Source organism: Streptomyces sp. NPDC001933, assembly GCF_042890955.1.
In the GTDB taxonomy this organism is placed as follows: Bacteria; Actinomycetota; Actinomycetes; order Streptomycetales; family Streptomycetaceae; genus Streptomyces.
Genome location: NZ_JBIASS010000026.1, coordinates 1 through 57,671 on the forward strand (window position 1 = coordinate 1; position 57,671 = coordinate 57,671).

At 68.9% G+C, this 57,671-nt stretch carries 51 protein-coding genes and 1 pseudogene; 43 read left to right on the forward strand and 9 right to left on the reverse strand.

Annotation, left to right across the window (positions count from 1 at the left end; all coding sequences use genetic code 11):
- Window positions 1–271: 271 nt before the first annotated feature.
- From ACFYY7_RS38310 to ACFYY7_RS38400, 19 genes are all read left to right on the forward strand, one after another.
- Window positions 272–544, forward strand: a complete 273-nt coding sequence (locus tag ACFYY7_RS38310; protein ID WP_388668811.1) for a hypothetical protein — start codon at window positions 272–274, stop codon at window positions 542–544.
- A gap of 503 nt (window positions 545–1,047) precedes the next feature.
- Entirely contained in the window at window positions 1,048–1,662 is a 615-nt protein-coding gene (locus tag ACFYY7_RS38315; protein WP_388668814.1) for a GNAT family N-acetyltransferase, read from the forward strand.
- A gap of 351 nt (window positions 1,663–2,013) precedes the next feature.
- Window positions 2,014–2,325, forward strand: coding sequence for a hypothetical protein (locus tag ACFYY7_RS38320; protein ID WP_388668817.1), 312 nt, complete (start codon window positions 2,014–2,016; stop codon window positions 2,323–2,325).
- A 482-nt stretch (window positions 2,326–2,807) separates the two neighbouring features.
- On the forward strand, window positions 2,808–2,939 hold the full coding sequence (locus ACFYY7_RS38325; protein ID WP_388668820.1) for a hypothetical protein: 132 nt from the start codon (window positions 2,808–2,810) through the stop codon (window positions 2,937–2,939).
- A gap of 779 nt (window positions 2,940–3,718) precedes the next feature.
- Window positions 3,719–4,570: a hypothetical protein gene (locus ACFYY7_RS38330; protein WP_388668823.1), complete on the forward strand. Its 852-nt coding sequence runs from the start codon at window positions 3,719–3,721 to the stop codon at window positions 4,568–4,570.
- A 196-nt stretch (window positions 4,571–4,766) separates the two neighbouring features.
- Window positions 4,767–5,150: a hypothetical protein gene (locus ACFYY7_RS38335; protein ID WP_388668826.1), complete on the forward strand. Its 384-nt coding sequence runs from the start codon at window positions 4,767–4,769 to the stop codon at window positions 5,148–5,150.
- Between the two features lie 99 nt (window positions 5,151–5,249).
- Window positions 5,250–7,166: a hypothetical protein gene (locus ACFYY7_RS38340; protein ID WP_388668830.1), complete on the forward strand. Its 1,917-nt coding sequence runs from the start codon at window positions 5,250–5,252 to the stop codon at window positions 7,164–7,166.
- Window positions 7,167–7,373: 207 nt separating this feature from the next.
- Entirely contained in the window at window positions 7,374–7,814 is a 441-nt protein-coding gene (locus ACFYY7_RS38345; RefSeq protein ID WP_388668833.1) for a hypothetical protein, read from the forward strand.
- A complete protein-coding gene (locus tag ACFYY7_RS38350; protein ID WP_388668836.1) occupies window positions 7,804–8,124 on the forward strand; it encodes a hypothetical protein in 321 nt (106 codons plus the stop codon). Before ACFYY7_RS38345 ends, ACFYY7_RS38350 begins: the two co-directional genes overlap by 11 nt.
- Window positions 8,125–8,462: 338 nt before the next feature.
- On the forward strand, window positions 8,463–8,897 hold the full coding sequence (locus ACFYY7_RS38355) for a hypothetical protein (RefSeq protein WP_388668839.1): 435 nt from the start codon (window positions 8,463–8,465) through the stop codon (window positions 8,895–8,897).
- A 565-nt stretch (window positions 8,898–9,462) separates the two neighbouring features.
- On the forward strand, window positions 9,463–10,359 hold the full coding sequence (locus ACFYY7_RS38360; protein WP_388668842.1) for a hypothetical protein: 897 nt from the start codon (window positions 9,463–9,465) through the stop codon (window positions 10,357–10,359).
- Window positions 10,360–10,445: 86 nt separating this feature from the next.
- Window positions 10,446–10,898: a hypothetical protein gene (locus ACFYY7_RS38365; protein WP_388668845.1), complete on the forward strand. Its 453-nt coding sequence runs from the start codon at window positions 10,446–10,448 to the stop codon at window positions 10,896–10,898.
- Window positions 10,899–10,982: 84 nt separating this feature from the next.
- Entirely contained in the window at window positions 10,983–11,144 is a 162-nt protein-coding gene (locus tag ACFYY7_RS38370) for a hypothetical protein (protein WP_388668848.1), read from the forward strand.
- Window positions 11,145–11,491: 347 nt separating this feature from the next.
- Entirely contained in the window at window positions 11,492–12,496 is a 1,005-nt protein-coding gene (locus tag ACFYY7_RS38375) for a DUF932 domain-containing protein (RefSeq protein WP_388668850.1), read from the forward strand.
- Between the two features lie 1,131 nt (window positions 12,497–13,627).
- Complete coding sequence (locus ACFYY7_RS38380; protein WP_388668853.1) at window positions 13,628–13,876, forward strand: hypothetical protein; 249 nt, start codon at window positions 13,628–13,630, stop codon at window positions 13,874–13,876.
- 111 nt (window positions 13,877–13,987) lie between these two features.
- A complete protein-coding gene (locus tag ACFYY7_RS38385; RefSeq protein ID WP_388668856.1) occupies window positions 13,988–14,398 on the forward strand; it encodes a hypothetical protein in 411 nt (136 codons plus the stop codon).
- A gap of 120 nt (window positions 14,399–14,518) precedes the next feature.
- Entirely contained in the window at window positions 14,519–15,031 is a 513-nt protein-coding gene (locus tag ACFYY7_RS38390) for a hypothetical protein (RefSeq protein WP_388668859.1), read from the forward strand.
- Window positions 15,032–15,357: 326 nt separating this feature from the next.
- The gene (locus ACFYY7_RS38395) at window positions 15,358–16,560 is read left to right on the forward strand and encodes a hypothetical protein (RefSeq protein WP_388668862.1); all 1,203 of its coding nucleotides are present in this window, start codon (window positions 15,358–15,360) and stop codon (window positions 16,558–16,560) included.
- 219 nt (window positions 16,561–16,779) lie between these two features.
- Window positions 16,780–17,202: a hypothetical protein gene (locus ACFYY7_RS38400; protein ID WP_388668865.1), complete on the forward strand. Its 423-nt coding sequence runs from the start codon at window positions 16,780–16,782 to the stop codon at window positions 17,200–17,202.
- 91 nt (window positions 17,203–17,293) lie between these two features.
- On the opposite strand, the gene ACFYY7_RS38405 is transcribed toward ACFYY7_RS38400, so the two are convergent.
- The gene (locus ACFYY7_RS38405) at window positions 17,294–17,818 is read right to left on the reverse strand and encodes a hypothetical protein (RefSeq protein ID WP_388668868.1); all 525 of its coding nucleotides are present in this window, start codon (window positions 17,816–17,818) and stop codon (window positions 17,294–17,296) included.
- Window positions 17,819–18,240: 422 nt separating this feature from the next.
- Here ACFYY7_RS38405 and mobF point away from each other — a divergent pair, with 422 nt between their 5' ends.
- The 7 genes from mobF (at window position 18,241) to ACFYY7_RS38440 (ending at window position 29,039) form a co-directional block, all read left to right on the forward strand.
- Window positions 18,241–22,944, forward strand: coding sequence for a MobF family relaxase (mobF, locus tag ACFYY7_RS38410; protein WP_388668871.1), 4,704 nt, complete (start codon window positions 18,241–18,243; stop codon window positions 22,942–22,944).
- A gap of 607 nt (window positions 22,945–23,551) precedes the next feature.
- The gene (locus tag ACFYY7_RS38415) at window positions 23,552–24,802 is read left to right on the forward strand and encodes an MFS transporter (protein ID WP_388668874.1); all 1,251 of its coding nucleotides are present in this window, start codon (window positions 23,552–23,554) and stop codon (window positions 24,800–24,802) included.
- Window positions 24,803–24,969: 167 nt separating this feature from the next.
- Window positions 24,970–25,464, forward strand: coding sequence for a hypothetical protein (locus tag ACFYY7_RS38420; RefSeq protein WP_388668877.1), 495 nt, complete (start codon window positions 24,970–24,972; stop codon window positions 25,462–25,464).
- Window positions 25,465–25,679: 215 nt separating this feature from the next.
- Complete coding sequence (locus ACFYY7_RS38425; protein WP_388668880.1) at window positions 25,680–26,108, forward strand: hypothetical protein; 429 nt, start codon at window positions 25,680–25,682, stop codon at window positions 26,106–26,108.
- Between the two features lie 3 nt (window positions 26,109–26,111).
- On the forward strand, window positions 26,112–27,068 hold the full coding sequence (locus ACFYY7_RS38430) for a hypothetical protein (protein ID WP_388668883.1): 957 nt from the start codon (window positions 26,112–26,114) through the stop codon (window positions 27,066–27,068).
- A 349-nt stretch (window positions 27,069–27,417) separates the two neighbouring features.
- Window positions 27,418–27,876, forward strand: a complete 459-nt coding sequence (locus tag ACFYY7_RS38435; protein ID WP_388668886.1) for a hypothetical protein — start codon at window positions 27,418–27,420, stop codon at window positions 27,874–27,876.
- The gene (locus ACFYY7_RS38440; protein WP_388668889.1) at window positions 27,873–29,039 is read left to right on the forward strand and encodes a hypothetical protein; all 1,167 of its coding nucleotides are present in this window, start codon (window positions 27,873–27,875) and stop codon (window positions 29,037–29,039) included. The genes ACFYY7_RS38435 and ACFYY7_RS38440 overlap by 4 nt, the downstream gene beginning before the upstream one ends.
- 95 nt (window positions 29,040–29,134) lie before the next feature.
- On the opposite strand, the gene ACFYY7_RS38445 is transcribed toward ACFYY7_RS38440, so the two are convergent.
- A complete protein-coding gene (locus ACFYY7_RS38445; protein ID WP_388668892.1) occupies window positions 29,135–30,553 on the reverse strand; it encodes a hypothetical protein in 1,419 nt (472 codons plus the stop codon).
- 241 nt (window positions 30,554–30,794) lie between these two features.
- Between ACFYY7_RS38445 and ACFYY7_RS38450 the strand changes: the two are divergent.
- Window positions 30,795–30,935, forward strand: a pseudogene (locus ACFYY7_RS38450) (WhiB family transcriptional regulator); the annotation flags it as partial.
- Window positions 30,936–31,141: 206 nt separating this feature from the next.
- On the opposite strand, the gene ACFYY7_RS38455 reads toward ACFYY7_RS38450, so the two are convergent.
- The 4 genes from ACFYY7_RS38455 to ACFYY7_RS38470 all read right to left on the reverse strand — a co-directional run bounded on the left by ACFYY7_RS38455 (window position 31,142) and on the right by ACFYY7_RS38470 (window position 35,061).
- The gene (locus ACFYY7_RS38455; RefSeq protein ID WP_388668895.1) at window positions 31,142–31,573 is read right to left on the reverse strand and encodes a DUF6009 family protein; all 432 of its coding nucleotides are present in this window, start codon (window positions 31,571–31,573) and stop codon (window positions 31,142–31,144) included.
- Window positions 31,574–31,912: 339 nt separating this feature from the next.
- The gene (locus tag ACFYY7_RS38460) at window positions 31,913–33,454 is read right to left on the reverse strand and encodes a phage/plasmid primase, P4 family (RefSeq protein ID WP_388668898.1); all 1,542 of its coding nucleotides are present in this window, start codon (window positions 33,452–33,454) and stop codon (window positions 31,913–31,915) included.
- 3 nt (window positions 33,455–33,457) lie between these two features.
- Window positions 33,458–34,621, reverse strand: coding sequence for a bifunctional DNA primase/polymerase (locus ACFYY7_RS38465; protein WP_388668901.1), 1,164 nt, complete (start codon window positions 34,619–34,621; stop codon window positions 33,458–33,460).
- A gap of 11 nt (window positions 34,622–34,632) precedes the next feature.
- Window positions 34,633–35,061: a hypothetical protein gene (locus ACFYY7_RS38470; protein WP_388668904.1), complete on the reverse strand. Its 429-nt coding sequence runs from the start codon at window positions 35,059–35,061 to the stop codon at window positions 34,633–34,635.
- Window positions 35,062–36,316: 1,255 nt separating this feature from the next.
- Here ACFYY7_RS38470 and mihF point away from each other — a divergent pair.
- The 10 genes from mihF to ACFYY7_RS38520 all read left to right on the forward strand — a co-directional run bounded on the left by mihF (window position 36,317) and on the right by ACFYY7_RS38520 (window position 44,263).
- The gene (gene mihF / locus ACFYY7_RS38475) at window positions 36,317–36,631 is read left to right on the forward strand and encodes an integration host factor, actinobacterial type (protein ID WP_388669021.1); all 315 of its coding nucleotides are present in this window, start codon (window positions 36,317–36,319) and stop codon (window positions 36,629–36,631) included.
- A gap of 188 nt (window positions 36,632–36,819) precedes the next feature.
- Complete coding sequence (locus ACFYY7_RS38480; protein WP_388668907.1) at window positions 36,820–36,999, forward strand: hypothetical protein; 180 nt, start codon at window positions 36,820–36,822, stop codon at window positions 36,997–36,999.
- Between the two features lie 136 nt (window positions 37,000–37,135).
- Window positions 37,136–37,546, forward strand: coding sequence for a hypothetical protein (locus ACFYY7_RS38485; RefSeq protein ID WP_388668911.1), 411 nt, complete (start codon window positions 37,136–37,138; stop codon window positions 37,544–37,546).
- On the forward strand, window positions 37,543–39,174 hold the full coding sequence (locus ACFYY7_RS38490; RefSeq protein ID WP_388668915.1) for a hypothetical protein: 1,632 nt from the start codon (window positions 37,543–37,545) through the stop codon (window positions 39,172–39,174). The genes ACFYY7_RS38485 and ACFYY7_RS38490 overlap by 4 nt, the downstream gene beginning before the upstream one ends.
- Before the next feature lie 827 nt (window positions 39,175–40,001).
- Window positions 40,002–40,625, forward strand: a complete 624-nt coding sequence (locus ACFYY7_RS38495) for a 2'-5' RNA ligase family protein (RefSeq protein ID WP_388668918.1) — start codon at window positions 40,002–40,004, stop codon at window positions 40,623–40,625.
- Window positions 40,622–40,921 carry a hypothetical protein gene (locus ACFYY7_RS38500; protein WP_388668921.1) on the forward strand — a complete coding sequence of 100 codons (300 nt, stop codon included), beginning with the start codon at window positions 40,622–40,624 and terminating at the stop codon, window positions 40,919–40,921. The genes ACFYY7_RS38495 and ACFYY7_RS38500 overlap by 4 nt, the downstream gene beginning before the upstream one ends.
- 192 nt (window positions 40,922–41,113) lie before the next feature.
- Window positions 41,114–41,356, forward strand: coding sequence for a helix-turn-helix domain-containing protein (locus ACFYY7_RS38505; protein ID WP_388669024.1), 243 nt, complete (start codon window positions 41,114–41,116; stop codon window positions 41,354–41,356).
- On the forward strand, window positions 41,293–42,357 hold the full coding sequence (locus ACFYY7_RS38510) for an NYN domain-containing protein (protein WP_388668924.1): 1,065 nt from the start codon (window positions 41,293–41,295) through the stop codon (window positions 42,355–42,357). The genes ACFYY7_RS38505 and ACFYY7_RS38510 overlap by 64 nt, the downstream gene beginning before the upstream one ends.
- A gap of 463 nt (window positions 42,358–42,820) precedes the next feature.
- A complete protein-coding gene (locus ACFYY7_RS38515) occupies window positions 42,821–43,276 on the forward strand; it encodes a hypothetical protein (protein ID WP_388668927.1) in 456 nt (151 codons plus the stop codon).
- A 417-nt stretch (window positions 43,277–43,693) separates the two neighbouring features.
- Window positions 43,694–44,263: a hypothetical protein gene (locus ACFYY7_RS38520; protein WP_388668930.1), complete on the forward strand. Its 570-nt coding sequence runs from the start codon at window positions 43,694–43,696 to the stop codon at window positions 44,261–44,263.
- Between the two features lie 253 nt (window positions 44,264–44,516).
- Here ACFYY7_RS38520 and ACFYY7_RS38525 read toward each other — a convergent pair whose 3' ends face one another.
- Window positions 44,517–46,061 (reverse strand): hypothetical protein, encoded by a 1,545-nt coding sequence (locus ACFYY7_RS38525; protein ID WP_388668933.1) that lies wholly within the window; start codon window positions 46,059–46,061, stop codon window positions 44,517–44,519.
- Between the two features lie 844 nt (window positions 46,062–46,905).
- Here ACFYY7_RS38525 and ACFYY7_RS38530 point away from each other — a divergent pair.
- Window positions 46,906–49,323, forward strand: a complete 2,418-nt coding sequence (locus tag ACFYY7_RS38530; protein WP_388668936.1) for a hypothetical protein — start codon at window positions 46,906–46,908, stop codon at window positions 49,321–49,323.
- Window positions 49,324–49,360: 37 nt separating this feature from the next.
- Here the strand turns inward: ACFYY7_RS38530 and ACFYY7_RS38535 are convergent, their stop codons facing one another.
- Together ACFYY7_RS38535 and ACFYY7_RS38540 are read right to left on the reverse strand one after the other, a co-directional pair.
- Window positions 49,361–49,624 carry a DUF6225 family protein gene (locus tag ACFYY7_RS38535; protein ID WP_351260408.1) on the reverse strand — a complete coding sequence of 88 codons (264 nt, stop codon included), beginning with the start codon at window positions 49,622–49,624 and terminating at the stop codon, window positions 49,361–49,363.
- 196 nt (window positions 49,625–49,820) lie between these two features.
- Window positions 49,821–50,147: a hypothetical protein gene (locus ACFYY7_RS38540; protein ID WP_388668940.1), complete on the reverse strand. Its 327-nt coding sequence runs from the start codon at window positions 50,145–50,147 to the stop codon at window positions 49,821–49,823.
- A 796-nt stretch (window positions 50,148–50,943) separates the two neighbouring features.
- On the opposite strand from ACFYY7_RS38540, the gene ACFYY7_RS38545 reads away from it, so the two are divergent.
- The 5 genes from ACFYY7_RS38545 to ACFYY7_RS38565 all read left to right on the forward strand — a co-directional run bounded on the left by ACFYY7_RS38545 (window position 50,944) and on the right by ACFYY7_RS38565 (window position 57,406).
- On the forward strand, window positions 50,944–51,459 hold the full coding sequence (locus ACFYY7_RS38545) for a hypothetical protein (RefSeq protein WP_388668943.1): 516 nt from the start codon (window positions 50,944–50,946) through the stop codon (window positions 51,457–51,459).
- 244 nt (window positions 51,460–51,703) lie between these two features.
- Window positions 51,704–55,138, forward strand: coding sequence for a DNA polymerase III subunit alpha (locus ACFYY7_RS38550; protein ID WP_388668946.1), 3,435 nt, complete (start codon window positions 51,704–51,706; stop codon window positions 55,136–55,138).
- Window positions 55,135–56,142 carry a hypothetical protein gene (locus ACFYY7_RS38555; RefSeq protein WP_388668949.1) on the forward strand — a complete coding sequence of 336 codons (1,008 nt, stop codon included), beginning with the start codon at window positions 55,135–55,137 and terminating at the stop codon, window positions 56,140–56,142. The genes ACFYY7_RS38550 and ACFYY7_RS38555 overlap by 4 nt, the downstream gene beginning before the upstream one ends.
- Window positions 56,139–56,420: a hypothetical protein gene (locus ACFYY7_RS38560; RefSeq protein WP_388668952.1), complete on the forward strand. Its 282-nt coding sequence runs from the start codon at window positions 56,139–56,141 to the stop codon at window positions 56,418–56,420. Before ACFYY7_RS38555 ends, ACFYY7_RS38560 begins: the two co-directional genes overlap by 4 nt.
- A 113-nt stretch (window positions 56,421–56,533) precedes the next feature.
- Window positions 56,534–57,406 (forward strand): DciA family protein, encoded by an 873-nt coding sequence (locus tag ACFYY7_RS38565; RefSeq protein ID WP_388668955.1) that lies wholly within the window; start codon window positions 56,534–56,536, stop codon window positions 57,404–57,406.
- Window positions 57,407–57,671: the final 265 nt, after the last annotated feature.

The window sequence follows — 57,671 nt, forward strand, 5'->3', positions numbered from 1 at the left end:
GCATCTGTGTTTCCTGTCACCGGTTCAGGGACTGTTTGGTGTGGTGTTTTTGCTGGTCAGCGCCGTGCTTTGGGGCTTGATTCAGTCTTACTGTTGTTCGGGCCGTAAGTTGCTGTGCTGTCACTGTTCCGGGTGCCATGTCCCGCGCAGTGGGTATCGCTCCGGTTGGGTGGAGCGGTCCCCCGGGGCCTGGTTCCGGCGCAGCACAGTTCCGGCGCTCTGTCAGTGAATCCCCAATGACCGACTCCTGTTGGAGGCATACATGCCAGTCGTGAGCGAACCTGCCGTCGATGCCTACGCCGCTGATTTCCGTCGTATCGAGGCTGACATGCTCCATGGCCTCACCCTGCCCGTGACTGAGTACGCCGCGTTCACGCACGACTACCAGACCACGATCAGCGGGTTCGCGAACAACTACACCGACCCCGATGCCGCTTACGAGGTGCTCAGCCGCCATGCCGACACCGCTCATGAGCACCTGGTCGAGCAGCTCGCGGCCGACGAACAAGCCGCACCCACCTTCCTTGTCGTAGCCGCGCGCTAGAAACCCGCCAGCCGTTGGTGCCGCCACCCCGTTGGCGGCACCAACGACACCCCCTTCCCCTTCCGCCGGCCTCTTGTGTCACAGCACTGCGTTGTTTGGCTGTTGGACCGGTGAGGAAGACCCCGATCCGGGCCTGGTCGCCTGCATCTGCTTCGGTGTGGTCTTTCAGCCTTCGTGGTCGGTTCGTGGTGGCGTCACCGCACTGTGTTGTGGTGTTTTCGCAGGTCAGGGGCTCGGGTTTGTGTGGTGATGGGTCGTAGCGTTTGTCGGGCCGGAAGCCGCTCGCCATTGCACTGGCGTTGTCCTGTGATCAGGGCGGCGCCTGGCCTGCCGGTATCCCGTACCGCGCGTATCCGCGCTGGTCCGCAAAAACCAGTCCTGCTGAAGGGACCCTGTCATGACCGCAATCACCACCGGCCGTGAGTACGGCGCTGACCTTGGCCGCACAGAACCCGCCGACCTGACACCGCACCCCGAGAACACCACCCCCGCCTCAGAGCGGCGTGTGCATCCGTACGGCCCGTGCCACGGACACTGACGCGTTCATCGGGCTGACATCCTTCATCGACCTGCATGTCCCGGAATCCGAGGTGCCGAGCAAGTTCGACGCCCTGCGTGACGCGCTCGCCATCGATCCCTGCGGACCGCTTTCCCACGGCTTCAACCACTTCCTGATAGCCGAGAAGAGCGACGGCACCCCCGTGGGAGCGATCGCCTGCGGCACGCCGCTGTGGATCTTCAATCACCCGAAGATCCCCCCCTTCATGCAAGGAATGCTCCTGCGGCGCATCAGCTGCGTCCAGACCCTCGCCGTCCACCCCGACCACCGTGGACAAGGCATCGGCACCAGCCTCCTGCGTGCTGCCGAGGCCACATTCACCCAGTGCGACTACACAGTGCTGACGCTGCGCCACGAACGCGGCCTGGAAGACTTCTACGGCCCCTGCGGCTACACCAGTGCCAACCGGCTCGTCATCGACCTGCCGCCCCTTGGCCCGGTCTCCGTGAGGGACCGGGGATGGTCCTTCGCGGTCAAGCCGCTGTCCTCCCAGGTGTCCTTCACAGACGTCTACGGATACCCCGTCCGCGTCGTCACCGGCGCTCTCACCCCCGCGTGACCTCACGCCAGGGCCGGGCCGGTACCCCGCCCGGCCCTGGCACCAGCCCCTGCACTCGGCTCGTGGTGACGACACCGCACTATGCTGCGGTGTTTTCGCAGGTCAGAGCCCCGGGTCTGTCCGGTCATGGACTGTAGCGTTTGTCGAACCGGAAGCCGCGTGTCACTGCACCGGCGTCGTCCTGTGATCAGGGTGATGCCGGGCCCGCCGGGCATCCCGTACCGCGCGTATCCGCGCTGGTCCGCAAAATCCGTCCTGCTGAAGGAACCCTGCCCCTTGCCCGTCACGCGGCCGACTACCTGCTCGGAGGGTGTGGTCGTGGGGTTTCAACCCGTACCGAAGGATGACCGTATGAACACCGCCGCCCCGTTCACCATCGCCGATATCGCCGAGGCCGCGGCTCGCCTCCTGGGGGCCAACTGGACGTCCACTCCTGGCCCGTGGGACGTCACCGGAAGGATCCATGCCCCGACCGGGCAGAGCTTCACGATCGGCGTCGATCACGATGGGGACCTGTGGGTAGAGGCGTGCACCGAACCCGGGCCCACCCCCCTCAGTGACGCCCGCCCGGAGCACGGTCTCGACCACGCCGCGCGTATCGTCGCAGCAACCGTTCCGAACCTTCAGAAGCACTGGAACGGTACACACCATGTACAGCCGTAGGCAGATCAGCACAGCCGTCTGATAGCTGCGCCCGCCGCCCGCCACCGCCCGCTCTCGGCCGGTGGCGGGCGGCTGTTTCGTCCTGGCAAGCCAATGGCTGCCTACCGCCTACCGCGTCCCGGACATGCCTGCTGCCGGAGCCTGCGGCCATGCAGGGCCTGGCTTACAGGGTGGGGGAGGGACCGCCCCCGGATCCCCGGCCCGCCCAGTGCCGTGTCCGGTGCACCACCGTCTCTTCCTCGCTGGTGTTTTCGCAGGTCACAGAGGGTGCTGCTGGGAGTGTCCACGCCCTAGATTCTGGGTCGTACCGGGTACAGCGGACGAGCCGCCGGACCCCCGCCCTACCGTCCCGCCCGGTCGCTCTCACCGATCGGAACGCCGACGTTCGAGTAGCAACTGCTGCACCCCAGTTGGATCCTTATGACGCAGGAGGAGAATTCCATGGCCAACACCGGGTCTACTTGCAGGCATATGCATCAGCGGTGGTGGTCGTCGACGCTGATGACTACCTCGATGCCTGCCGGAAAGCGCAGGAAGCTGTCAAGGCAGGGAAGGCTAAACGCCGTCCGATCCAGAGCTGGAGCCCGACGATGGTCGTCAACCTCGAGAAGTAGGCTCCGGCACCACGCCACCCCCGGCGTTCGCGCCGGGGGTTTCGCCGGATACGGCAGCCAGCGTCTCAGGGGCGTGATCACGGCTGCGGGACACACCCGCCCCTGCACCTGACGACCACCAGCGGTCACCCTCCGGCTTCCGTACCCCCGACATCGCACCGGCCACCAACCAGCACAGCATCTATGAAGGTCAGCGCCCCGCCCGGCAACGGCTACCGCATCAACACGGCCGCCACCACAGCCGACCTTGCCCACGAGGATCAGCGTGATGGGCGCATGCGGAGCCTTCGCACGCGAGACCATCCGCACGCTGCACGAAGCCAACCCGGACATCCACCTGTGGCTCAGCGGCGCCCAGAACAAGCCCAGCGCACCAGACACCTGGGCGTGCGCGCCCGCCGCAGAGCTCTTCAAGCCGGCCGCCTGCGATGACTTACACAACCACGCCCGGTCCCGCGGCCGACCAGCGTCAACCCGGCGGGGGAGCGGGGCGGGAATCCTGCTCCTCTGCCGGGCCAGGCCCGAGCACCTCACGGGCGGCCTCGGCGAGGCAGGTCCGGGAACCCTGCCGGACCGCACGCCTTCCGGCACGTGCCCACGCAGCGTTCACCGGCCCGCTCACCCCGAACTTGGCCCGGTGGCCTGCGTTTTCGCTGGTCACGCGTGGTCGCAGAGGCCGGACGGGGCCGTAGCTTTCGGGTTGTTCCCGAGGCCGGTCGTCCGGCCGGGTTCTCTCTTTCTCCACTTCCACTCAGTCTTCGCCCTCTCGAGAGGCTCACATGCTCTGCATCCCCTGTTGCTCGTTCGACGCCGGCGGCGATCTGACACTCTCATTGGAACTGAGCCCTCACCTGCCCGACCGGGTCATCGCTATTCTCCGCAACGACCACAAGCGATGGGCCCACGCGGTCCGGGTCCTGGAACACACCCCGCAGCCCGTTCTACCGCGGGGTCACTGCGGTTCGCTGACTGCCCTGAACACTCAGGTGCAAGACAGCCGGCTTCTGGACGGTCTGAACGAACTGCTCGATGACTGTGCCCGTCTTCTGCCCCCAGGCATCACGGGCGAGTCCCACAAGGACCGTGACGCGCTGCCCGCAGCACAGTTCACGGTCAGGATTCCGGCTGGAGGCGCGCGCTGCCGCCGGGTCACGGTCCACGATGACCGCGGGCGGCAAGCAACCAGCACATTCATCAACCTCCCCGACACCTGGGCCGATTCTGCGTACGAATCACCAGTTACGTCCGCATTCCCCTTCATTCGCGAGGCAGCTGAACACGCACTGCGCGCCTCCCTGGCACGAAACCGCCGCGCGCAGGGCAACGTCAGTACCTACCTGAACACGTTCGGCGGGTTCGACGCCGCATTCTCCAACAGCAACCACGCCATCAACGCCGAGTGGACAGTCAACCCCGATGACTGCGGGATCGAGCTGTACCTGACCGCGCCCCATCCCAAGGACTCGTGGAGGCTGCTACGCCTCCTGGAGGAGTGGCTCGGTGATCACGACATGCCGGATACCGAGGTCACGCTAGAAGAGACCCGACGCAGCATCCACGCGACCCTGCGCGGTACAGCCCCAGTGCACTTCGTTGCCTGGCATCGCGCCCAGCGCGAGCTACTCCCCTGAGTGGCTCCTCATTTTCGCAGGTCAGCGGCATGCCCTGGACGGTGCGGAAACCGTAGCGTTCATCGGGCCGGACCACGAGGCACCCCGCCCCGCCGTGCCGCCCTTACCGGCCTCCTGGTGTCGGGCCCCTGGCCGCGCACCACTCCAACACCACCTCAGCACCGTCCCGTCCGTACCTACGTGAAGGAGCATCACCGTGCCTGCTACCCGAGCTGATATTGCCGCTCTGCGTACCTACGCCAAGAACGCACACGCCGCTTTCGCGTCGCTGGCTGACCGCCTGGCGACACGCTTGAAGACCAACCCCCTCGGCGTCGAGGCCCGGGACCACGACGAGTTCATGGCCACGGGAGCCCTGCTCAGGATCTACCACGACGCCATCACTCTCGACGGCGAGGGAAACAGCCCCGACAACGACGGCCACGTCCTTACCCGTATCCGAGCCGCCCGCACCGTCCAGAGCAACTGGCTCAGGATTAGCAAGACCCTTCAGACCGGGATCCACGCCGTGCAGTCCCACCACGCCCAGGAAGCGGCTCGCAGGTTCCTCAGCGACACCGCGTTCGTCGATTACAGCTGACCCACCCACGAAGCACTCTTCACAACGCACATGGCCCGCCCCGCCCCGCCGGGGCGTGCCCCCGCCAGCACACAGCCCCGAACAGACAAGGACCACCGCATGACCACCCACCCCGGCCAGAACCACGAACCGGAGGAACACCCGATGGCTGCTGAGGCCCAGACCGAGACCGGTATCAAGAACGCGGACGAGATCATCAAGTTGGGGCGCGCCTACGGCCTGACCGTGACGGTCGAGACCACCGGCCGCGAGATCCTCACCAGCTACGTGGTGCGCTTCGCGATCCCGGTCCCCGTCGCGTACGCCGGTACCGAGCTTGGCCGCACCATCGCGGGCGACACCGTGGCGCTGCTATGGACCAAGGCGAAGAAGAAGGGGGCCCGGGGCTGCCTCGTGGACGCCACCGTCTGGAGCGTCGTTTCCCACCGGAAGGTGCGCACTCTGCGGGAGGTCACCGCCGCAGTCGAGCGACTCGGCCACGACTCCAACAAGTACGCCCGCGACGCTGCGCCCCTGCCCGAAGACGTCATCGACGCCCTGCACGCCGTGTTCGTCGACGGCCGCCAGGTCCACCCGGGTATCCCCGCCGCGCACGTCCGCACGATCGTCAAGAACCAGCGCTTCCGTGGCTGGACCTTCCACCAGGACGACGAGAACGCCATCTGCATTGAGGACCGCCGCTACGTCCCCGTGATCGTCACCGGCCCCACCCCGGACGACGTCGTCGACGCCCCGCACGCCGTCTACGACAGCCACAACGACCGGCACAAGGACATCCCCGCCGCCGACGTCCGCCACATGATCGCCCGCCGCCACGACGCGGGGCAGTCCAGCCACCAGAGCGACAACGGGACCATCACCGCCGCCGGGATCAGGTTCGTTCCGCAGTCCGCCGGCGCACCCGCCGCCGAGGAGCGCATGCACGTCCGCATCGTCAACGACGGCCCGAGCGTGCGCATCCCCACCCGTGAGGCACTGGCCGAGATCAACGCCGCGATGATGCAGCCCCTGGTGAAGCGCACCGTCAAGCGGATGTCCGCGAGCGAGTCCACCGCCCACATCGTCTACCGCGACGGCCGAACCGTGTACCTGCGCCCCGCCACCCCCGGCGACACGTTCCCCACCCCGCAGCGCCCCACGGAAGCAGAGCTCACCGGCCCCATCGACGCCGAACTCTCCGCCTACTACGCCGAGACGTTCGCCGCCATCGCCGACAACACCGCGATCCCTGTCCGTGCCGACATGGTGCGCCCCGGCATGGACGTGATCGCCGCCCACCTGGGCGAGACCCGCACCATCGGCACCATCGCGGCCTACGTCGGTCCCGGCGCGCCCTGGGTTCGCGTCTCCTGGACTGCCCGGAACCACAACGACAGCGTCATGGGCGACCGGGGCACCTACCCGCCGGACATGCACCTGATGATCACCCGCGAGTCCCTGGACGCCGTGTTCGGCCCCGCCCCGGCGGCCACGGTCGCCGCGGAGCGCCCGGCCGTCGAAGTCCTCGCCGCCGACCCGATCCCCGCCGGGGCCTCCGTCCTCAAGGGCATGCCCGGCCGCGAGATCACCCGCGAGGAGCTGCGCACCGCCGGGGACGTCCTCGCTCACACCGACTACGTCGTCCAGCTCCGGAACTCCGGCGCGTGGATCCTGCCCAACCACGACGACCAGGCCGACATGACGCGCGGCCACGTCGCCACGGCGTTGCGCTTGGCGTTCCACCGCTCGCAGGATCCCGCCCGCGCCACGCTGGACTCAGACGGCACCATCTACGTGTCCAACGGCAACCAGGCAGCCCGGTACATCCCGGCCGCGCGGATCGCTGACTACTCCGCCGACTTCTGCCCCGGCTGTCACACCCCGTACGCCACGAACGGCGACGGCCCGTGCACCGGTGGCCGCTCCGTCCCCGCCCGCGAAGCCCGCACGGAGAAAATCCAGGAGTCGGCTATCCCCGCGTCGTTCCATGCCGCCCGGGAACCCCGCACACAGGACCCCGAGTTGACCCGGGCCTGACCACCACGGTGCCGCCCGGCCGATCGGGTCGGGCGGCGCCCTCGAAACCCCCTTACGCGCCCGCGGCCGCGTCGAGGAAGGCGATCCGAGCGGGGTCACCGACCGGATCTACCTGTAGCAGCCCCAAGCCATGGCAGGAGGGCCCATACCCCAAGGGGCCGTCCGCGCCTACCCACGCCACTCAGACGCACGAGGAGAGCTGACGCGTTGTTCTACTTGATGACCTGCCCCTGTTGCGGCAGCCTGACGATGTTTCACGAACTGGAGCGTCACACGGCCCCGAGCATCTTGATCGACCCCGAGACGGGCTTGCCGCCTGACATCTCTCCCGACGGTCACCGTGTGGCCGCGTCATCAGCGGCCACAACCAGAGCCCGCAAGCGGCCCCTGTGCCAGTCGTGCATCAATGACGTAGAGGCCGGTGGCGCGGTGACCTTCTCTGTGCGCCTGAAAGGCGAACAGACCGCAATGGCTTTCGCGTCCGAAATGCCACTCCTTGACGAGGAGGGGCGGGTGATGGCCGTCCGCTGTCCGTCCGCCGGGTGCGGTGAGGTCGTTGATCTGATCAACGGCCGACTGGATCGTCACCCCGTGCGCGGCCGAAAGTGCCAGATGTCGGGCGTACCGGTGGTGGTCGGTGAGGGTTGAACTGGCGCACTGCTCGACCGAGTTCGTCCTTCCCGTGCACCTCGACGGCGAGTTCGCCAGCTACCTGCGTATCTCCCGTCATCGTTCAGGCCCGCACGCCCCCGAACGATGGGCCATCCACCGCACCGGCCGCGGCCTGCGCACCATCGTCTTCAACGGCACCGAATGGATCAACAGCGACATACCCATACCCCTCGAACACGCCGTCTACCTCAACGGACTTGAAGCGCTCCGCGACGCCCTGCGTATCGCCGAGCAGGAGACCGCCCAGGGGGCTGTGACTCTCGACGCGTACCAGCCCTTCACATAGCCCGCACCACTCGTCGACGCGGCCGGCGGCCGGACCCCGCACGAGACCGGCCGCCCGTCTCGTGAACCCGCCCCAGCCTCCCGCACGAGACCGGCCGCCCGTCCGTGAACCCGTCCCAGCCCCCGACCTGTCCAGCGACCGTTCACCAGCCGCGGAAGCACCGGCCGCCGACCGCTACCGCCTCCCAGGTCCGGTGTTGCATGTTTTGCCTGGTCACAGCCCCGCGTAGTGCGCCAATCGTGCTCTAGCTTTCCGGTTGTGCCGCAAGGGACAGACCGCCTAGCCCTGCCTCTTGCCGTACCCGACCCTCCACCTCGATCACGGAATGGAGCACCCGCATGGGCTACGAATACAGCGTCAAAGGAAACGTCCGGGTAACCCCACCGATCGCTCTCCCCGCCCTTCTGGAACTCACACAAGGACCCGATCTGCCGATCTTCTGCCTCGCCCCCACCACGGACGACCCGGACGCCGCTGGCCCCTGGGCCGACCTGGTGGGCGTATGGGCCCTGGTCCCAGAGAACATCCCGCACGATCCGGCCCAGCCTGTCACCGTCAACGCACTCGCGATGGAGCACGTCTCCAAAAGCGATGCAATCCACCAGCCGCTCGCCAAGTTCGTTCGCCTCTGCCTGGCGGCCGGTCACCAAGTCGTCAGTGAGCTGAAGTTCTACGGCGAAGGCGGCGAGAGCGGTGATATCCGGGTGACAGAGAACAGCGAGATCGAATGGGTCGAGACCTCCGCCCCCGGCCGGGAGCCCACTCGCTGGTGAACACCCCCGCCCGGTCCGGCCGGTACCTCCGGCCGGACCAGGCACCACCACGCCGCCGCGCCACCACGCCGTCCCGTCCAGGCCCGCGTCGCGCCTGACACAGCGCACGCGCCCACCGTCTCCCGAAGGACCTTGTGCAGTGCCACGCCGAGCTGGTCGACGACAACGACGACCACGAGGCAGTCTCGAAGGCCCTGTGACTGCCATCCTTCGCACCCTGTGAGACGTATCCGGGCACCCTCGGCGAGACACATCTGGGCACCCCGCCAGACCGCACACCTTCCGCCACGTGACTACGCAGCGCTCACCGGCCTGCTCACCCCGAACTTCGCCCCGTGGCATGCGTTTTGGCTGGTCACGGGTGGCCGCAGAGGCCGAACGGGACCGTAGCTTTCAGGCTGTTCCCGAGGCCGGTTCACACACGGCCTGGCCAGCTTCTACGACGACACCGACGTCATCTGATTCCTCGGTCCCTTCAGTCCCCCTCTGCCGGGGCGCGACCGTACGCGCCGCGCCCCGGCCCCTCCTCCCCAGCTCGCCACACTTCACCAAGGAGAACTCCGTCATGCCCCGTGCCGCTTGGGACACCACGCCGACCGACTACCAGGCCGGTCTCCTGATCGCCGCTCTCGCCGACTCCCAGCACCGCATCCCGTCCGACGCCCGGGGTCGCACGCTCGACATCATGCGCACCGGGCGTGAATGGATCCGGGCGCGCCGGCTGACGTCGACCACGGCCGCCGTCAAGTCGGGCGCGAAGGACTACGTCCTCACCCACCACGGCGTGAACGTGGCCAACCGGGCGCGCACCGCGCAGCTCGCCCAGAAGTACCCCGTCGGCTCCCCGGCCTTCTTCACGCCGGAGGGCGCCACGGAGCGGGACGTCGTCGTCGTGAACTCCGGGCCCGACAAGAACGGCACCGTCGAGGTGCTCAGCGCCAAGCAGCGCGGCAAGGCGCTCCGTGCGCCGCTTACCGCGCTGGAGGAGCTGCCCAAGCTGCCCCCGGAGCCCGCAGGTGAGATCACCGACTGGTGGACGATCACGGACTCGGAGGGCGTGGAGCTCACCCGCGTCGAGGCCGAGGACGATCCCCGGGCGCGGAAGGCGGCCATGCGTCACGCGGCGGTCGTCGCGGCGGCCCGCCGGGACAAGGGGTTCGCCATACGCCGTCTGCGCACCTCCGAACTGTCCGTCCCCGTAGGGGAGCTGCGCGGGGTGCCCCGCATCTCCCCGGCCCCGGCAGTCGAGGAGCCTGCCCGCCCGATCCCGGCCGCCGCCCCGGCCCGCCGCACCACCACGGCCCGAACCGAGTACGTCGGCAGGTCCATCCCGACGCGCCTGCGGGCAGACGGGGCCCCCGGCGACACGGCCATGAGCTCCACCGGACTGCTGGTATGGCGCCTCCCGGACGGCGAGGAGCTCACCCCGGGCGAGGCCGCGAAGCGGTTCCTGGGCGACTGACCGTCCCTCCGGTCGGGGCGCGGCCCACGCTGCGCCCCGGCGCCGTCCCTCTCGCCGCCCGCTTCACACCCTCAAGGAGTCACGCCATGCAGACCATCGCCCTGTTCGACCTCTCGACCGCCCCGACGCCAACCACCACGCAGCGGCGGCGCGCGCCGCTCGCGCTGGGGGAGCTGCCCCTCTCGAGCGTGCCCGCCGCGTACGACCGGGAGCACCTCTACAGCCCAAAGGCAGGTACGGCCGAGTACGTCGACCACCGGCCCGGCGACCGGTTCGCCCCGCTCCCAGCGTCCCCGTACGGGCCGAAGGCGTGGGGCACCTGGTGGAGGACCGAGGCGAACGTGCCGACGCCGGACTTCCTGGGGCTGGAGCCCGGCGACGAGATCACCGTGGTGGGCGACACAGCCGCAACCGTCGTGTCCACCTGCCGGTTGGGTGCGGTCGTCCGCTACGAGCTGCCGCCGTCGCCGTGGGCCACCGAGACCCACGGAGAGATGTACGTGACCCGCCGGAACCACTTCGGCCACTGGTACCGCTGACGCCGCCCCGGGGCGCGGCCCGTGCCGCGCCCCGGTCCCTCAGCCCTGTTTTCCGTCCGCTCCACGCCCTCGAGGACGCCCGCCATGCAAACCGCGCCCCTGTTTGACCTCTCCGACACCCAGACCCTCCAGGAAGCTCCCGCGGCCGCCGCGCCGGCGAAGCCGAAGCGGAAGGCGCGGACCGTGTACCGCAACCGTCAGGTCCCCGGGCCGCTGTGTGCCCCGACGTACCGCCCCTCCGCCTGACACCCCCTAACCGATCAACCCAGGCTCGGCCCACCCACGCATACCCGCGTACGCCAGCCGGACTCCGCGTCACAGACACCGCACCGGCTGCTTGCCGGTGCGGTGTTTTCGCAGGTCAGCACCCCCGCCTGAACGGGGCTCAGCCCGTAACGTTCATCACCCCGCACGACTCCGCCGACCTGGCGCCAGGGCGTCTCATCGAGATGCCCGACGCCCCGGCATTCGCACCGGACGCTGCACCCAGCCCATTGGGTAGCGCTCCGTTCGGCGGGGCAGCTACCGGGGCCTGAACAGTGCGGGCCCCTACCGAACACGCCGAAAGTTCGTCACCAGAAAGGAAGCCTCAAGTGGCCCACCAAATAGAGCAGTTCACCGATGGGACCGTCGCTTTCGCCTCCGCCAACACGAGCGCGTGGCACAGGCTCGGCACCGTCACCGACGGCGCGATGACCGCCGAGGAGGCCATGCGCATCGCGTCGCTGTCCGGCTGGAACGTGCGACTCCTCCCCCTGACCGCGACCGAGATCACGGCCGACGGAACCACGCCGGTCGAGGTCTCGCAGCACTTCGCGACTGCGCGGACGCACCCGAAGACCGGCCGCACACAGACGCTCGGGGTGGTCGGCAGCGACTATCACCCAGTGCAGAACGAGGAGCACGCCGAGTTCCTCAACCTACTGGCCGACGAGTCCGGGGCGCACTTCGAGACCGCCGGATCGCTCAAGGACGGCCGTCAGGTGTTCTTGACCATGAAGATGCCACAGACCCTCACGATCGGCCGTGACGACGACGTTGAACTGTACATCGCAGCGTTCAACAGCCACGACGGAGGCAGCGCGTTCCGGACCGTTGTGACGCCGGTCCGGGTGGTGTGCGCGAACACCATGCGCGCGGCCATCCAAGGGGCCCGGTCCTCGTTCGTGGTGCGGCACACTGCCGGAGCCAAGGCCCGTATCGCGCAGGCCCGTTCCGTCCTCGGTCTGACATTCCGGTACGCCGAGGAGTTCGAGCAGGCCGCACAGCGCATGATCGAAGCCGAGATGACACGCAGTGAGCTGAAGTCTGTGGTGGACGAGCTGTGGCCGGTCAGGGCCAGCGACCACCCCCGCACCAAGACCAACCAGCGCCAGCGGTGGGGTGCGATCTCGAACCTGTTCGAGCATGCCGACACCCAGGCCGGTATCCGGGGCACGCGGTGGGCCGGTTACAACGCGCTCACCGAGTATGCCAACCACGTCGCCCCGACTCGGGGCAAGACCGACGCAAAGAAGGCGGACGCCCGCGCCGAGCGGGTCATCAGCGGAGCGGCGAACGACCTGATGGAGAAGGCATTCGCCCTCACTACGGTCTGAATCCCTGAACACTGGACGGGCACCCCAACCCCCCCACGGGTGCCCGCCCGGCCCCACCGGCCCGCTGAGGCCGCCCCGCCCAAGCGCGGAGCGCTCACCCACATCAGGAGCGCGGAACGCTCCCCTGTACGCCCCGCCGCGTAACGGCAGCGCGTCGCGTCTGCGAAGCAGCCGCGCGCCAAGAACACGTCCGCCTCTACCGTGAGCACCAGCGCCTCCATGCGCTGCACGGCCCTCCCGGACACTCGGCCAAGAGATCTGCGGGAGGCCCTTTGCATGCCCTCATCGGCAAGGTGCCGTGCCGCGGCCGTCCCCGCGCCACCGCGGCGCTGCCGTGCCGTCGCCGCGTCGCGGCCCGCAGCGCTGCCGGCCCGCCCCACGCCCGCCGCGGCGCGTCGTTCCTGGCATAGAGCACGCGCCCACCGTCTTCCGTAGGACCTGGTGCCCCTGCCTCGCCGGCCGGGACACAGACTGTCCGAGCAGACCGCCGGGCCCGCGCCCCCCTGTGCCCCAACCGCGCCGGGTCTGCCATGCCAGGACCCGCGACCAGACGCACCGGACAGCGAGCAGCCCCAGCACAGCGGCCAGACCCCCGGTCAACAGCCCCCGGGCGCGGGCAACAGCCCCAGGTATCGGCCGGTGACCCAGTGCCGCCTACCACCCCCGGAAATCACCCCGCGCGGTCCCGGTAACCATCGACAAGCTACGAACCCCCAGACCCGACCGCCCTTCTTCTCCGGGATGCCGGTCCGGAACACCACCAGCTGCCAACTGCCCCGACCGCTGCCGCTGCCCGTAACCGGGGCCCAGTGTTTTGCCTGGTCACAGCCCCACACAACAAGCCGCCCAGGCTTTAGCTTTCTCGTCGTCCAGCAAACGAGGGGCAGACCGCGCCTACGAACCCTGCACATCGACGCCGGCCGCTTCCTGCGCGTCGGCGAAGCCGAGTCAGCCTGACCACCCCCCCATGTTGTCGCGTCCCGGGGCCTGGCCGCACGAGCCGCCCCGGGGCACGACGCAAGGCCGCGCACATCGACGCTGACCTCGCCTACCTCCCCCGCCTCTGACTTCCGCACACCCGCCCGGGGGCGGCCGACCGCGCCGCCCCCGGACCTCACAAGGAGCCGCACTGTGTCCGTACTACTGATCGGCAACTGGGACGGCCCGGTCCTCACGATCACCGCGTCCTACACGGTCACCACCGGCGACCAGGCAGCGATCGACGATCTCCTCGACAACCACCCTGACCACGGGTGGGCATACGAGTTTCTTGTCGACCGGCACGCCGAAGCCGTCCAACTCGCCTACGACCAGGAGGTCGGCCCCGACCCCCGGGGCGACCTGGTGGACGACGTCGAAGGGTTCGAGCCCACCCGCTGAACCGTAGCCACTGGCCCCGGGGGCAGGCCGCGACGCAAGCACACCCGCATGACTACATCACCTGGCCGGAGAGCACCGCGCCGGATACCACGAAGCGAAGGACACCGCACCATGAGCAACACCGCCGCCCCAGTCACCTACGACCAGATCGAGAACTCCATCGAAGAGGGCTTCAAGATGGCCGCCGATCAGTCGGGCGTCGATGTCGACAACCGCGACTTCACGACGACTCAGGACGCGTTCTGGACGTACCTGCAACTCGCCGCCGCGATGACGCAGGACGCCGCCTCGGACACCGAGGCGACATACACCCGGGCCCAGGTGTCCATCGCGCTGAACCGGGCCGTTGATGACATGGCCGACCATCTCCACGGCGGGTGCGCCGACGACATCGACAACTTCGCGGTGAACGCGGCCATGACCCTGCTGGACAGCCCGAACGCGTCCTTCGAGGACATCGTCACCGAGTGCTACGGCGAGGAAGCCGACGAGGTCGCGCGCTGGCTCACCAACGCCGCCTGACCACACCACCCGTTGGGCTGCGCCCACCGCGCGGCCCAACGGGACGCAAGCACCATCCGCATGACCACACCACCCGGCCGCAGAGCACCGCGCCGGAATCCCCGAGCGAAGGAACAACCAGTGCCAGAAGCCAACCAGCCACCCGCCCCGCAACACCCCCTTCAGACCGCCACCTGGACCACCCAGGTCGAACTCACACCAGGGCAATACACCACACTCATCCGCCTCACCACGCCCCACGAATGCCAGACCCAGACAACCCGCACGCTCAGAACCGCACTCGAAAGCGCAGCCCTCAACCGACACAACCGACGCACCACCCACCTCACCGACGCGACCATCGAGACCGCCGAGTACATCCTCGCCCTCAACGCGGTCACGAAACCGTCAAAGGAGGCAACACTCCACCTCAACCGATTCCGCCGCACCTACCAGAACCAACTGTCCCGGCAACGACTCCTCTCCGCCCAGAGCGAGGGAGCAGCCATCCGAGAAAGACGCACCCACAAGCCAGCAACCTTCCAGCCACGCACCGAAGGCGACCCCAAGCCCTGGGTGGTCTGGGAACCCGACCTCAACCAGGAATTCCGCCTCCCAAGCCAAGACTGCATAGCCACCCCGACCAACCACTAACCCACCGCCGCCGCTCCGTCGCTGCTCCGCCCCTCCACCGGGCAGAGCAGCGGCACACCCCTCCACGCACGAACCACCCACCAGACCCTGCCACCCGGCCCCGCCAGCCGAACACCCACCGCGCCCCCCCACGCGCCAACCCCGAACCGGCGAACACAGACCCCACCCGCATACCCGCAGGTCACCGCACCGCCCGACACCACACACAGCCCATAGTGTTCTTCGAGCCGGGCAGCGGCACACCCCACCCCCTCCACGCCGCTGCCCGGCATCCCCCCACCGCCACATCCCGCCCTGCGACCCGACCAACAGAAAGAACCCCCGCCATGACCGCCGCCCAGCCCCGCCGCGCCGCCGCCACCCTCCACGACGAAACCCGCCCCACCGAGAACGAATACGCCGTCATCGGCCGCGCAGAAGGCAGCGGCTACCAGGTGTGGAGCGTCGAACGCACACCAGCCGACCCGGACACCAGGCAACAGTTCCTCGAAGAGCTCAGCAACGACGCCGAAGACCAATGGGGCGGGGTCAGCACCGTCTACGCCACCAGCCCCCAAGAAGCCGAAGAACGAATCCGCCACGAGCAGGCCCGCATCGCCGGACTCGCCCCCGACCAGGAGACCCACATGCCCGCCAAGACCACCGACCCCGACATCACCCCCGAACACCTCCTCACCCCCGCAACCCCCGCGATCGTCGCCGTGATCACCACCCCCGAACACTTCGAGGCACTCCGCACCTACGACATACTTCCCTTCACCGACCACACCACCTACCTGACCCACATCGAAAACCTCCTCCGCGCCCACACCGCACGCGGCCAGCACACCATCGCCGTACTCTTCGACCCCGAGGAGTACACGGACTACTGCGACGAGGGAAACATCGACCCCGCAGCACCCACCAGCCAAGGCCGCTACACCGCCGAAGCAGCCGCCACCGGCACCCGCCTCACCTACCACGGCCAGGACATCGCCCACCTCACCAACGAACTCCACGCCCAGGCCGATCAGGACGACTCCTACGAGTGCGCCAGGAGGATCCTCGATCTCGCCGACCTCGGCCCCTGCCCCGACTGCGGCGACAGCAGCGCCCGCACCGGCCACGCCCTAGAGAAGGCGATGCGACTGCTCATCGCGATCCTCGACCGGGCGGGAACAGGCACCCACAAGGTCACGACCTGTATCGACGCGTTCGGCGAGAAGCTCATCGCCTGCGTCAACGCCGAACAGAGCACCGTCGACACTCCCGTCCGCATCAACGAGCACGAAGCCTTGCAGGTGGCCGCGATCCTTGCCGCAGGCATCGCCACACACACCACCGGCGGCGTGATCCTGTGCACCAGCACCCCCGACGCCCCCGACCGTGTATTCGGATGGCGCCTGGAACACGGCGATCTGACCCAGCCCACCGCCGGAGAAGTCTTCCTCGCCTTCGGCACCGCCCCCACGGACAACGACACGTCCGACACCGAATACCGCCCCGGCTACAACCTCACCCCCGGCAGCGAGTGGCCCACCCACCACTGACACCAACCCCGCACGAACCCCCAAGAGCCCCGGCCCATCGCCAGGGCTCTTCCCACATCCACCCCCACCCCCCTTCCCGCCCACCGCCACCTTCCGACCAACCCCATCCCGCCGCACGGGAGACCACCACCCCCACCCCCGACAGCACCCCCACACCACACCCAGACCGCCATACCGTCCCCACACCACACACCGCACACACGGGGGACACCGACACCGATGACGCCGCACGAAACCACCATCGAAACGGCCTACGCCGCCGGCGTCACCCGCATCGCCAGCCTCGAACTCTCCGAAGGCGAACCCGACGGCCAGACCATCGACTGGAGCCTCGGCCCGATCACCGCCATGAACCGCCGCCCCCGCCCCGGCGACAAAGACATCTACGAGATATGGCCCACCGGCCTCCACACCATCATCCGAGTCGAAGCAGGCACCCCCGTCCGCTTCACCCTCCTACCCGACACCCCCCAGACGCCGCCCGCACCCCGCCACCCCGACACCCCCCACCCGCAGACCGCCACACCCCAGCAACCCCCTGCCACCGCCCCGCGCCCCCCAGCCCCCTGGCTCACCCAGAACCCCCCTGCCAACCACACCAACTACCCGCCACCGACCAGCCCCCCCTACCCCCAGCCCTGAACCCCGCCACCCCCGCCACCAGGCCCTCCACGTGTTCGTGGAGGGCCTTTCCGCTGCCCGCCCCCCGACGAACCGCCCCGACCCGACCCGACTACACCCCACCCGCCGCACCCCGCCGCACCCCATCCACCCCCGAAACCTCCACTCCACCCCACGACGCCCCGGACCCGCCCGCGACCGACGCACCCGCCACAGCCCCGCCCGGACCCGTCGCCGTCATCTTCGCCGAACCCGCGCCCCCACGCCCCGCCGCAGCCTCCTGCACCCGCGACGCCGCATCATCCCGCAACTGACGCACCTCGCCCACACCCAGGCCCAGACGCTGCGCGATCCGGCCCGCCCCCTCACCCCGGGCCACCAACAGAGCGACTACCGAAGCCCCCTGACGCCGCAGCCGCCCGCACTCGGCCTCAGCCACCGCACGCAACCCCGCGATCTCCTCCTCCAGCGCGGCCAGCACATCCGTCTCCAGCTCGCGAGTCATCAGGAAGTCGGCCGCCAGACCGGTCAGCTCTTGCTCCCGCTTGAGCCGCTCAGCGTTCAAATCCAGAGCCCGCGCCAACGCTCGCTTACGCGCCGCGATTTCCTGAGCGGTCCGCTTCGGCTTCGTCGCCATGTGATGCCCCTCCTGGTGTGAATGCCGGGTGGCCGGACAGCCAGGCTGACCCGCGCGCCGTGAAGCGGCCGGTAACCGGCCCTAACCGATCGGGAATTTCCCGCCCAACGGGACAGAGCGCGCGCCGCGTGCCCAAGCGAGGGAAACCCCCAGAGGCCGGGGGAGAGGCGGGGGACAGAGACCGGGACGGTGCTGTGCACAGGGGTGCTCGGGGAGCACCCCTGTGCACAGCGATATCGCCCTGCGGGCGAGCCGGGAAATCGGCGAAAGCTCTTGCTCTGTTCTGACGCTCTGGGCGGGTTCGTTTCTTTCCCGCAGGACGGGAGACATCCTCACCCGGTCCCGCATGACGGGAGGTCGGCAGGCTACGGCCCCATTGTGCTGCTGGGCCGGGTCCGGGTGCGGCTGACACTGGCCGCCACATGACTGTCGATCAGCACAAAGTGACCGCCGGCTGGGGGTACCTCTACTACGAGCGGACCGTCTCCTCCGGCGATCAGTCGCGCCCACGGGGGATGAATCTGGCCCAGATGCAGGCCGGCACCGGAACCCCGCCTGGGGTGTGGATGGGTCGGGCATCGGCCGAGCTGGGTGTATCCGGGCAGGTCAGCGAGAAGCAGATGCATGCCCTGTTCGGGCTGGGGCTGCACCCGGATGCCCACCGTATGACCGGCGAGCTCGTGGCCTCTGGGGTTTCGACGGCCGAAGCCCTGCGCGAGGTACGCCTCGGGTATGCCTTTCCCGAGTACAGCGACGGGCCGGGGCCGCTGGAACGCCGTATCGGAGCGGCGATCGAAGAGGCGCAGCGCCTGGCAGGCGATCAGGTTCTCGACGGGGCGGAGCGGGTACGGATCCGGATGCGGGTGGCGGCCCGCGCCTTCCGCGAGGACTACGGCCGCGGACCGGCCGACGGGGAGGAACTCGGCCGCTACCTCGCCGCCAAGAGCCGCGACACACGCCAGCCGGTGGCCGGCCACGACCTGGTGTTCCGGCCCGCGAAGTCGATCCAGGTGCTGTGGGCACTGGCCGACGAACAGACCCGCCTCACCATCGAGGCGGCACATGAGCAGGCGATCGCCGAGACGCTGACGTGGCTTGAGGACAACGCCCTGGCCGTGCGTACTGGCGCCGGAAGCGTGGCCCAGGAAGATGCCAGGCCCGGCCTGATCGCTGCCCGGTACCGGCACTTCGACAACCGCCACGGACTCGCCCTTCTTCACGACCACGTCGTCGTCGCCAACAAGTCCCAGGGGCTCGACGGGAAATGGCGCAGCATCGACGGACGCCTGTGGTATCGGCAGATCGTCACTGCCTCCGAGCGCTACAACCGCCGCGTCGTGGAAGAGGTCTGCACCCGCCTGCAGGTCAGCGCCCGCCCGGTGACACCGACCCCGGGCAGGCGTCCGGTACTGGAGATCGCCGGTGTACCGCTGAAGCTGATCCGCTCCATGTCCTCACGGGACGCGGACATCCGGGCCCGCTTCGAGGAACTGCTCGCCGACTTCGAACTGCGCACAGGGCGCAGCGCGCACGAAGCGCAGCGCATGGCACTGCTGGCCAGGGCGGCACGGGAGACCAGGCCTTCCAAGAAGCGGGCGCGACCCCTTGAGTGGCTGCGCGGCCAGTGGCGCGAGCACGCCGTCGACCTGGTCGGCGCCGACGCCGTCGATCAGCTCCTCCAGCGTGCCCAGGAGCACGCCGTACCGAACCCTGTACCCGAGGTCGACGTCGAGCAGGAAGCCGCCGCCGTCATCGCCACCGTGGGGGAGCACCGTGCCGTCTTCGGCCGACGGCATGTGGCTGCCGAGTCCGAGCGGCACCTGGCCCGGCTGCTCGCCGGGGCCCGGGCCCCGGCCCACCTGGCCGAGGCGCTCACCCACCGCGCCCTGACGCTGTGCCTGGACCTGACCCCGCCCGACTTCCACCCTCCGCACCCTCAACTGCTGCGGGCCGACGGCACAAGCATCTACCGGCAAAGACAGTCACAGACCTACACCACTCCGGCGGTTTTGGCCGCCGAGGACGCACTGCTGGCAGCGGCCCGCACCCCGGTGATCCCTGCCGTTGCCGCGGCGGACTTCGACGCTGTGGCCGCCGCGCACGACCGGCACGCCAAGAATCCGCTGGATCCCGGACAACGCGCCCTGGCCAAGGCGTTCGCGTGCGGCGAGCGCCTGCTGATTGCCGGGATCGGCCCCGCCGGATCCGGAAAGACCACTGCCCTGAAAGCCGTCGCCCAGGCGGTGAACGCATCCGGGGCCCATCTGGTCGCACTCGCACCGTCCCGCCGCGCCGCGAAGGTGCTTTCCAACGACCTGGGCACCGCACACACCCTGCACGGGTGGACCGAAATGCGGGACAAGGCCGCCAACGGCGAACAGGTCCCGCCCGCCTACCAGCTGCACCCCGGCGACGTGGTCGTCGTCGATGAAGCCGGCATGGCAGGCACCGTCCTGCTGCAGCGGGTCCTTGACGATGCGCGGGCCGCCGGGGCCCATGTACGACTGCTCGGCGACCCCGCGCAACTGGCCGCCATCGAAGCCGGCGGGGTCCTTCGACTGGTGGCCCGTGAGGTGGGCGCGGTGGAACTCGCCACGCTGCACCGTTTCACCACCGACGGCGAAGCCGACGCCACGCTCGCGCTGCGCGACGGGCCCGTCGAGGATGCCTTCGCCTGGTATCTCGACCACCGAAGGCTGCTGGGCGGAGACCGCGAGGCGATGCTCCACGCCGTGTTCGCCGCGTGGCAGCACGACGTCGGAAAAGGGCGCAGCTCGCTGATGACGGCCGAGGAGACCGACACCGTCACCGCACTCAACCAGCGAGCCCAGGCATGGCTCGCGGCATCCGGCCGCCTCAGCACCCGTCACGGCCGGCCCCTGCGCGACGGTCTCGCCGCACACGTCGGCGACCTCGTCGTCACCCGCGAAAACGCCCGCCACCTGCTGACCCGCGGTACCAGGGACTTCGTGAAGAACGGCGACGTCTGGGTCGTCACCGAGCTCCTGGACAACGGGGACGTGCTGGTCCGGCACACCGAACACCACGGACGCGTCCGCCTGCCCGCCGCGTATGCGGATGCCTTCCTCGAGCTCGGATACGCATCCACCGTCCACCGCGCCCAGGGCATCACCGTACAGACCTCGCACGGACTGGCCAGCGCGCGCACCAGCCGGGAGAGCGCCTACGTCCAGCTCTCCCGCGGCGAGCGCACCAACCGCCTGTACCTGGAGTGCGAGGCCGGGGTACCGGTGGCCGAGACGGTGCAGAAGATCGCAGCGAACTCGCGTGCCTCGCGCTCGGCGACCGAGACGATCCGCGACTTGCAGGAAGCAGCGACCGCCCCCCACCGACTTGCCCTGGAACTCGCCGACGTCACCCACCGGGCCTGGGCCCAGGTACTGGAGACGTCCGTACGCCGAGCGGGCGGCGGCACGGGCGCGGCGTTCGTCGAGGCCGATGGCTGGCCCATACTCATACGATCCCTGAAGCCGGCCGTGACGCACGGCTGGGATCCCGTCCGGCTGATCAACGCCGTCCTGCCACAGCGCGGACTCGCCGACGCCGACGACGTAGCTGTAGTCCTGGCCTGGCGCATCGACCGCTACCTGGAGCGGGCCGCAGACAAAGCCGCCCACGCGCACCGCACCAAGACCTCACGCCCCCTCGCAGACCTGTCCCACGAGCAGCTGAACAACCTCAAAGCCCAGGCGGCCGCTCACCGGAAGCGAGCACTCGATGAAGTCGCTGCCGCAGACGCAGCGGTGGCATCCCAGCCCGCCGTGGTGATACTCAACGGCCTGCCCCATCCCGCCTGGCCAAACCGGCCATACGGCGCAGCCACCTACGCAGGCCTTGCCCACCACCTGGCCCGCGCCCGCACCGAAGCCTCCCTCGTACGTACCCCGGCCCAGGCCCGCGACGCCGCCGCCGACCACGCCGCGCTGCACGACGAAATCGCCCTCCGCCGGGCCATGCCGTGGCGCCTGCGAAGCCGTGAGGACTGGCAGCGCGAGCACAGCCCCCTCGCCCCCCACAGCGCCTACCAAAGCGCCGATGCGACCCGGAGCGAGCTGACCGGAAACCGGGTCCGCGCCGAACGGGCACGGGCAGCACTCGCACGCGCGGACATCATCGCCGCACGCGTCGACGCCGAACTGCGCCTGCGTACCTGGCTGCCCGACCGTCCACCCACGCCGGTCGACGACACCGGCCCCGTGCCCGACTGGATCGCCGAGACATCGGTGCTGGCCGAACCCCTGCTGGAGCCTTCCTGGCGTACGCAGCTGACCGAACGCCACCGCATGCTCGCCACCGCGCTCGCCCACCGCGGCACCGCACTGACCACCACCCCACCTACCTGGACCAGACCCCTTGGCCCGGTTCCCGCACCCGACCACCGACTCCGCCCCCACTGGGGCCACACCGCCGCCCTCATCGAGGCGTGGCGCGCACAGCACAAGATCCCCGGTGGCGTCGAAGGCATCGGTAAACGCCCCGACAAGGCCCGAGACGCGGCCGCCTGGGATGAACTGAACGCCCGCATCCGCGCCCTGTCCCGACGCACCCACGCCACCGCGCAGGCACACCTGCGCAGCGACGACCCGAAAACCTTCGTCCTCGCCTCGCACCGCCGCCTCGACGCCGCAGCCGCCCACCGGCCACCACCCCACCAGCCTGTGCCGATCAACCCCTCGGGCGTGGCCCCGCTCGCCTGGGAGACCGTCGCCGCCCATGAGGCTGCCGCCGCCCTGAGCGAGCTGATGGCCACCGGACAAGCCCCCGAGGCATGGATGGACCACATCCCCGCACCCGACCCCGACGATGAGGACCAGCAACAGCTGTGGACCCGACTGACCCACCAGGTCATCGGATGGCGCAGGCGCCGCCACCGCGCCGGAACAGATCCACTGGGCCCCCGCCCGCACGACAGCGCCGCCACCGAATGGGACCACCTCACCCAAGCCCTCAACCACTACCGGCACGCCCGCATCACCCACCGCCTGGTCGCCCTGGAACAGCGGCGCCACCAGATGACTCAGCCCGTGGGCACACCCGCCGACCACCCTCACCAGGATCCCGGATCAACCCCAGGAACCCATCCCGCAACGCACCGCAGCCACTGAAAGGAAGACCGGCCACAAGAAAGGAGCCCGGTCACAGGTGATCAGCCTCGACTGCCCCGCATGCACCTCCTCGCGCACCCTGACAACCACCGACATCCCCACCGGCGACCGCGACCGGATGTGCGCCACATGCGGCCACCACTGGTACCCGGCACCCCTTCACCCCAGCCTGCCTGCCTGCTGCGCCCAGACAGTCCAAAGCCGCCCCCGCACCGCGGCCCCCGGCAACATGCTCCGCTGCGCTCTCTGCGGCCGCACTCTTGTCCTTCACGGCTACTGGAGAAGCAGAGAAGAAGACCCAGGCACCTCCCGGGCTCGAGACACCGTCGCCGCATCACCTGCACACCGGCAGCTGCGGCATGCCCTCTCGCCACCACCTGCCCCCGCACCGGGCAGCCCGGCCACCGAGCACAGGCGCCGGCAGGCAACACGGGATCTCCAATGATCACCGCCCGCCCGGCGGCATCCGGTGACACCAGAAGCCAGAGGCGATGGATGACGCCGGCCTTCCCCTCCTTCAATCGCGCCAGCACCCCTCTCCGATCACTGCCGGACTCTGGCTGCCGTAGCCGCTGCCCCGCACCCGCCCAACGAAGGAGCACCCCGGATGGCCGACAATGCCCGATGCGACCTCAGACCGCCCGCTGCCCGCCTGCCGGGCATGTACTGGCTCCTCGTCGGAGGGTTCGCGTTCGCCCGCAGCGGCGCCGTGGCCATCCCATTCCTGTCCCTGTACCTGGTTACCCACCTGCACCACAGCCCCAGCGAGGCTGCGCACGTGAGTGCGGCCTTCGGCGCGGGCTGGCTGACCGGCCCGCTCATCGCCGGCATGCTGACCGACCGCATCGGGCGTCGTGCCACCCTGCAGATCGCCCTTCTGAGCACCGCCGGTGCCTGCCTCGTGCTCGGCCAGGCCCGCAGTCTCACCGCCCTTGGAGCCGCCGCGTTCGCTGTCGGTTTCTTCTTCGACGCACCCCGCCCCGCGGTCACCGCACTCATCACCGACATGCTGCCCAGCGCTCTGCGCGCCCGCGGATTCGGGCGACTGTACTGGGCGATGAACGCCGGCGCCGGCATCGCGGCGGGAATAGGCTCACTCCTTGCCGACTCCCACTTCACCTACCTCTTCCTCGTCGACGCCGCCGCGAACATGATCTTCGCGCTGGTGATGTTCGCCTTCCGCGCCCCGGCCGGCGTCACCGCCGAGGACAGCAAACCGACGACGAACAGGCGGACCCTGACCGCCATGCTCCGGGACAGAACCTTCATCGCGCTGTGCGGCATCACTCTGGCCTGGCTGATGGTCTACCAGCAGATGCTCTTCGGCTTGCCTCTGGCCATGAGCCACGACGGCCTGCCCGCATCCGCATACGGCATCATCAGCCTCATCAACGCCGCCCTCGTCCTGGTCCTCCAGCCCTGTCTCCAGCCAGCCATCGACCGCTCCAGCCCAGCCACCGCATGCATGTGGGGAGCACTCCTCACCGGCGCGGGCATGGGGGCCCACATGCTGACCGATCACACCCTCGGATACGCCGCAGCGGCCGCCATATGGACAGCCGGAGAAGTCCTCTTCTTCGGCGCAGCGATGACCAGCGTGGCCGAGCTCGCCCCCGCCCATGCCCGCGGACGCTACGCCGGCGTGTGGAGCTGCACCCTCGGGCTGTCGGCGCTCGCCGCACCCCAACTCGCGGCCCTCGCGATGAAGATCAGCAACCTCACCGTCCTGTGGGCCACGTGCGCCCTCCTCGGCGCCGCAGCCGCCGCAGCATGCACCGCACTCCGCCCAGACATTGACGCACGGCGCCCATCGGCAGAACCGGCCCCCACCCCCGATACAGCCCCAGTCGCCGCCTGACCCGCACACAGCGGCGTGAAGACCACGGCTGCCCGCGGCCCGGGACGGTCCCCACTCTTTCCCGTCAGAAGGGAAGGAAGACTCTGGCCCCTGCCGAATTTCTGCCCTGCGGGATGCACACCAGCCCGTGGGCGAGCCCCGCACCACGTTGAGGGAGACTGCCCTGCATGCCCATTACCGACATATGCGAGGCGATCGCTGCCGTCCTGTACCCACAGCTGCAGCCCGCAGCGACGGCAGCAGAATCAGATACCGACGCCGTCGACACGCCCTCACGCGCTGCGGATCAGCAGGCACGAGAAGACGGCTCTGACGCCTACACCGCCATCCAAGCCCACCAGACGGAGGAGTGGTCCAGGATCGTCGGTGACCTGACTGCGGTCCGGGGCTGGGGCGAGGACCCACTTCTGCACGCCCTTGACACAGCACGTCGGCGACGCGAGCAAGTCGATGCCGACGTACGACTGCTGATCGCCTTCGGACGGGAGTTCATCAGCCCTCGCCCCTACGAGTACTCCGCCCTCGCCCGAGCCTCGGGCCTGACGCAGTACCTGGTCAGGAAGGCGTACACCTCAGACGACGTCGACTGCATCCACCACATCACCGGGCTCGAGCCCCGGAAACCGACGGCAGACCTGGAAGAAGAACCTGTGGCCAGGTAGACAACGACTACGCCCCTTCCCCCTGCCAGCAGGAGTCGACCGGCTCCTACAGCTCCCGGAAACGCAGCGACCAAGCCCACTGTCTCCTCCCGGTGCCACCAACACCGACGCCAGCATCAAACTCGCATCGACGACCGGGGGAGTGACCAACCAGAAGAAGAATCGGGACTCTACGCTTTGACCGGCATGACCACCCTGAACCCGGGAGACCTCAAGTGGACCTGAACGCATACGATTTCGACCGTGCCGCTACCACGCGGGCACACCTCAGAACTGCCGCGGTCACAAAAGCCCCCGAAGACATTGCCGCAGTGCTCAGCCGCCCGGACACACCCGACGAGCTCCTTTCGGCTTCCTTTCACGTGGTCAACGACCTGAACAGCCTGCACGGCCCCGAACACGGCCCTGTTCCGGTCCCCAGCGAAGCCGCAGACACCGGCCTGAATGCAGAGATCGATGTGGCAGACGACCCAGCCTGCACACTGCTCTACCAGCGCGTGCTGCTCCGCGGCACGGCAGAGCTTCAGCAGCAGACGCTCAGCAAAACGCGACTGAGCGAGCTCTGGCCTCACCTCTCGAAAGATCTGCCCGAAGGGGTCAGCGAGGTATGGCAGCAGCGCTTCCCCGAGCTCGGGGCCCGATAGCCCATGGCCGGTCCCCCCGCCCAGCGAGATGTCGCCCGTACCGCACTCAAGACTCTGAACAACGCCGGCAACGACGACTTTCGGGTATCAGGGTCTCTGGCCCTGCACATGCATGACATCCCGGGAGCCGCCCTGACAAGGGAAATCACTCTCACCTCGGAGAAAACATTTGAGGGCGCCAGGACCCGATCAGCCCTGGCGGGCGAGCTGAGACTGGCCTCCTACGACGTGGTGGAGTCCCCCACGAACCTGCTGGTCAGGTCGTCCGACCTGCTACCCATAGCGCTCAGGATCCAGAGCCTGCCGCACGGCGCGCCGCCGCAGATTGTCGACGGAATCGCAACCGCCACCGTCGAGGACGTCCTCTTCCGCACCATCGACCTCCTGCACAGCCGGTCCGAGGCCTGCGACTTCATAGACCTCGACGCTCTGCGAACCCATGCCGGCCAGGACACCTTCGACAGGTTCGTACGCGCGTACCTCAGCGGGCAGGCTGCAGCCGACCCGCAGAACCGGCCCGTAACCCATCACGCCAGCCGTCTCTTCGAACGTCTTGCCCTGGTCATGCGCAGATCCGACAACGAGTTGCAGTACTACGGGCATCCCGACCCCAGCCGTCTGCGCGACTCGGTTCTCCAGACCGCAGGGCGAACGGTGGAAGAGGTACCCGAGGCGGCCTGGTTTCTGCACTCCTCCCTCAGCCGTCTGAGAGCGGTTGAAGCAGGGGAGACAGCGGCGCTGTTCGACGCCGCAACAGACGCTGCCACCCCCGTCGACAGTAGCTGGACCCAGGAGCGCGAGCGCCGCATTCTCATCCTGCAGGCTGCCATTCGACTGCGCCAGCAGGGGACAGCGCGACGGGTGCCGTCTGTCTCGTCGGCTGCGTCAACTGGTGACCCAGGCCACCAGCACAAGCACCAACTCCCCTCCGTCCACGGCGGACCGGGACGAGCCATGTAGAGGGGCACTGCCCTGCGACGTGAACAGAGCCACGAGACCGGACCGCGTTCCGCACACGCGCATCGGTCAGCTCCTGCTTCTCCTACGGCAGGCCCGCGACGAGCCTCGGCCCTGCGGATTCGGACATGCCGGTGAACCGTCCGGATCCTCCAGTGCCGGTCCCCTTTTGATGAACTCGCATGCCAGGACACCACACTGGCGGATCCCACCCCCTGGGAATCCCCTGCACAGGCGTCCCGCCCACCAGCACGCGCCCCAAGCGGCCGGAACTCAAAGCAGGCCGGTACCTCATGACCGGCAGGATGAAACGGTGTCTGCTCCCAGACACAGAGCAGAAGGAGACGTGTCGATGCCGAGCGACATGGAGTTCCCCGTGCCGGACTTCGAAGGCGCCGCGCTGAGCCGGGCCATGCAGCACAAAGGCGTCCGCCAGGCAGCGGACCAGGGGCACCTGGCTCCCGACATCGGCGCAGCGATGCTCTCGCCGACGGCCGGGGACTGGCTCGCCTCCCAGAGCTTCGAGGTGGTGACCTCCCTCGACGACCTTGAGGGCCCCTCCAACGGCCCGGTGAAGGTCCCCGCCCGCCTCGCGGACCGCGAGCTGTGCGGCCACGCCGATCTCGACAATGCCTGGCAGCGCCTCCAGCTCTACCGCAGACTGCTGTTCACCGGCACCGCCGAGCAGCAGCGTCAGCTCCTCAACCGAGAGCTCCTGCAGCTGATGTGGCCCCAGAGAATCGGCCCGCCCGCCCTCCTGAAGACCTGGGAGGACCGCTTCCCCGAGCTGCGCCACACCTTTGGCCCGTGAGGAACGAACAGCAACTTGAGGTCGCTTGCCTGGCACTGGCCGCATGCGGCAGCCGCGGCTACGCTCTGGCCGGCAGCCTGGCCATGCAGGTTCACCGCGTCGCCGGCGCCCGCGACTCCGACGACGTGGATTTGTTCGTCAACCAGCCCCTGGGCGACGCCGACACCGTCCGCTACGACGTCGCCCAGGCGCTGCGCGCGGCCGGCTACCACGTCGAGCAGACCGCCACCTGGGGAGTAACTGACGGCGTAGCGGCCGGGCAGAACGGCGACATGGTGGTCAGCCACCCAGACCACGGCACGGTCAATCTCCAGATGGTCTGCGTCACCAGGTACCTCAAGCCGGTCGAGCGCGACGAGATGCCGGTGACCGCGATCGGCGAATGCCTCTACCGCAAGATCGAAGCGCTGCAGAACCGCCTGGGCGCCAAGGATTTCCTTGATCTCGTCCTGCTCCAGGCACACATGGGCCAGGCCACCGCGGACCGCTATGTCGGCATGTATGTCACCGGCCTTGCCCGGCACCGAGGCTGCCCGGAAAGCGAGCTCCAGGAGGGCCTCTACCAGGCGTTCGCCCAGGTGGCCCAGATCCCCGACGAGTCGTTCGCCGTCTACGGTTACACCCCCGCCCAGGCCGTGGAACTGCGCACCGCCATCCTGAACTGGGCCGACCGCCTGGCACCCGATTCCAATCCGATGCGCCGCGACACGGCGATCGCCGCCGGCCACCTGCCGATCACCTACCAGGACGCGCAGGCCGCACTGACCCGCATGGCCCACAGCCCCTCGATGACCCGGCTGTCCGACCAGCAGCTCAGCTCCTGGCGCGCAGAGGCCACCACCAACCTCCTGCAGGCCATGTCTGCCCGGCTGAGCACCCAGCACGCACAGCGGCAGCTGAATCCGATCTCCGGCGAGCTGAAGCGCCGCGCCAAGCTGACCCCATGCGAACGGGCCGCAGAGGACGCCGTACGCAGAGCAGAGGAGTCCGAGCAGATGGCCGGCGGAGACCCAGGCCGCCTTGGCCCGCTCGGCGTCCTCGTCCGGCTCAAGCCGCCCCCGCCTTCGACCCCGCCCCCAGACCGGCCAGCCGAGGGGGTGCGGCACCAGCAACACCACCGAGCCCACCAGAATGCTGAGCCCGACATGGGCAGGCAGATGTAATCCGGGCGCCCGGCGGCTCCACAGCGACATTGCAGACCAGGCACCGACGGCGTGCGGCAGGAGGGGCACAGAGACACAGAAGGTGCCCGGTCGTTTCAGCGGGGCAGCTGTGCGCAGGCCTCACCGGTCAGTTGCCGTACGGCGTTCTTCCAGCGGGACCGGGATGCGGGCAGGTCCAGGGAGCCGACGTCGGGCACGATGGTCGAGGCCAGCCGAAGGCCCTGCGCCGAGCATGCCTCGCCGATGGTGCGGACGACATCGGCGGGCAGCTGGGTGGTGGGGACCAGCCACGGGCGGCGCCGGCCTGTGCCCACCGGTAGATCCCACAGCACCTCGTCGGCCGCCTCGCCCACTTTCGACTGCAGCGCAGCCTTCCACTCCTGGTCTGACAGGGTGCGCCGAGTGCGCCTGCCCGCGGCCTCGTCCCACCCGTGGTCGTTCTTCCGCAGCAGGTGCGCGATCCAGCCGTCCCTCGCCTCCTCCCACTGTGCTCCCCACCGCTGTCGGCCCGCCTCGTCGCTGTCGCGGAGGAACAGACGCCGGGCAGCACCGTCCTCGAACTCACCGTCCACCTCCTGCCGGCCGGTCTCCCGGACGAACCGGTCGAGGCGCTCATCGCACTTCTCCGGCTCGTCGGGCCAGGAGTACGCGAAGTCCCGGTAGGAGGCCTCGATCCAGTCCCAGACCTTGCCCAGGGCGGTGAGATGAACTTCGGTGACCTCGCGGCCCGGCGGATGGGGCATGCGGCGCCAGGGCGCGAGCGTCAGATCGGCGGTGCTGGCGGCGGCATGCGGCAGCCCAGTGGGGGAGGCGTCGATGACGACGTGGCTGAAGGCGCGGTCGAGGGAGGGGTGTCGCAGCAGGAGAGCCAACTGCCGAGCTTGGTCAGGGCCGTCGGCACCAGGAGTGGAGCAGCGGACGAAGGCGTGGCCGAGGCCGGGCAGGGAGTGGATGTGACGCTCGGGGTCCTGGGCCACGGTGGACAGGCCGGGATCGGCCTCGGGCCACCGGTGCACCCACAGGCCTGATCCGCTCCGCTTGCCGCGCGACGTCAGCAGATACAGGACGCGGTGGTCTTGGTCGGCCAGTGCCTGAGAGAGGCCGGCGGCGAGCGAGCTGCACCCGTGGCCGCTCTTGGAGTTGACGACCGCGATGACGCGTGGGCGCCGGGTCCGCGTCAGCAACTGCGGGTGCGGTCCGGCGAGCGCGGCATCGCCGGGCAGCGCCGTGCGGAAGTCGACCGTGGGGCGGTTGACGAAGAGGCGGATGCGGCGCAGCACCGTACTCGCACGCTCCTGTCCGCTCGGCGTATCCATCCAGAGGGGAAAACCGCTCCGGACGCTGCCGTTGGACGGCTGGGATGCCAGGTCTGCCGTGGCGCGCAGCAGGGCCTGACCGTGGTCGTGAGGAAGCAGCAGGAGGCCACCTGCCGGATCGGCCAGAGTGAACCACTTCCCGGCCCCCTTGCGCTGCTCAAGAGCGGGTGCTTTGAGGCCGCCGGCTCCGAGTGTCATCAGCAGACACCGCACCACGCGCTCTCGGTGAGGCTCGGCGACGGCCAGGACCAGGGAATCCTCACGCGGACCGACCCAGGCAAGCGCGAAGGGGCCGCCCTGCTCGCCGGGACTGTGCACGCCGAACTCGCCGACGAGAGCGGCCAGAACACGAGGTATTCCCGCCCCTCCGATCCGCCCGACGGGGCGTCCACTACCGGCCGGGGGCTGGCTGGGCCGGTAGTGGACGCCCCGCTGCCCAGTGCGCACCGAGTGCCTGGCGGAGGCCCTCGGCGACCACGTCGAGTGGGGCGTGTGGGGAGGCATGACCGAGCGAGAGCGACGGGCCCTGCTGCGCCGTAAACCCCACGTCGGCTCGTGGAAGAGGGCCTTGGCCGCTGCTGAGTTCACGTGACAGAGCGGGGCCGAGTGGCGTACCGGCCTGCCTCGGCTAGCCCCTGCCCCTCTCGGTAACTGGACGAAACTGCAGGTCAGAGAGTATTCATCAGAGAGCAAGGGGCTGAAGGGGCTGAGACCCTGCAATCCTTGGCCTGGGCTGGGAGGGCGGCAAAGTGGCTCAAGGGGCTGGGTTCTTCAAAAACGTTGAGGTCAGAACAGCATGCCGTCGGGCGGGCCGGGCTGGGAGGCGGAGATGCCGGTGTCAGGCTGTGCCGTACGCCGTCCACGGGCTCGGTCGGTGAGCTGGCCGTTGATTCCTGGACGCAGTGTGCGTGGATCAACGGCCTCGTGGGGGGTGGCGTCCTGGTACTGGCCGTTGGGCTCGCTGCGGTCGTTGTCCTTGACGTAGAAGACGCGTCGCCGGTAGCGGCGTGAGGGCTCGGTGGGTTCCGAGTTTTCGGCAAGCTCGGCGTAGCCGACGATGCGGCCGGCCCGCATCGTGCCGCGCGGACTGCCGGTTCTGTTCCGGGTCTTCTCGAACATCCAGCGGACGTAGTCGTACTTGGCGTCGACGGTGTCCCAGCCCTCGACCCAGACGATCGCTACCTCCTGGGAGAGGCTCGTCGCCGCGGCGTCGGACATCGGTGTCACTCCCGGATACGTAGGTTCGAGGCGAGGGGCAGGCACCGGGGCTGAAGAAGGGGCCGCTTCAGGCCCTGCGCCCCAGCTACCGCCGTGAGAGGAAAGTAGCAGGTCAGAGGGGTTTTCAGGCGGCATAGGAAGACTCACAGGGGCTGAAAGGGGCTGACTTCTCAGATTGTTGAGTTACAAGGCTGGGAGCCCGATTGTGAGGAGATTCCTCAAAGTCGGCCCCTTTCGGCCCCTGTCGGCGGGTTGTCGGGTGCTCTGACCTGCGATTTCGTCGGGAGGGGCTGGACTGGGCATACAGCCCCTGCGTCAGTCCCTGAGTGAGCTCCTGTGTCATGCTCCCGTCCTTTCGTCCCCGTTGTCCCGGCCTTCGGACACCAACCCGAGCCCGGGGAAGTAGCGCTGTCCGTTTGTCTTGGGCAGCTGCTGCCCGGTGCGGATGTGCAGTTTCTGCCGGACCCCGCTGGCGAACTCGCGCGAGGTCACCGGCGTCATGTCTTCCGCGCGGCACCAGGCTCGGTATGCCTCGCCCAGCTGTTTCTGGAGGACGCGATACCTGCCGCCTGTCACGCAGCATTCCTTGAGGAAACGGCCGACAGAGTCTTCCGACTCCTCGTAGGCCTGGGTGGCCAGACGGACTCGCTCGGGGCCGTCCAGCCGTAGGTCGTTGCCGTTGAAGTACTGCACAGCTCCGTCGATCAGCCACTGCAGGATGCCGGGGCCCTCGCTGGCGACCAGGCGCGAGCCGAGGTTGTCCACGACGCGTTCGCTGGGCACGATCCGGTCGAACTCGATGAGGCGCATCCGGCGCCAGAAGCCGTAGCCGCCCGCCTGGACGACGGGCCGGTGGTTGCCGACCAACCAAAGTTTGTGGGTGGGCTCGAACGAGTAGAAGTTTTCGTACATCCGGCGCGCTTTGATGCGGTCGCCTCCGGTGAGGAGCTTGAACTTGGCCTCGTCGAACTCGGACTTCTGATTGATCTCCGAGCACACCACCAGGCGGCGCCCCTGCAGGTCAGCCAGCTCAGTGGGATGGTCCGCATAGGGGGATGCCATCAGGAAGTTCGGCGGGGCGGAGTCCGCGTACTCGCCGAGCAGCGCCAGCAGGACGGCCACGAGGACGCTCTTGCCGTTCTGTCCCTCTCCGAACAGGAAGGCCAGAATCTGCGCGGCCTGGTCACCCGAGATGGAGTACCCGCACAGCTTCTGGATGTATGCCTTCATCTCCTCCCCGGCCGCGTCGTCGCCGAACGTGTCGGTGAGGAACCGGTTCCACATCGGAGTCGGCATGACCCGCGGCGTCACCGCGGTGGCGTGGGTGTGCCCCTGGGCAGGCGTGGCCGGCACCACCCCGCCAGTGCGCAGATTGACCACCCCGCCCGGGGTGCACAGCGCATACGGATCGGAGTCCAGGTCCTCAGGCTTCAAGGTCAGTTGCGGCAACGTCTCGGCCATCTTCACCAGCGCTGTCGATCCCGAGGCGCTCAGCGCACGCTTCCTGTACCGGGACAGCTCGCCATCCGGGTAGCGCACGTTCTCATCCGCGCGCGGATCCCTGCGCGGCATGTTGGACGCCAGCTGCATGGCGGAGTACCGGATCGCGGTGGTGTTGGTGTCGGGCACCCAGCGGTACTCCGCCCACCGGTACCAGCCCATGCTGTGCACGTACCGGTAGTAGTCGCCGTACACCCGCAGGAACAGGTGTGCCATGCCCCAGTCGGTCAGGCTGTCCGGCAGCAGCACCGGCTGCGGCACAGCGGCGGCCCTCCCATGGGAGTCTGCGGTCAGCTGCTGCGCCGCGCGCGCCGCGTCGTAGGAGGCATCGTCCGGGGCCCTGCTCGTCGGTACGGCCGAGCTGGCGCTTGTGTAGCTCATGACTCAGCGGTCTTTCGTCGGGTTCAAGGGCCGGCGCTGCCCAGCGATCAGCCCGGACTGGATGATCCGGTGCGCCTCTTGTTCACGCTGTGGACGAGCCTGCACGGCTGCGTCCACCAAGGCGCGACGGGCGTCGGCATCGCTTGACACCAGCCCGGCCGCGACCAGACCGCCCATGGTGAAGGCAGCCTTGTTGAGCTTGCTGCTCCAGCCGCTGCCCTCGGGCAGCCGCTCGCACTCGGCGACCTGAGCGAGGGCAGTGGCCGCCACAGCACTGGCCCATGCGGACTCTGCCTGCGGTGCGGCGGCCTGCCGGGCGAGGTTCGGCACTGCGGCCGCGCGCGGGCGGGGCGCGGACCGCAGCAGATGGCCGGTGCGCTCAAGCGCACCGGCCAGCCAGTCCGGCAGCCGTGCCGGTAGCCGGACGTCGCCCAGAGCGCGGTATTCCCCCGCTTGTGAGCACGTTCCGGGTGCCACGATGTAGCCGCCCTCAGCCCGAATATCCAGCTGCCACCCCAGTGACCGCCCGTCGTGATCACCGCCTGCAGAGCTCGCCCAGCGGGTTCCTCGTGGCGCGGTGAACCACCAGTGGCGGCCGCCACTGGGCGTCGCCACGGTCAACGTCTGTACGGCATCTGCCGCGTCCGGACCCCCGGCCAGACGCACCAGCAGGTTCCAGGTGTCCAACCCGGTGCGTACCGCCCGAGCGTCTTGGTCCGATACCTTGAATCCGGGCAACACCCGGCTCGCCTCGACCGGGCCGTCGACATGGCAGTCCACATCTACCACCACCAGGCCTGCCTCTCCCGTGGCCACACCCACTCCCGGCACGGGACGCTCGCTCCACCATCGAGCGATCCTTTCGGCGTCAAGGGTGGCTGCGTAGAAACCGTGGCACCAACGTCCCTGCGCGATGCACGGGCACCCGGCCGGCGCGTGCGGCACGTACTGATCACTGGCACGCCGGCACCGGCTGCATCCCGGACGGGGCGTCTTGTGCCCGGGGCGCAGGGGGAAAACAGGCCAGCCTCGCCGGGCGCACCAGGCAGCTACCTCGAGCGCCTTACTCTCCACGGTCGCTCGCCTTCCGACGCCGCCTCGTGCGCAGGACGCCTGTTCCGGCACCGCGGGCACCGCTTGGCCGGGCAGACGATGCAGGCACCGCACGGGAGGGGGAGTCAGCTGGCCAGAGCGGGAACTTCCTCAACGCCAGTACCCCCTTCCTCCGCCACGGTTTTCAGCAGCGCCGTGGCCCACCGGCCAAGCGGCATCAACACCAGCGGCTCAGGATCATCCACATCCTGGTGCAGCCAGTCCGCGACCGCCTCCAGCGGGTGCTGTACCTCCACCCGGTTGCCGTCAACCACTAGCGTCGTCCGCGTCTCGACAGGGCCACCTTCCAGCAGCTTCCGCGCCAGAGTCATCACCTGGTGGTCGCGCGCCAGCGCTTCCTTGGTCCGCGCGCCGGCCTTGGCTTTGCGGTTCGTCGAACGGTTGGCGCTGAGTGTGCTCGCGCACAATGCCAACACCGCGTCCACGGCCCGCATCTCATCGGCGGCAGGCATCAGCCCGATCCGGTGCAGGTTGCGCAGCGTCTGCGTACCCACCCCGGCACGTGCTGCGACCCACCGTTGAGAACGCGGCCGCATCAGCCCAGCCAAGTCCAACATCACAAAACCCTTGATCCACGAACAGTCGTCGCCGACTGGCACTGCAACGAATCAGAAACGGAACCTGTGGGTGAGTGACCCTCTGCCGCCTGAAGCTGCAGGCTACTTAACTCCAGACACGCATGTCCGGTCAAACAACACGCCGAAGATGAACACACAAGCCACATGCGACAGGGGGATATTCGCAGGTCAGCCGATAGTTCCTGTAAGAGGGGAACCGAGGGGCAGTTCGATATCCCTATCGGAAATGATTCAGTTGTTCGATTTAAGGTGAATGACCGTCACCCGGGCGTAAGTGTCGAATTAGACAAGCCGCACGCAGGATGGCCCCCATTACCAGGCACGCAGACGCGCAGCCGCCTCGGGCAGGGGAGCGGCGGGGCCATAGAACCAGAACGGCTGGTCCCACCATGATCGGTGCCCCGAACCGCGGCGGCGCCCGGCGCTAGCCGTACCGGTCCCACCTGCCGCGCATGCCGACAGCAGGCGCGGACCGCACCACGCCACGACGTCCGGTTTGCTCCAGGCGTCCACGGCGATGCTCGTCCAGAACCGCCGGTGGCCCACAGCCGCAGCAACCGGTCCCCGCTAGCTTGGTGGCCACTGCCTGCCGAGCGGAGACGACGGAAGAGGATGACGAGGACTACCTCGACGACGCCACGTCATCGCCCTGCTGCGCCGCTCCGCCTGACGGCAGGCGGAGCGGCTTGCGGCTGACCTCAAGGTTGCTGGACCGTGAGGTCTTCAAAACCGACGCTGCGTCATCGGCCAGCCTACGGATCAACCGACATCCTTTCTGCTGTGGGGTACGAACCATGTGCCGTGCCCGGGTGCGCCACCAACACCACGGCGGCGGCGGCCAGCCCGGCCGCCACGATCCCCACAGCGCACCACGGTCTGGGCACTGAGTACGGAGAACCGCCTGGGACGGGACATTCTGCGAGCCCTGATACTCGTCTGTGCCGCGTCCTGAGATTGTGCTGTGACTGCGGGCAGCAGGAGGCGTATCCCGAGGTCATCGAGGCGGCCCACGCCGACTTCGCCGCCCTCCACGGCGACGCATTCCCTGGCCCGCCCGCCCCTCGCGCCGCAGAGAGGTCCTCAACTGTAGAAACCTCGTAAACCTGCTGGTCAGTGACACAGCGGCAGAGGCAGGATGAGCACATCGATCACCTGGTGAAAGGACCGCCCCATAGCACTCCCCACGCTCAGCTCCGAACAGCGCCGGGCAGCGCTCGACAAGGCCACCGCCGCACGGAGGGAACGCGCCGCAGTGAAGGACAACCTCAAGCACGGCAGGTCGTCACTGCTCGAAGTACTGGACAGCGACTCCGAGGCCATCCGCAAGATGCTGGTCCGCACCCTGCTCGAATCGCTCCCCGGCATCGGCAAGGTACGAGCCCAGGGGATCCTCACCGAGCTGGAGATCTCTGAGAGCCGACGGGTGCGCGGCCTTGGCAAGCAGCAGCGGGACCGCCTGCTCGAACGGTTCGCGTCGCAGCGCTGACAGATCGCGCCCGGCTCAGGCCGGTGTCCCGCAGAGGGAGTGTCCGCCATGACGATCCGAAGGAAGGGACGCGGGTAACCTGCCACCAGCCCAGACAGACCCCCTGCCGGCCGGTAGTGTTCCCGTCCTGCCCGACCATGACCGCGGGGACCATCCCCATCCCTGCCGATAGAAAGCAGACTCCGCCCGTGTTCTCGGAGACCCCCATCTACAACAGTCTTGTCGACGAGCAAGGCGATGTTCCTGCCCATGTACGCGGCGTGGCCCAGGAGCTGGGACAACAGCTGGAGCGCGTCATGCCGCCCGGGTACCGGCCCGTCGCAGCCGTGCCGAGGCAGGACAACCAACACCACCGACCCCACGCCTGACCACGGATCACATGCCGGGCGAGCGCCCCCTGTGGCTCCTGCCAATGGACGGGGTGACACCTTCTCCGCCTTGACCCTAGTGAAGGCGCCAGTAGAACAAGGCAATGGAGCTAACCCTCCACCGTAGGCTGAGAGTATGGCTGATACGGGTGACGTTCTCGATGTCCTGGCCGACCAGTTGGAAGCTGAGCACGGGCGGGAGACCGCGGCTGCTGCTGCCTGGGATATCGTCGGCCTCGGCGAGCGGCTCGCAGACGCCGCAGTGTGGCAGAACGGTGTCGACCCCGTCCGGGCGATGGTAGCAGCGCAGTCCTGCCGGGAAGCTCGCAGGTACCTCCTGGCCCCAGCCTGCGGCCGGTCCGTTCAAACGCCCCGACCCACCAGCGATGCCACAAGCAGCTGCGCCCGCCTGCTCGACCGCCTGGCCTCGGTTCTCCAGTCCTCCTCGGGCACCATCATCCAGCCGGACGCCTTGGCACGACAGGCAGCAGCCGAGCACACCACTGCAGCCCATCAGGCACTCTCAGCGATATGGCGGACGCCATGAACGTCGAGCTGGGGCAGCTCTTCGACGCGACCACGGAGCACATTCGCCGAGCCCGACCCCTCGCATCGGACAACACATACACAGGGGCACTACTGGCGTCGACTCTCGACATTCTCATGCACATCGACACCTCCACCAGAGAAATGAACTGGACTGGGGAAGAGGGCGAGCCGCCCACTGTCATGGAAGAAGCCTCCGCTCACCTGCGCTCTCACCTGATCGAGGCAACCAGACTCCTGGACATCGCCTACCGACTCACACCACTAGCCCCAGCCGGAGTGACCACCCCCCTGCACGCGGCGTTGCCGGCCCTGGTAGCCAGCCGCGATCTGCTGCACACACACCGCGGTCCGGACCGGCAACTCCTCACGCCCTACGCACTATTGCTCGCGCGGGCCGACAACCAGAAGTACCTGGCTCTCCGGATAGCCGACGTGACCTGGGAACTCGGGCGCCTGGTCGCCGGCATGGCCGAACTCGGCGCCCCGGCCCGGGCCGAGGTACTGATCTCCGCCCGCCGCGAGCTCGATCAAGCCACCGTGTTGGGTCGTGCAGCCATACGTGAGACTCACCACGAGACAGGATCGCTCCCCGCCGCGGCTGACACCCGCCCCATCCCTTTCGCCCCCGCCGAACCTCCGGCCCAATCCCTCAACCACCTCGAATACGCCAGCGAGCAACTCCTGCGCATTTCGTTCACAGCAGCCCGCACCCCCGTCGATGAACGACGTCTGACCGGCTCCGACCTTCCCCGAATCGCAGGCTCTCTGGCCCTGGCTCGCCTGCTGTCAGCGCAACTCCTTCAGCACATCAGCCCCGACACACCCTTGCCCCTGCACACTGAACTCCAGGCCTCTGCCCGACGCTGGCACGCCGTTGCCGAAACCTGGCACCACATCGTCGACCTCAACGACCCCAGCGCCCGCCCCCTGCTGCCCCGATACGACTTCCTCACACGCCACCGCGGCCAAGCAATCCCACCTCCTCAGCCGCTCATCCCGCACCCCGCCTGCGAGATTGCCGCCACCCAAGCCCTGCGCACCGGACGACTGCTGTACGGTCCGCACTGGCAACCACATGCAGGCAGCCGTATGTGCCGCCCACGGCCGCGTACGTCGCTCCTTGCCGACACCGCAGGAGTCGGCCCTGTGCTCCACGCCCTCTATCGGATGTCCGTAGCCAGCCGCTTCCTAGCCGCCACAGTCCCCACCCTCGTCGAGAAGGCCGCGGGCAGCCTCGTCACCGACAGCATCGAGCACCGGCCACTACAACTCCCGAGCACCATGCGTTTCTACCCCGCCCATCATCGCCAGATCGAGCAGATCAACGACGCATACCGCCTGGCCGGCACCACCGAGAGCACCCTGTGCACCAAACTGCTCCACCAAGCCCAGGCAACCGGCCGGCCCATCGCGCGAGCCCGCCTCGACACCTCGATCACCGAGGCATACCCCTTGACCAGCCCAGTCTTCTCCGCACGGCACCGGAAGATCCTTGAGCGCATCACCACCGACAGCGAACGACGCACCAAGCACTTCACCTCCGCAGCACAACAGAACGCTCATCAACCCCAGAATCCGCCCCACCCGCACAACCGCATGCCAGCCTCGCGCAAGCCCGACCAGTAACTGAGCCAGCGAACCAGTCCCGGTAGGGCGATGCAGCCACTTCGGCGGCAGTCGGCTGAGGAATCCCCAGGAGGCAACGCTCGGCAAGTTCTCTACCTCTGCGCAGCCAGGACTGGACCAGATCCGCAGGCGGCCGCCATGACACCGGAGTTCTACTGCGTCCTTGCCGCCACCCAGACCTCCGCCCGCTGAATCAGCGGCGGCCGGTCCGCATCTGGTACCTGACCTGCGACCACAGCACCGCCGCCCCAGCAACCGGGATGGCGTCGCCGATATTGATGACGTAGCTGATGGACCACGAGGCCCAGCCCGGTGATGAGCTGCTCGCCGAAAGGCATGCACCCGCTGCCGGCGAGATACGGTGACGGGTTCGCCGACGGCCGCGCAACGCCCGGAGGGGTGACAGCCGTAGCCGAGCTGCGCGCCGCAGGTCGCGCAGATGCTGCCGGGACCGTAGACAGGGACGGTGCAGCCTGTGGTCTTGACAGGACGATCTGGGCTGCTGCCCCTCACACCGGGGCCCGCGCCACCCAGAGGGCGCGGGCCCCGGTGCTAGCGCCCCGGAAGGAAACCGACGGCACGGGCCCGGAAACCCGCACCCCCACCCTCGCCGGCTGACGGGTGGAATGACGGGCAGGGTGCCGCGCGTGAGCCGCCCGCTGATCGCAACCCGGCTTCAACTGGCCGCGGCGTTCCCTGACAACGGCACAGGGCAGGCGGGGGTGTAGCGCAGACCCGCGCGGGACCGCGAGGATGGGCAGGACACTCGGCACTTGACGTCGCCGCGGTGGCCGCCACCGACACCGGTGTCGACATGGTGCCATCCGATGCCGAGAGGACACCGCCTGATGGAGAATTTTTTCGAACGGGTCCGGAGCTTCTGGCCGGCGGGCCGCCGCGATCTGCACTGGCACATCCTGCCGTCCCCGCGCGAAGCAGTTGCTCTTACCGCGCCCTACACGGGACTTGCCCTGCCGGGACTGCAGCGCGTGCCGGTGGACGGTATTCACTGCACGCTCCTCCACGCCGTCGGGCTGAGCAGCACCGACATCGACACAGACACGCTGCTCACGGAAGTCGGGGGCTACGCGCGGTCGGTCCGGCCTTTTGCGCTGACCTTCGACCGGCCAGCCGTGGGAGCCGTTGCCGTGGAGATCGGCGGATGGCCGGGACGCCCGTTTCACGAGATCGTGGACGCCGTCACCCAGGCGACGGCCCGCACGGGAGCCGCCTTCGAGCCGGCACCGAGCCGCTCTCCCCACGTGTCCGTCGCCTACGCCTCGCACGGCGCCGAAGGCATCGACCCAGTCACCCTCAGGTCAGACATCGAGCAGCCACTGTCCCAGACCGTGGTGGTGAAACGGCTCCATCTCGTCGAGCAGTGGCACGACGGCGCGCACATCACGTGGCAGCCGATTGCCGACGTTCCCCTTGCGGGGGTGGTGGCATGACCTTTCCCGGGTTCCGCCTGATACAGGGCGACGTCGTCCAACTCGTGACCGGCGTTGCGTCAGTGACCATCGAGGGGAGCATCACGTCCCAGGGCATCTTGCACGACGGCTGTGGGTTCGTTGAACTCACACTGCCCGATGCAGACCCGCAGCAGCGACGCGATCTGGAACAGGCCCAGCGGTACCGGTACAGGCTGTACCACAACGAGACACTGCTCTACTCGTCTCCGCACCTGGTACTCAGCGAGACCCGAAGGACGAAAGACGGGACGCTGGTGGTGACCGGATCTCCCTGACTTCCGGGAGTTCGTTCCGGCCGTCCTGTCTCACCGCGGCCCGTCGCAATATCCCAGGAGGCGAGAGATCTTCACCGCCTGGCCTGCCGCTCCGGTTGGTCGAGTGCGGGCTCCCGCCACGAAGTGTCTCCGTGACGGCCCTCGTTCACCAACGCCTCCACGGTCACGCCGACCGGCCCAGTACTCAGAGACCTGGTCACTAGGAAGACGCTTGCCGAGGCGGTAGGCATCAGCGAAGCCAGCCTGTCTCGCTTCCTGTCCGGGCATCGACCGCCCCCGCCCCATGGCGTCAAGCGGTGCTGCAGAACCGGAGAGTGTCCTGCAGTGACTGTGGTGGACTGGCAGCCGAACGAGGTCGAGGGGGGAAGTACGTGGACCGCTGCATCGTCCTGGTGGACGCCGGATACCTTCTGGGGGCGGCTGCGACGCTGCTGACAGGGGACGCCACACGTTCGCGCCTGTCCGTAGACCACGCAGGCCTGATCCAGCAGATCCGCGACCGCGCGCAGACCGAGACCATGCAGCCGCTCCTGCGGATCTACTGGTTCGACGGGGCACCGGACCGGGTGCCCCAGCCCGAGCATCGGCGACTGCGGGTGATGCCCCGAGTCACGGTACGCCTGGGCATGCTCACCCGCATCGACGGCCGCTTCCAGCAAAAGGGCGTCGACGCCGCCATGCAAGCTCAGCTGACCGAGCTCGCCAGACACAAGGCCTGCAGCGACATCGTGCTGATCACCGGCGACGGTGACCTCCTGCCCGGAGTAATGGCGGCCAAGGAACACGGTGTGGCCATGCACCTGTGGGCCGTGCAGGCCGCCGACGGGGCCTACAACCAGTCCGAGGACCTGGTTGCCGAAGCGGACGAGCGGCACCTGCTGGACCGCGCCTGGCTCACCCAGGCTATCACCGCAGCCGAGCCGAGACCGCTGGATGTTCCGACGCAGCTCGCATCCCAGCCGTCCACGCCGGGCGAGCCCAGCGGCGCACCCCAGACTTCGGAACCCTCCCGTGCCCCCACCCCGGGAGACCTCGCGAGGTTCACGCCATCCGTGGCCCTGCGCTGGTCCTCGGACTCCGGCTGGGTCGACCCCGACGACGGGATCCCCCTCCTACACACCCTCACCACCCCCCAGCAGGTGTGGGTGGACCGTGAGCAAGACCTCTCGGTGAGCGGGGAGCCCCACGAAGTGGGAAGCACCTTCGCCGCCCGCTGGGCCGCACGACTCCCGCACGACCAGGCCGCCGACCTTCTGGCCAGGCTGGACCAGGCACACCCCCGGATCCCACGCTCCCTCGACGCTGAACTCCTACGCTACGCCGCGCGGTTCGGCACCATCGGCAATGAAGTGCTGGACATCAGCAACGACCACCGGGTGCAGCTGCGCGCGGGGTTCTGGAGCGGCGTCGAGCTCGTGAGCAGACCCCAGTTCTGAGCCGGCCCGCGTCCACCCAAGACGCTGAACCGCAGGGCCCAGACGATCGACGGGTTCAGATCGCGCTCAACCCAGGTGCCGCACCTCGGTCCTGCGCGCCCGCGTGCGCGAAGCCGGCAAGGGGCGAAACGGTGCTGGCTCAGTGGACGACGATGTGGCGGCCTTGAGCGGCATGCTTCTTCTCCAGCTTGCCGACGATGTGCCCAGGCGCGGCAACTGACCGCCAAGCAGGACCGCCCGGCGACATCCCCGGCCTCGCTGAAGTAGTCGAGGCACCGATGACCGGCAGGCGGTCAGCCAGCCGATCCGGCTGTAGGCACCCGCATACGAGGCGGTGAGTAGACCTGCCGGTGAATGCTGCCGTCCCCGACCGGGAGAGCTGGAAAGATTCCGGCCAGTGACGCGCTCCCGGAGCATGCCGCACTGGTACTACCCTCCGAACCCAATGGGAAGGACACCATCGATGCTCAAAGCGCTGCGCGACCTCACCATCCGCATGTCCAGAGGCCGGATCCTCGACCAGGACATTGACGTGCACAGCCTGTACAGCCTGCGCATGCCCAATGGCAACTACGCCCCCGGCCGGATCCTTGAGACCCACCGTCTCTGGGAACGCCGCTGGAACGACGGCATCCCCTACGTCTCCACCCAAACCGAGCCCTCCCGCTCCGAGAGCCGTGTCGTCGGCCTCCTCGCCATCGCCGACCGCACCATCGGCGCCGGCTGCCCCGACCACCTCGAACCCCTGCTCCAGATTCCCCTGCTCGTCCTCGCCGACGACCCTGACCAGGCACGCCAGGACCTGATCTCCTTCCAGGAGGAGATGTCCCGGCTCGGCAACCTTGTTGCCCAGCCCCAGTCCTCCATGCGGAACATCACCGTTGCCGACCCTCACCGCATCCGCCGCCTTCCCTCCTAACGAGCCGAGAGAAAGGACCGTCCTTCACGACCCGCACCGGGGATGACCACCAGGCTGGCATGCGATGTCCTCAAACAGCGGAACCCCTCCCGAGCGTGAACGCCGCCGTCGAACGCCACCGTGCCGACGCAGGTGCGATCCGCAGTACCCAGCGGGTCAGCGCACATCGGGGACCTTGGGCATGTAGAGGCGGGGACGGCCGGAAAACCAGTCGCCGTTGACGAGAGGGGCTCGGGTCCTTCGGCCCGCAGTACCTGCGTACCGCCCGCGGCCTTCGGTAGGGTCGTTGGCGGAGACTTCGTCGGACTCCCCCTTTCGGGCCCCGCAGCGTGGGGACGCAGCCCGTTCCGACCGGGCTGACCGAGCGCGCCCGGCCCCGGCCGCGTTCATCCCGCTGCCGATGAGGAGATCCCCTCGATGACCACCCTTGACCATGTCCTTGTTGTGCCCGTTAACGAGGGCGGTGAGCTCGTGTTCGCACACGCCCTCGACAGCGGGATCCGTGTCTGGATGCGGGGCCTGGTCCGCCGCAGCGCTGAAAGCGCCCGGCGGCCCCGCGGTGTCGCTGCCCCGTTGTACGGCGGGAGCATCAGGGACATGGCGGCCCTGCGGGACTTCGTGACCAACTTCGTGGACCACGCCACCGACGACCCGGCCGTGCCGCTGTCACCGGGCCGCATCCGCGACACCCGGCCCCTGGTCCGGCGGACCGACCACGACAGCCCGAACAGTCGCAAGCACTTCACGCACCACGCGATGTCGCCGATGCACACCAACGGGGCGTGGGACGGAGCTGCGCCCGAACTGCTCATCAGCCGCGTGAGGGGCGAGGAGGGCACGGGGGCCGGCTACTTCGCCACCGGACTGCCCGAGCTCCCCGCCGACGCCACCCCGACCACCACACTTCCCGCGGCCGTCATCAGTTGGGAACGGGCGAAGGACCTCTCCGAGTACCTGCACGCACCAGTCGGAGACATCCTTCGCTAGCGCGCTGCCCGGCGGTGACGGCCAGAACTACGGCCGCTCGGTGAGGTGGTTGCGGTGTGCACTTCAGCCTCGGGGCCGGTCTGGGCGTGCAGGTACGGCGGACCGAGCTCGAGGTCGTGAAGGATGTGCTCGTCGTCGGAGTGTTCGCTTGCCCCGCAGATGATCGTGACGTCGAGACGGTGGTCGATGGCGTGCGTGGGGGCACCGGACATCAAGTACCGCCCGCCGCCCGCCGTACGCCGGCCTGGTCTGATTAGGGAAGGGGGCAGGTTAGCGGCAGGATGCGCTCGGTCAGCCGCCCGGTGAGGTGGGTGTCGGTGACGGCGGCATCGGTGATCCAGTCCGCTGCGTGCAACTGGTCGACCAGTTGCTGCAGTTCGCCGGGACCCGCTGGGCACAGGGAGGCGAGAGACTCCAGAGCGATGCCCGTCCCGCCGGGGCCGAGCCGTCCCGATGCGCTGGTCTGGGTGGCCAGGGTCAGGGCGAGCAGACGGGTACCCGCGGTGGTCTTGGCCTTGCGGAGCTTCTTGTCCGAGACGACTCTCTGGGCCCATCCGCTGAGCTTGGGCCGCATCTTCCTGCCGAACGTGAACGGGGACGGGCCGTTCGCACGGGGAACGAGGGACGGGACAGTGACAGGGGTGGGGTTCTCGGGCCGTGAGGCGAGCAGGTCACCGGCGGTGCCGGGGATACTCAGCCACCCGCATCCGGTCAGCTGCCCGACCAGGCCCTCCGGATCGGCCAGGCCCAGCGAGGTGAGGTCCTGGCCCACGAGGTTCCCAGTGCCGGTGTGCGCGGTGCGCAGCGTCAGCATCACCACCAGCAGCCGCGCCTCGATGTCGGGCAGCGGACTGTGGCCGGCCACGTACGCGAGGACGGACCGGGCGTGTTCCCACTGCGTCGACGCGGTCAGCAGCCGGGACACCGCCGGACCATCGCTCTCCGCTCCGCCGCCGGTGCGCTGCTGGTGCTGGAGACGGGCGGTGGCGGCGGCCTGCTCGGCGCGCCGGGCATCCAGCCGCAGGCCCGTGTCGCAGGTGACCTCGGCCCAGGTAGCGAAGGCGCGGGCCTTGCGTTCGTGGAGGTCGGCGAGGAGCGCCAGATCGGGCTCGGCGCGCTGCTGGTAGGCCCGGAACAGCTGGCCGAGTTCGGCGAGTTCGTCCCGCAGAGCAACGGGACGCAAGTCCTCGGGGACGGCCCGCTGCGCGATCCTGCCATACGGATGGCGGCGCCTGACCGGAGCGGAACGCGGCGCCGGTACTTCCCGCGGACGGGTCGCGGGCACGGAGCGGTCGGAGAACTGCGGAGCACCGACAGGAGCGGTGGTCGGACGGTCGGCGGTGTCCGGGGCATCGGGCACAGGGCCGGAGGCGGCCTGTGCGGTGGCGACGACCTGCGCGCCGGGCGTGGCCGCCGCGCAGCGAGAACAGCACTCCATGGCCTGCCACCAGCGCCGCTCCCGGTCGGTGATCACGGCCCATACGACCGCCCCGCCGCACCGCCAGGGCTGGGTCCGCGCCTGCCGGTCGTCGGGACGGATGTGCGTGCGGCAGCTCTCGGCCCGGCACACGCAGTACACACCGTCCCGGGGCCCGGCCGCAGCCCGCAAGTGGGCCTTGAGATGGGCGACCGCAGCAGCACGACCGACGGTTGCCGACGGCAGACGCTGCTCGGGACAGGCAGGCCGGCTGCACGAGACACGTACCGCCGCACTGCCCCGACCGGCGGCATCCAGACGCACCGTCCACCTGCGCCCCACCACCCGCTCGTCCAACTCGCTCGCAGCGGCCTGCGTCATCCTGCTTGTCCTCCCGTTCCCTGTCGCCCGCACCACCATCACGGACGGGACGTGTCAGCCCGGCCCACCGTACGCGGCAAGCGGCCCGATAGCGGTGAACTCGCCCTGGCCAACAGCACCAGCGGCTGCACGGGCGCGGTGCGAAGAGAGCGGGTTCCCGGTGCAGCGATCGGCGGGTCAGTGGTCAGCTCAGCCATGGGGGAGGCCGCGATGCGCGGCCAGGTGATCGCGTTGGGGACTCGACTGTGCCCGGTGTGGACGCCCCGGACCCGTGATGTCACCGAACACCGTCACCGGGCGGACGCCGTCCAGTAGGTGGCGATGTTCGGTGCTGCCGCCATCTCCACACCGGTCGGGTGGCGGAGAGGCCGCCGTCCGCCCACACCGCATACCGGGTCGTCGGGCTGGGGATGTCGGTGCGCACCAGGGCCTCTGGGGTTTCCGCGCGCGGCGTGCCGTCCACCACGGCCTGTTCGCCAAGGTGGCGAACCTGGCGCCCGGCTGCGCGGTGGCGGGCGGGGCGTGAGAACCGGCATGGGCAACTCCAGCGGCACAGGGGCTCCTACGGCCGCGCTCAAATCAGCAGTTCCTGAGAGTTGGCGATCACGGGGCCCAACTGCAGCACCGGCCCCGGCCGACTTCGTAACCGCGCCGCCATCCCAGCCCGCCACACGGGAAGAAAATGAGTTTGTGACCCGGACAGCGGGAGCGCAGACGCCTCGAGCGAATACCAGCACCGAGTGGGGCGACGCGTCAGGCATGGTGGAGCCACGCAGCGCGGTCAGGGACAGGAGGCGCGGGATGGGCAGACCCACATAGCAGATCACCGAGGAGGCTACCGAGCATGCCCGACACGGAAGACCAGAACGCCCCCACTGCCAGCGGAACCGCGCGGCAGGCGGACGCCGTCGCCGCTGGGACCGACCGAACCTCACCACGGCTGTATTCGATGACAACCCGCTACACCGACCAGTTCCTTGCCGGTGAGGAGGACCCGGACCTGCTCTGCGACGACCCGATCGCCGCACTGCATTTCGCCCTGACCGCCAGTACAAACAGCCCCCTGGCTGTCTCCTGCAGCACAACCACCGACGGCCGCACATGGACAAGACTGCCGCTCCATGACCTGCGCGTCGACGCGGACAGGGCCCTCCAGCAGACGGTCAAGCCCCCCATGTATCCCAGCTTCCCCGACTCGTCATCCCCCCGGCCCCTCGACGCCCTGCGCCAGCTCGTGGAGCACGCTCAAGCCGACTGGCTGGATGTCGTGCTGCGCCGACCCGTGGATGAGGCAAGCACGTGGATCCCGGACGAACCCGCCGACAACGACTGGATCCGCGCCGGCCAGCTCTGGGCGGCAGTATGGGGCGGCGTACCTGCCGAGCCTGTCCTGGAACAGCTCACCGCCCGCTTCCCGAACCCGCCCTACACTCAGGGCAAGGAGTCGCTGTGCGACCAGGCCGGCGCTGTCATGGAAGCGGTGGACCTGGCTCATGCCTCCGCTGTTGGCGACAACCTCGCCCAACTTCACACCGCCTGGCTGCTCCTGCACGAGCTGGACACAATGACGGTCACGCCGCAGTACGAGCCCGGCACTGACCTAGACACCCCCCGCCGCCTGTTGCTGGAACGCATCGCTGCCCGCCACTCCGACACCGCCGTGACTTTGGCCACCGCCAGGGACCAGCCCAACGCACCCGCCTTGCAGGCTGCCGCCCACGCCTACCTCGACCGCATCCTGCCGCTGTGGCCGCGCATCGCCGCCTGGACCGAGCAGGCCCGTTCCGACTACACCCAAGAGGTTGACGGCCTGCGGAGCTCCGAGCCCCGGCGACCCAGTGGCCCTCCCGAGACCGAAGCCCAGGCGGCACTGCGCACCGCACTCGCCCCTCTTGCCGAACCGGCTGCCCTACCCCATCACGCGGCCGCCGCCCTGTGGCGCAGTCACTCCGGCCGTGCCACGGAACAGGCCGGCTGGGACATGGCCACACTCTCCGCCCGTATCAACGACCTCGCCCTAGCTCATGCCGACGGCGGCGACGCCCGCACCCAGGCCGAGCAGAACCTCACCGCCGTCAGCAACCTTCATCACGAGCACGTACACACCCACGCCGCGCGCGGACACCTCCGCTCTCTGGCAACCTCCCTAGACAGCCTCGACAAGGCATACCGCACCCTTATGGACGGCATCTGGAGCATTGCCCAGGACCGCCGTGATCAGCACGACTCGGCAGAGCGCCCATGGAACGGCTACGACGAACAGCAGGCCACCGCTGACCTGAAACCGGTCGTGCAGACCGGAGAGACTCGCCTGGAGCACCTACGCCAGCGCCACTTCGAGCTCACCCAGCACGCCCTGACCGACCTGCTCCCGCAACTCCGCGACCTCCCGCCCACCAGCCACCGCGCCTACACGATGCGCAACCACATCGCCCCCCTGGACCTCCTCAGACGAGATCTGAACGAGCTCGCCCGGCTCGCCGATGCATGCCGCCGCGACTGCGATGAGATCCGTACCCGTCTGGACAAAGGGCCAGGCTTCGGCAAGGCATTCGCCACCGACCACGACCTCGCCGTTGCCGAGCGCCGTCTGCAGACAGTGCAGCGTCGCTACGCCGACACACAGACTGAGTTCACCTTGTCGGTGACAGTGGGCCGAACCTTCGACCGGCTGCGCACGCCCCCGCCCTCTGAACATGCCGACGCCACCAAGCACGCCGGCGGCATGGAATCCGGGCTGCACCGTTCCCGCCGAGCTGATGCGACAGGGCACAGCCAAACAGCCACGACCGCGCTCCGCGCCGCCGCGAACCAGGACTTCGACCGCTGGGCACAGCCGTTCGCCCCTACCTATGTCCCGCCGCCGACGGAACAGCGCGACGGACGAGTAGCGCGACAGGGGGCAGCCGAGAGCGAGAGCCCCGATGTCGAGCGCAAGAGGAGCTTGATCGACCAGCTGAACCAGCGGGTTGCCGCCGGGCCAGCCCCGGACAGCGCCGAGTACATCGACCTTGCCGAACTCGACGCAGTTGCGCACGCCGACATCAATTTCGATCGGCTCGCCGCCGAGGCGAAGGATCGCATCGCAGCGGCCGCCGATGCCGCAGAGCAGCGCGCCGCAGAGCTGCGTGACCGGCTTCGTGAGGGAGCCCAGGACCGCGCCGCGGCCTCACGCCAGCCGCACGCACCCCATCAGCACGACCAGGCCCAGTCCGCAGCTCACCAGCACAACATCCCCGGCGGGCGCGCGCCCGGCCAGTAGCCCTCGCACACCCGCAGCGGTCGACCGGCCAAGGAGGTCAGTCCACGTCGAGGTAGTACGCGCCCGCCGCGGCGTCGGCGAAGAGCGTGAAGCGGACCTGCTGCGGAACCGTCTCGGTGTTGTCTGCCTGCTCCACGGGCTCAGCGTGGACCAGCACGAACTCGTCGTATCCGTCGACGAAGTTGCCCGGCCCATCCGCCACACCGACGTGGACGGGGGTCTCGTCGGGAACTGCGGTGAGAGCGGACCGCAGCTGGCCTGCCGTCCATACCTGCGGCGCGTGATCGAACATGTCAGCCATGAGGCCAGAGGCTAGGGTGCGCGACAGCCCGCCGTGCCGCGCCGCGCCGGTGAGAGCAGCTCATCGGCTGCGAAGCCCGGGCCGCGTCGGCGCCCGCCGGGGGCAGACCATACGCTGGTGGAGCCGATGGTTAGGGTTCTCTGGTCCCGTGGGGCCCGCCGAGTGAGATCCGGGCCCCACAGTCATCTCCAGACCGCTACAGGGAAGTGCCTGATTGCGCGCGACGCAGGCGGTCGGGCTCCCGCTCACCCACCCCGTCCTCGCCGGGGAAGCGCACGATCCAGTAGTCCACCGATGCCGACGGATCAGGACAGCGCGGCGTCCACGCAAGGCCGTCCACGTCGTGGCCCCAGCTCTCCAGCAGCTCGGACGCCCACGCCTTGGCTGCGTCCTCTCCGCCGGCGTCCGGCCCGTCGCCCATCACGGCCGTGTGATCGTCGTCGCCGACGCGGTGCAGCACCCACGCCGCGTCATCGCTGCCCCCCATCACGTACGAGAGGATCAGCTCTCCCTCATCCTGCATTGCGGCCTCCAAGCCTCGAGCGTGTTCCATATCGGGACCAACCCTGCCATCCGGCACTGACACGGCCGGTCACGCCGCAGGTTCTCCACCAGGTACTCAGCACTGTCTCGGCCGGATCAACGATCGGCCACGGGGTCGTGCAACGAGGCACTGGGGCACCGCGAGTTCGGGGCCCGAGCCGGCATCCGGTGCGACGCCGCCGGGAGACTGGACGTGGCCGCAGCTGGCGCGGAATCGCCACTGCCGCCAGTCGTTGGTCTGGAAGATCCACGGCCCGGGACCTGAGGACACCGTCCAGCATCGCCGGATACGGAGCCATCCGAGACAGCCGCATCCCGTCCCGGACAGCAGCCCGAACCGGCGTAGGCGGCGTCCACCTGACGATCACGGACGGCGGCCCAACGCCCCTGACCTGACCTGTCGGGCCTCTCCTGGCCGACATCGACCACGCCGCGCCCGTCTGCGACGGAACATTCCCGCGGCCGTCCTGCGCCGCGCCGTCGAAGAAGACGTCGGATCCGCATGTGCCGCCGATGCGGACACTGCCTGCTGCCGCAGCCCCTGTCCTGCGGCCCACCTCATGGCACAGTGATCAGGTTGAACTGTGCACAGTGGGGGGAAACACGTGAAGCGACGTCTCAAGCCGGTGGCAGTTGCGATCATGGCCACGTTGGCACTGGCTGGCTGTGGTAGCAGCGGAGAGAACAGAAGCGAGCGGAGCAGCAGCCCAACGGACAGCACATCGACGAATGGCTCGGGACCGGTCTCGGATCCATCGAGGCCATACCGGTTGAAGATGCCTGAGACGGTACTCAAGGGCACCTTCACAGAGGCCGATCATTCCGAGCCCGATCAGGGCATCGCGGCGATGCTCTCCGGACAGATCGAAAGCCCAATCTCCGCGTTCGCCGCCTATCAGCCCGCCGACCGTACTTCCGAAACGTCGGGGCCCGTGCTAGCGGTGACTGGTGTGTATGGAACCGTGCTCAGCCCGGTCGTCGCCCGCGACCAGTTCCTACAGATCCTCGACAGCCGGACCACGGACCCCGACAGTCGCTCCACGGTCATCATCGGGCCCCGCACGGTCGTCCCTCAGGGCTTCTCTGAACCCGTCTCCTGCCGGATCGTCAGGGAGGTCGACCAATTCGGAACGACCTGGACGCCCGGCTGCTCCTGGGCGGATGGATCTGCTGTTGTCTACGTAACCCAGAGCGTGCAATCCGACAAGGATCCTGCCGCATTCGACCTTGAGAACTTCGCCGCCAAGACAGCGATCATCCGTAACGAGGTCCGCGCCCCCATGGCGCCGTAGCCGATCGAGCCTTGTCGAACGAAGCCCGTGGCAGCCTCCCGAATGCCCACGGCTCTCCTCCAACCCTGAGTATCGGAGTTGGCCATCCGGGCCAGGTATCGCGCTCGGTCACACTGCCATGTGAGCCGGTCCAGGAATTCCGAGGCTCGCATGTTCGATTTATGTTCGACTACTGTGGTGCTCTGACTATGAGAGTTAGGACGGGTTTGGGGGCCTTTGTTCGGAGGTTGTGATGAGTGGCGGGATGCATTTGCATGCCTCGAGCGGCTACTCCGCCCGCTATGGCGCCTCTCACCCGTACGCCCTGGTTGCCAGGGCTGCCGAGCGGGGCATCGGGACGCTCGCGCTGACCGACCGGGACACCGTGACCGGCGTGGTCCGGTTCGCGAAGGCCGCGACCGCGGCCGGGATCAGGCCGGTCTTCGGCGTCGACCTCGCTGTCGCCCCTCACACACCGAGCAGACCGGTCCCGGCCGGGCGGGGGCGGACTCCGGTGCGCGGCGGCACGCACGTGGCCGAGGCACCAATGCGGGTGACGCTTCTCGCTCAGAACGCCTCCGGGTGGGGGCGGCTGTGCCGGATCGTGTCGGCCGCCCACGCCTTTGGCGGCGGCCCGCCTCTTGCCTCATGGGAGGTACTGCAGCACTACGCCGGCCAGGACCTCACCATCCTGCTCGGCCCCGTCTCGGAGCCGGTCCGTGCACTGACCGCAGGCCGGCCCGACATCGCACAGCAGCTCCTTGCACCGTGGCGGGACCTTGCCGGCGAGAACCTGCGCCTGGAGATTGTCTGCTGGGGGATTCCCGGGACGGGGCCCGGTTCGGTCCGGCTCGCGGCACACACCCTGGCCCTGGCCGACCGCCTCCAGATCCCCGCCATCCTGTCGAACGCCGTCCGCTACGCCGACCCGGGTCAGCACCGCATCGCGGATGTACTGGATGCGGCCCGCCTCCTGCGGCCGGTGGACCGCAAGCGGCTGGACTGCGGCGAGCGGTGGCTCAAGGGCCCCGAGGCGATGGCGGCGATCGCCGAGCGGGTCTGCGCGGCTGCGGGCGCCGGGCCCGGCCGGGCGGCCGCGCTCCTCGCCGAGACCGCCCGCACAGCAGAACAGTGTGTCCTCGATCCCGTCGACGACCTCGGGCTCGGAACCCCTCACTTCCCCGAGCCGGCGGTGGTCGGCGCCGGTCCAGGACCGGACGGGGCCATGCGGCTGCTGCGCCAGCGATGCGAGGCCGGCATGGTCGCGCGCGGCCTGGACCTCGACCCGGCGGCAACGGACCAGCTCCACTACGAGCTCGGCATCATCGGCCGTCTCGGCTACGAGCCGTACTTCCTAGCGGTCGCCCAGGTCGTCGCGGACGTCCGCGACATGGGCATCCGGGTCGCCGCCCGCGGCTCCGGAGCCGGATCCATGGTCAACCACTCCTTGTTCGTCGCCACCGCCAACCCTCTCGAACACCACCTGCTGTTCGAGAGATTCCTCTCCGAACGCCGCGCCTCGCTTCCGGACATCGACATCGACGTGGAGTCCGCCCGCCGGCTGGAGGTCTACGACCGCATCATCCAGCGCTTCGGCCCCGAGCGGGTCGCGGTCACCGCCATGCCCGAGACCTACCGCGCCCGCCACGCGCTCAGGGACACCGGCCTCGCGCTCGGCCTGCCCCCGCACGCTGTCGACCGCGTCGCCAAGTCCTTCCCCCACATCAGGGCAGCGGACATCCGCAGCGCCCTCGCCGAGCTCCCCGAGCTGCGCGGCCTGAAAGCACAGGCCGCACAGTTCGGGGCACTGTGGGAACTCGCGGAAGGGCTGGACAAACTGCCGCGCGGGATCGCGATGCACCCCTGCGGCGTCATCCTCTCCAACGCCACGCTGCTGGACCGGCTGCCGGTCCAGCCGACCCCGGGCGGCGCCTTTCCGATGGTCCAAGCCGACAAGGAGGATGTCGAAGATCTCGGCCTTCTGAAGCTCGATGTGCTCGGGGTGCGGATGCAGTCGGCGATGGCACACGCCGTCGCCGAGATCCGCCGCACGACCGGGAAACAGATCGACCTCGACAACCCCGGCCAGGTCCCGCTCGACGACCAGTTCGCCTTCGCCCTGATCCAGGACTCCGACACCGTCGGCATGTTCCAGCTGGAGTCACCCGGCCAGCAGGACCTGGTCGGCCGCCTCCAGCCCCGAGACCCCCAGGACGTCATCGCCGACATCTCCCTGTTCCGGCCCGGCCCGGTACAGGGCGGGATGCCCGCGCTCTACATCGCCGCCCGCCACGGCGCCGCCCCCGCATACCCGCACCCCGACCTCGAACCCGTACTCCGCGACACCTACGGGGTGACGATCTGGCACGAGCAGATCATCGACATCCTCGCGGTCATGACCGGCTGCGCCCGCGCACTGGCCGAAGTCGCCCGCCGTACGCTCGGCGACGCCGACCGGATGCCGAAACTGGAGACGTGGTTCCGCGACAAGGCCGGCGCCCGCGGCTACAGCCCGGAGGTCCTCGACGAGGTGTGGGACATCGTCGCCTCGTTCGGGGCCTACGGATTCTGCCGCGCGCACGCCGTCGCGTTCGCCGTCCCCGCCCTGCAGTCCGCATGGCTGAAGGCCCATCACCCCGCAGCGCTCTACGCGGGCCTGCTGGAACACGACCCCGGCATGTGGCAGCCCCGGGTGATCGTCGCCGACGCCCGCCGCCACAACGTCCCCATCCTCCCCGTCGACATCAACCGCTCCCGCCCCCAGTACACGGTGGAGGAAACCGACTCGGGCTGGGGAGTACGGCTCTCCCTGTCCTCGGTGAAAGGCATCTCACAGGAACAGGTGACACGGATCGCGCACGGACAGCCCTACAACTGCCTCCAGGACTTCTGCCAGCGGGCCCGCCCGGCCCTGCCCATCACCGAACGCCTCATCCAGATCGGCGCCCTCAACCCCGTGAAGGGAAACCTGACCCGCCGCGACCTGCTCCTGCAAGCCACCGAACTCCACCGGCACACCCACACCAGGCCAGGCCCAGGACAACTGCCCCTCGACGACACACCCCTGACCACCGGGCCGAGCGGACTCAAGGAGATGACCAGCCGCGACATCCTCGACGCCGAACTCGGCGTACTGAAGATCGACGTCAGCCAGCACCTGATGGAACACCACCACCGGCTGCTGCGCGAGATCGGCGCCACCGACGCCCAGCACCTGCGCTCCATGCACCCAGGACAGCAGGTCCTCGTCGCGGGCATCCGCGCCTCCACCCAGACCCCGCCGATCGCCTCGGGGAAACGGATCATCTTCGTCACCCTCGAAGACGGCTTCGGCCTGGTCGACATCGCGTTCTTCGAGGACTCCCACGAGGCATGCGCACACACGGTCTTCCACCACGGCCTCCTCCTCGTCCGGGGCACCGTGGAAGCCCGCGGACCGCGACGCACGGTGGTCGGCCAGATGGCATGGGATCTGGAAGAGCTCGCCGCCGCACGCCGCGACCACGGCCCACAGGCCGTCCTCGACCTCCTCGGCCACACCACCCCCGCCCCCACCCCGGCCCAACCCGGCCCCGGCCGCACACTCGTCAACGGCACCGCAGGCGCACAACTGCACCCCTACGCCGACCTCCAGCCCGCAGGCACCCGCGCCGCCGACCTCACCCACCTCGGCCACACCAGCCCCGGGAGCGCCGGATGACCTCACCGACCCGGCCCCGCACCATCCTGCGGATCCACTTCCACCCCGCCAACCCCAGCCCGGAGCTGTACGACCAGCTCCTGGCCGTCCTCGAAGGCATCACCCCGCGCGTCGAAGCACACCCCGTGGACTGGTCGGCAGACGCCGACCTCACCGGCGCCCTGCGCTACTGGCAGCAGGACCCCGCCGGACTCGTCGGCGTCATCAGGCTCCGCACTCTCGCCCTCACAGGAGCCCAGTCGAGCGCGGGCGCCGGCCCGAACCGGATGATCGCCGCCATGGCCGCAGCCCTCACACCGCCCGGCGCCGCCACGATCGTCGGCACCAGCCCCTACGACATCGCGGCCTTCCTCGGCCCCCAACACGCAGCCATGCTGCCCGGCATCGGCCCCGTGACCGCCAAGATCCTCGCCCGCTACGGCATCCGCACCGTAAGAGACATCGCCGACACCCCACTCGCCACCCTCCAGCGGATCCTCGGCACCGCCGCCGGCCGCCACGCCCACGACCGCGCCCACGGAATCGACGACCGGCCCGTCATCCCCGCCGCCGCACCCAAATCGATCAGCGCCTCCCACCCGTTCGACCGCGACGAACTCGACACGGACCAACACCAGCGGACCGTCCTCGCCCTTGCCGAGCAGCTCGGCGCCCGGCTCCGCGACCAGAACGACATCGCCCAGGCCCTCACACTCACGCTCACCTACGCAGACCGGACCACCACCACCAGGACCCGCACACTCACCGAACCCACCGCCCACACCCCGGCCCTCGCCACCACCGCCCGAGACCTCCTCACCCGCCTCGGCCTCCAACGAGCCCGCGTCCGCGCCATCTCCCTGCGCGCCGAACGGCTTCTCCCGGCCTCCCAGGCCGCACATCAGCTCACCCTCGACACCCGCGACGACAAAGCCCGCGACCTGGAAGCAGCCCTCGACCGGGCCCGTACCCGCTACGGCACCGGCATCGCCGGCGCCGCGAGCGCCTACCGAAGAGCCAGATGAACCAGGACGAGTCCACAACGAAGACCAAGCACGTCGCCCGGCTGCGGTTCGAGGCCGACGGCCCCGTCGTGGAAGGCGAATGGGCACTGCCCAAGACCGCACAGGACCAGTACAGGAAATGGGTCGGGCTCTACAGCAAGAACCCGAACGTCGTCGTCTGCCTCATCGAAAAAACCAACGACGAAGAACGCGTACTTCGTACGTGGACGGAGCAGGGTGAGACCACCCAGACCCACAACCCCAGGACAAGGGCGGGGCGCCGTGCTGAGGCCGGCTGAGTGCATCTGTAGCGGGCAAAGCGTCCGGCAGCCGGCAGATGCTGAGGGAACACCGGCGTCGCGCATACCTTTCGCCCGGCATTATGGGCGGTGGCGAAAGGAGGACGCGACGCATGCCTGTGACGCGACCGGAGTGGTTCAGTGATCTTGACGCCTGGTGGGCGCCCGCCGTCGGCAAGGACGTGGCCCGGCATGTGGATCCGGTCGGCATCGACGACCACACACGTCTTCACGTGCAATGCTCAAGCCCGGCCTGGCGCACTCAGACCCGTCTGCTCGGCGCCTCGCTGACTGCCCGCGTCAACGAACTGCTCGCCCCGACTATGCAGATCACGGGCATCGTCGTACAGGCTGTCCCCGGTGCCCTCCCGCAGATCATCCGGGACCGGTGGCCGTACATCGTGGGCGAGGACCTTGCCGGTCAGGTCGAACCGGTCATGCTCGGCGCCCAGGGACAGGAACTCTGCACGATTGCGGCATCGGCAGAGGCCCGCGACGAAGCCGACCGGCGCGCTCCCGAGATTCTGGCCCGGATCCGTGAGCTGATCGGCGAGGAGTGCGCCATCACCCGCTGGCCTCCGAGCTCGCTCCTGCCCGCAGTGGTGCTCGTCACCGGTTCCTCCGAGGTCACCGACCGGCAGGCCGTCGAGGACGTTCTGCTGCAGATCTGGCACGACGTGGTCCAGGTGATCGGCACCGAGCACACCCTGGTCCTGGAGCACGGCTGCGAAACCGCGGTCGACCGCTTCGTGAGCGGATGGGTCACGCGCCTGGAACTGCCGGACGATGCGGGCCTGATCTCCGTTCCGATGGCTGCTGACGCAGCACGCCACTACGACCAGGCTGCCCAGATCCGCGACCAGGAGTTGATCGCCCGCCGCCCCGCTCTGTGCGTGGCGATCATCCGCCACACCAGCGAAGTACTGCCGCTGGAGAAGCAGGCGAGCGCTGCCGGAATCCCTGTTCAGCGGGTTCTCCTCCCATAAGACATTGGCCCGGGGCCGCGGGCGGCCTTGCTCATGGATCGCCTGCCCCTGTCCATGACCGGCTGCAGCTTCACCGCGCGCCCGTGGGCAGGAATCAGCCCTGAGCGGCTCCGTGCCCACCAAGGATGCTGAGTCCTCCCGGACGAATGGCGAGGGGCGAGAGCCCCGGGCCCGGGCCGCTTCCAGGCCAGCGGCAGATGATGCGGGTCCGGATCCGATGGGGCCTGGACCGAGTGCTTGCAGTCATCAGCTTCCGGAGTGCCAA

What these genes read in the sequence shown, in the direction of transcription:
- ACFYY7_RS38320 (WP_388668817.1), top strand. Translation starts at nt 2,014, where the DNA reads ATGAACACCGCCGCCCCGTTCACCATCGCCGATATCGCCGAGGCCGCG.
- ACFYY7_RS38330 (WP_388668823.1), top strand. Translation starts at nt 3,719, where the DNA reads ATGCTCTGCATCCCCTGTTGCTCGTTCGACGCCGGCGGCGATCTGACA.
- ACFYY7_RS38340 (WP_388668830.1), top strand. Translation starts at nt 5,250, where the DNA reads ATGACCACCCACCCCGGCCAGAACCACGAACCGGAGGAACACCCGATG.
- ACFYY7_RS38355 (WP_388668839.1), top strand. Translation starts at nt 8,463, where the DNA reads ATGGGCTACGAATACAGCGTCAAAGGAAACGTCCGGGTAACCCCACCG.
- ACFYY7_RS38360 (WP_388668842.1), top strand. Translation starts at nt 9,463, where the DNA reads ATGCCCCGTGCCGCTTGGGACACCACGCCGACCGACTACCAGGCCGGT.
- ACFYY7_RS38365 (WP_388668845.1), top strand. Translation starts at nt 10,446, where the DNA reads ATGCAGACCATCGCCCTGTTCGACCTCTCGACCGCCCCGACGCCAACC.
- ACFYY7_RS38370 (WP_388668848.1), top strand. Translation starts at nt 10,983, where the DNA reads ATGCAAACCGCGCCCCTGTTTGACCTCTCCGACACCCAGACCCTCCAG.
- ACFYY7_RS38385 (WP_388668856.1), top strand. Translation starts at nt 13,988, where the DNA reads ATGAGCAACACCGCCGCCCCAGTCACCTACGACCAGATCGAGAACTCC.
- ACFYY7_RS38395 (WP_388668862.1), top strand. Translation starts at nt 15,358, where the DNA reads ATGACCGCCGCCCAGCCCCGCCGCGCCGCCGCCACCCTCCACGACGAA.
- ACFYY7_RS38400 (WP_388668865.1), top strand. Translation starts at nt 16,780, where the DNA reads ATGACGCCGCACGAAACCACCATCGAAACGGCCTACGCCGCCGGCGTC.
- ACFYY7_RS38405 (WP_388668868.1), bottom strand. Translation starts at nt 17,818, where the DNA reads ATGGCGACGAAGCCGAAGCGGACCGCTCAGGAAATCGCGGCGCGTAAG.
- mobF (WP_388668871.1), top strand. Translation starts at nt 18,241, where the DNA reads ATGACTGTCGATCAGCACAAAGTGACCGCCGGCTGGGGGTACCTCTAC.
- ACFYY7_RS38415 (WP_388668874.1), top strand. Translation starts at nt 23,552, where the DNA reads ATGGCCGACAATGCCCGATGCGACCTCAGACCGCCCGCTGCCCGCCTG.
- ACFYY7_RS38420 (WP_388668877.1), top strand. Translation starts at nt 24,970, where the DNA reads ATGCCCATTACCGACATATGCGAGGCGATCGCTGCCGTCCTGTACCCA.
- ACFYY7_RS38430 (WP_388668883.1), top strand. Translation starts at nt 26,112, where the DNA reads ATGGCCGGTCCCCCCGCCCAGCGAGATGTCGCCCGTACCGCACTCAAG.
- ACFYY7_RS38435 (WP_388668886.1), top strand. Translation starts at nt 27,418, where the DNA reads ATGCCGAGCGACATGGAGTTCCCCGTGCCGGACTTCGAAGGCGCCGCG.
- ACFYY7_RS38445 (WP_388668892.1), bottom strand. Translation starts at nt 30,553, where the DNA reads ATGACACTCGGAGCCGGCGGCCTCAAAGCACCCGCTCTTGAGCAGCGC.
- ACFYY7_RS38455 (WP_388668895.1), bottom strand. Translation starts at nt 31,573, where the DNA reads ATGTCCGACGCCGCGGCGACGAGCCTCTCCCAGGAGGTAGCGATCGTC.
- ACFYY7_RS38460 (WP_388668898.1), bottom strand. Translation starts at nt 33,454, where the DNA reads ATGAGCTACACAAGCGCCAGCTCGGCCGTACCGACGAGCAGGGCCCCG.
- ACFYY7_RS38485 (WP_388668911.1), top strand. Translation starts at nt 37,136, where the DNA reads ATGGCTGATACGGGTGACGTTCTCGATGTCCTGGCCGACCAGTTGGAA.
- ACFYY7_RS38490 (WP_388668915.1), top strand. Translation starts at nt 37,543, where the DNA reads ATGAACGTCGAGCTGGGGCAGCTCTTCGACGCGACCACGGAGCACATT.
- ACFYY7_RS38495 (WP_388668918.1), top strand. Translation starts at nt 40,002, where the DNA reads ATGCCGAGAGGACACCGCCTGATGGAGAATTTTTTCGAACGGGTCCGG.
- ACFYY7_RS38500 (WP_388668921.1), top strand. Translation starts at nt 40,622, where the DNA reads ATGACCTTTCCCGGGTTCCGCCTGATACAGGGCGACGTCGTCCAACTC.
- ACFYY7_RS38515 (WP_388668927.1), top strand. Translation starts at nt 42,821, where the DNA reads ATGCTCAAAGCGCTGCGCGACCTCACCATCCGCATGTCCAGAGGCCGG.
- ACFYY7_RS38520 (WP_388668930.1), top strand. Translation starts at nt 43,694, where the DNA reads ATGACCACCCTTGACCATGTCCTTGTTGTGCCCGTTAACGAGGGCGGT.
- ACFYY7_RS38525 (WP_388668933.1), bottom strand. Translation starts at nt 46,061, where the DNA reads ATGACGCAGGCCGCTGCGAGCGAGTTGGACGAGCGGGTGGTGGGGCGC.
- ACFYY7_RS38530 (WP_388668936.1), top strand. Translation starts at nt 46,906, where the DNA reads ATGCCCGACACGGAAGACCAGAACGCCCCCACTGCCAGCGGAACCGCG.
- ACFYY7_RS38535 (WP_351260408.1), bottom strand. Translation starts at nt 49,624, where the DNA reads ATGGCTGACATGTTCGATCACGCGCCGCAGGTATGGACGGCAGGCCAG.
- ACFYY7_RS38540 (WP_388668940.1), bottom strand. Translation starts at nt 50,147, where the DNA reads ATGCAGGATGAGGGAGAGCTGATCCTCTCGTACGTGATGGGGGGCAGC.
- ACFYY7_RS38545 (WP_388668943.1), top strand. Translation starts at nt 50,944, where the DNA reads ATGCCTGAGACGGTACTCAAGGGCACCTTCACAGAGGCCGATCATTCC.
- ACFYY7_RS38550 (WP_388668946.1), top strand. Translation starts at nt 51,704, where the DNA reads ATGCATTTGCATGCCTCGAGCGGCTACTCCGCCCGCTATGGCGCCTCT.
- ACFYY7_RS38555 (WP_388668949.1), top strand. Translation starts at nt 55,135, where the DNA reads ATGACCTCACCGACCCGGCCCCGCACCATCCTGCGGATCCACTTCCAC.
- ACFYY7_RS38560 (WP_388668952.1), top strand. Translation starts at nt 56,139, where the DNA reads ATGAACCAGGACGAGTCCACAACGAAGACCAAGCACGTCGCCCGGCTG.
- ACFYY7_RS38565 (WP_388668955.1), top strand. Translation starts at nt 56,534, where the DNA reads ATGCCTGTGACGCGACCGGAGTGGTTCAGTGATCTTGACGCCTGGTGG.